We start from the raw sequence: 57671 nt of genomic DNA, 5'->3' as shown, positions 1-57671 counted from the left end.
TTCGGGGGTAAGGGTAACCTTGTTAGGGCTGCCGCTGGTTTCCTTGCCTGCCTCACGGGCAGCGCGAGCGGCTCTGGCAATCTCCTCACGCACGATGTCGGCAATCAGGTTGTCGAGCTTCCTAACGGCCTGCTGGCGCTCCGCCACCTCTTTCTTCAATTGGCTCTCCTGCTGGCTCAGGCGGGAAATCATAGTATTCTGCTGTTGCTGCAGGCCTTTCAGGTTCTTGCTCTCAGACAGGTGCTGGCTCAGCAGGCTTTTCTTCTGCTCCCGCTTAGAGGCAAGCACCTCCAGTTGGCCGTTCAGGGCCGCCTGTACCTTGCTAATCAGTTCTACCTGCTTTTTGCGTGATTCAGAGTACTGCTGCAGGTAGCTCAGACGCCTTGCAAACTGGTTAAAGGAGTCGGAGGCGAACAGGAACATGAGCTTGTTGTAACTGTTGGCAGTTTTGGAGGCGGCGTACACCATGGTGGCATACTCCTCCTTCAGCTTCTGCAGATCGTTCTGCAGGGCGCCCACTATGCCCTCGGTTTCCTGCACATCAGACTCCAGCAGGTTTAGCTCGCGGGAGATGTTCTCTATCACGCCCTGCTGCACCACAATCTTCTCCTTGATAGCGTTCAGCTGGCCAATAGAAGCCTGCTTCTGCTTGGCGGTTTGCTGCAGAATGCGGTTTGCTTCTTTTATGCGGTTGAGGTTTTCCTTTTTTTCCTTCTCCAGCTGTGCCTTGGACTTCGCCTTTTGGGCGTACGTCACCAGCGGCAGGCTCAGCAGAAGCAGTAAAAGGGTGAATCTGTAAAGGGCCTTCATCAAAACGTATCGTTCTTCTACTCTTAGCCTACAAATATGGTAAATCTAAAACGGAAGAACCAACCGGCCTGAAATTAAATTAAAAGGTGAGGCGCGTGTAGTCGGTGGGGACGGCAAACGGAAAGGTCAGCGGCTCCTCGGAAACGGTGATACGGCTGTGTTTCAGTGTGAAATCCGATACCTGGCCTTTCTGTAGCACCTGGGCCACCAGCTCATGGGCAAAGGGTACCTGCCCGATCGGGGCAAAGCTGTTATACTTTACTGTGATGGTATTGCCTGTGTTCACATCGCGGGCATTGAGCTGCTGCAGCTTGTTGTTCAGGTTGCTGATGAAGTAGTCGAGCGTGAGGTTCTGGCGCTGCTGCTGTATATGGTGGCTGTTGTCCTGGGCCATTACTTTCTCTGAGCCCAGGGTTTGGTAGTTGCCCAGAAGTATGGCCTGCAGCACATCGTAGCTTACGTCCACCTGCAGCTTGCTGCGCAGGAAGCGGTAGTCTGTGGCGGCATACTCCTTCTTAAGGCGGTTCATAAAGTATACTGAGTCCTGCGTGAGCATCAACCTGGCGGCCTCTATTCCCAATCCGGGAAGAACCGACATCCAGATAACACTGTCCTTCTGCATCCTGATGCTGACGCCGGAGGAGAGGTTGTCGTTGTTGTCGTTCAGGGTAATCTGCGCCTTGCTGCTGAGGTACGCGAAATCGAGGTTGTCTACTTTAACGGCACCAACGGTGGTAGTAGTGGCAGAGGCGGAGGTAGGTACAGTTTCTTTCTTACAGCTTGCCAGTAACAGCAGGCTGCACAGGAAAAGCATTAAATGCTTATTCATAAAGTTTTTTCTCTTTTATCTTTCTGTCGATAAAGGCGGAGGCTTCGCCCTTAAGCTTGGCTTTTTGCCACTGACTTACGGCTTCTTCTTTCTTGCCCAGTTTGTACAGCACATCACCGTAATGCTCCACAATGGTGGCGTCATCAGAAATGGCTACGGCCTGCTCCAGGTACTTGCGGGCATCGGTGTAATTACCGAGTTTATAAAGCACCCAGGCATAAGTATCCAGGTAAGTAGGGTTAGTGGGGTGCTGCTTCACCAGGCGCTCTGACATTTCCCGGGCCTTCTCGAGCTTCTCGCCACGAACCGACAGGAAATAGCTGTAGTTGTTGAGCACGTGCTCGTTGTTGGTGTCCTGGGCCAGCACGGCCTCATAGGCTGCGTCCGACTTGGCATACTCCTTCAGGAAGTTGTAGCCATCTCCCAGCTGCATGTTAAACTGCATCACCAGTTCGGGCTCGCTAACAGAGAGGCGCTTGCCATACTCGAGTGCCTTTATGGCCTTCTCATAATTTTTCTCGATCAGGTGGCCGGTGCCGCTGTAGAACCAGAAAACGGCCTGGTTCGGAAACAGCTCCAGAGCTTGCTCAGCATGTTTTACCATGGCGGCAGGTTCTTCCAGCTCGGCATCCAGCAGCACTATCTGTTGCCAGATTTTAAAGTGCGAATCGTCCAGCTTCACGGCCTTCAGGTAATTGTCGCGGGCGATCTGCTTTTTACCCACGATGGTTTGCAGGTCGGCGGCAACAGCGTAGGCTTTGGCTTCCTCCGGGTGCTTCTCAATCGTCAGGTCTACCAACTCCAGGGCCACAGCCTCTAGCTGCGGGTTGGGCAACTGGCGGATAAAGTCAACCAGAATACGCACTTTCGTGTCGATATCCAGCTCAGAGCTTGAAAAGGCCATTTTTACCTGGCGCTCCGATTCTTCCGGGTTGCCTTTCTGGCGGTATAGGTCGGAGAGCATGAGGTGGGCGAAGGCATTGCCCGGCTCCAGGCGCAGGGCCCGGTTCAGCGTGTTTACGGCATCGTCGGTGCGGCGGGCGGCGTTATAGAGCTCTGCCTGTGCCAGGAAATAGCGTATCTCGGTAGGGTAGGCCTTCAAGAGCTTCTCGCCCTCGGCAATGGCCTTGTCCACGTTTTTCTGGCGCAGGTATATCTGCTGGCGGTTTACCAGCAGCTGCTCCATTTCTCCGAATTCCTTCTCAATGCGGTCGTAAGTCTTCAGTGCATCCTCATACCTAGACTGCGACAAGTATAAATCAGCCAGGTTGAAGAGGTACTCGTTGGAGTTGGGCACGTTGGCCAGCAGGTCGTTGAAGGCCTGGGCAGCGGAATCGTACTGTTGCTGCTCGGTGTGGAGCTGGGCCAGCAACAGGTAATAATAGGCGTTTGATTTCTCCAGCTTCACGGCTGCCTGCGCAAAGGGCATGGCCAGCTTGGCCTGCCCCATCTGCAGGTATGTTTCGCCGATCTTGTAGTTCAGGGCGGCGTTGTTGGGGGTAATGGTGTAGGCTTTTTGAAAAAGCTGGAGGGCTTGTTGATAGTCCTCCAGCACAAAATATTTCATCCCATCCAGAAACATCGCCTCGCTTATCTGCTTGTCGCGCTCGCTCAGCACCTGTACTGGCGGTGCCGGGGCCTCCTGTTTGGCTTTGGCCTTCTTCTTTTTAGAGGATTGCGCCGCGCTCTCGCCTGTAGCTAACAAGGCCAGGCAGCAGGTGGCAAGTATAAGGTTTCTGAATGTAGTCATGTGTTACTCCGCAAGTGTATTGTAGTCGCCGAGGCTCAGGTCGGACGGACGTCCCTCATACACAACATAGTTGCCGAGCATAGAGTTTGCAACATTGCCATTTTTGAGGGTGGTGTTCTCCTGGATGATGGAGTTGCTCACCACGGAGTTCACGATGCTTGTACCGTTGCCTACCGACACATGCGGGCCAACCACCGAGTTGGTGATCTGGGCGTTTTCGCCAATGTATACAGGCGGGATAATCACTGCGTTCTCCAGCTTTGCCGACGAGGCCACCAGGCCTTCTTCATCCTTTATATACTCTAAATAGCGTTGATTAGTATAAACAGTTGCGTTTTTATTTCCGCAGTCGAGCCACTCTGAGATAACGGCAGGTATAAACCTGGTGCCCTTGTTCTTCATGTTCTCCAGGGCGTTGGTCAGCTGGAACTCGCCTTTGTCCTTGATGTTGTTGTCAAGCAGGTACTGCAGCTCGTCGCGCAGGTAGGCGCCGTCGCGGAAATAGTAAATACCGATAATGGCCAGGTCAGACACAAAGTGCTCAGGCTTCTCCACAAAGTCGGTAATCTCGTTCTGCTCATTCAGTTTGATAACACCGAACGGGCGCGGGTCCTCCACGCGCTGCACCCAAATGGTGCCATCGGCGTTGGTGTCGAGCTGGAAGTCGGCTTTGAAAAGCGTGTCGGCGAAGGCTACCACTACTTTGCCCTCCAGCGCTTCTTGCGCGCAAAGTATGGCGTGGGCGGTGCCCAGCGCTTCCTCCTGGTAATGGATGCTCCCTTTCGCCCCAATCTTGGTGGCGATTTCCTTCAGGTCGTTCTCCACTTGCTCTCCGAAGTGCCCGATAATGAAGGCCACCTCCTCAATAGGCTCGTGGCATACTTTGGCGATATCCTCTACCAGGCGCTGCACAATCGGCTTGCCCGCGATAGGAATAAGCGGTTTCGGAACTGTAAGTGTGTGTGGGCGCATGCGCTTGCCCATTCCGGCCATCGGTATAATAATCCTCATAGCTGTTTTTTGTATCTGGTTTTTATAGTTGATCCACAGCCCTTTGCTGCAGTTATTAGGTGTTCGTTATTCGTTGCTCGTTATTCGTTGTTAGTTGTTAGTTACTCGTTGTTAGTAGTTAGTGCTGTCATACTTTATACTTTAGGTATTCCCATAGTATGAGGATGAAGTGGTATTTTCCCTAATAACCATTAACTAACAACTGATAACTACTTAACTCCCGTGCTTCCGTAGCCGCCTGCGCCGCGCTCAGTGTCTGTCAGGGTTTCGGCTTGTCGCCACTCCACGCGCTCATACTTGGCCACGATCATCTGGGCGATGCGCTCTCCGTCTTCCACCACAAAGTCCTGGTCCGATAGGTTTACGAGCAGCACTTTTATCTCGCCCCGGTAATCAGCATCGATGGTGCCCGGGCTGTTCACGATGGAGATACCGTGTTTGTAGGCCAGGCCGCTTCTCGGGCGGATCTGCGCCTCGTGCCCCTCCGGCAGCTCGATGAAGAGGCCCGTCGGGATGAGCGCACGCTGTAGTGGCTTCAACGTAACAGGGGCTTCCAGGTTTGCCCGCAAATCCATGCCGGCGGAGTGTATGGTTTGGTAGCCCGGCAACGCATGCTTGGATTGATTTATGACGTTAACGGGAAGGTTCTTGTTGTTCATCATTCTTAAATATACAGATTAAATTTTTAGGAAGCGGGAGCGCTCCCGCAGCCATACTATCAGCAGGAAGGCCGCGCAAATACCCAGGTGGTAGGCGTGCCGCAGCCAGAAGTCCTCTATCTCAACCCCTAGGGCCAGCCACACCAGCCCCACCGCCAGCAGCACATAGGCCATGATGGTTTTTGTAGGGTAGGGGATAGGGTAGTGTCGCTGCCCCAGCACGTAGCTAACGGCGGCCATACTTGCGTAGCAGATAAGCGTGGCGATGGCAGAGCCCATGTAGCCAAGTACAGGTATGAGCAACAGGTTGAAAAGTATGGTCACGGCCGCGCCGCCGAAGCTGATGTAGGTGCCATACTTTGTCTTGTCGGTTAGCTTGAACCACACCGACAGGTTATAGTACACGCCCAAAAACAGGTTGGCCAGCAGCAGCACCGGCACTACCATGATGCCTTCGCGGTAAGCCGCGCTGCGCAGGAAAAGCGCAAAATCCTCCAGGTTGGCCGAGATGAAGAGGAAGATGAAGGCACAGGCAATCACAAACCACTTCATGATGAGGGCAAAGGTCTGCGGAGAGTTCTTGTCCTGGGCCTGGGAGAAGAAGAACGGCTCGGCGGCATAGCGGAAGGCCTGTATGGCCAGCGTCATGAAGATGGAGAGCTTGTAGCAGGCACTATAGATACCCACCACGGCCTCGTTGCTGTGCTGCGGGTAAAAGCCCTCAGGCAACCACTCCTCCAGAAGTATACGGTCTATCACCTCGTTCACCATGCCGGCCATGCCCATAAACAGCAGCGGGTAGGCGTACACCAGCATCGGGTGCAGCAGCTTCTTGTTCAGCTCAAAGCGGAAGATGCTGAACTCGCGCCACAGCATGGGAATGAGCAGCGCGTTGGCCACCAAATTAATCAGGAAGATGTAGCCGATGCCAAAGTCCGGGTCGTAGACTTGCGACACCAGCGGCTGCAGCCCCTGCAGGTACTGCCCCTCGTAGATGTTGCGGCAGATGACCAGGAAGAACAGGTTGGCCCCTACGGTGATAAGGATGTTTGCCAGCTTGATGGAGGCGAACTTGACTGCCTTGTTCTGCAGCCGGAGCCAGGCAAAGGGTATGGCCACAATGGCATCGATGGCCAATATGAGCGCCAGCCAGATAATGTAGTTCTGCTCCTGCTGCGAGTAACCCTTGTAGTCGGCAATGGCGCCCGAGGCAAGTATAAGGATGGCCGTAAAAGCCACGCTGGAGCTGATGATGAGGCTGAGCACCTGCCTGTAAAGCTTTTTCTGGTCTGCGTCGGGCTTGTTGGCATACCGGAAAAAGGCGGTCTCCATACCATACGTGTAGAGTATGTTAAAAAAGCCGACAAAGGCATAGAGGTACGACACCACGCCATACTCCGCCGGCAGGAACACCGAGGTGTAGACGGGAACCAGCAGGTAATTTAAGGCTCTGCCAACGATACTGCTTAAACCGTAGGCAGCAGTTTGCCCGACCAATTTCTTGGCTATACTCATGCTATCTGTTTCGGGGCCGGGTAGGGGCTTATACTTAGTTTCCGGTGAAGTTGGCTTTGCGCTTCTCTATAAAGGCGCTGGTGCCTTCCACAAAATCCTCGGAGGTGCAGCAGCGTGCAAAGGCGTTGGCCTCTGTCTGGTAGCCATCCTCGTCGTTGTTGAACACGGCGTTTACGCACTCTATCACCAAACCAACAGCCAGCGGCGCCTTGCTCATAATCTTCTCCATAATCTCGGCGCACTTGGCCATCAGCTGCTCCTGTGGCACTACGTGGTTTACCAGGCCAAGCTGCAGTGCCTCCTGCGCGTTAATCATGTCTGCGGTCATCATCAGCTCCATGGCCTTGCCTTTGCCTATCAGCTGGGTCAGGCGCTGGGTGCCGCCGTAGCCCGGTATCAGGCCCAGGTTTACTTCCGGTTGCCCGAATCGCGCATTTTCGGCGGCCACACGGATGTGGCAGGCCATGGCCAGCTCGCAGCCGCCCCCCAGGGCAAAGCCGTTTACAGCGGCAATCACGGGTTTGTTGCTGCGCTCTATCATGGCAAAAACCTCCTGCCCGCGCTCGGCAAAGCTTCGGGCCGTCACCTCGCTCAGCTCAGCAATTTCGGTTATATCGGCGCCAGCCACGAACGCTTTGGGTCCGGCTCCTGTTATAATGGCTCCTTTAATGCTGGCATCGTCATACACCTGCTGCATCGCGTTCCGGATTTCCCGGATAGTCTCGATGTTGAGCGCGTTCATTTTGTCGGCGCGGTTTATGGTGATGAAGAGTATGCCGTTTTGCTGGTCTAGCAGTAGGTTTTCGTATATTGCCATAAGTGTAGTTTTCAATTCTTAACAGAATCTTTTTTCTTTGCCACAAATATAAGGATTTAGTTCAATTGGGAACAGCCGTGTCCCTGGATGTCCGTCGGAGCGCGCTTTAGCCATGTAACCGTGCGCGGTGCTGCAGCTCCTGTTGTTTTGCAATCTCAGTGTATTTTTCATCATGCTTTTTTCTTCTCGCCGCCCTTTCACAGTTATTTTTACCCTTATACTTTCAGTACTTTCCCTAGGCGCTGTAGCGCAGAGGGGGGAGATGGTGCCGCTGGCCCCGAGGCGCCCTGCATTTATACTTCCTCCTGCCGATAAGGTACCTTTTGTTATACCTGCCGTCCCCAAATATCCCATCGCGGTAGTGCCTGTCGTGGCGCCAACGGAGCCTAACATCTGGGACTTTGGCGGGATTGGCACTGTCAACTTCAGCCAGGTGAGCCTTTCCAACTGGGCGGCGGGCGGCCAGAACACGGTGTCTGTGCTGGGCAACGCCAACCTGTATGCCAACTACGTACAGGGCAAGCACACCTGGAACAACTCCGTGGACCTAACCTACGGCCTGGTGAAACTGGAGGGCAAGCGCGTGCAGAAGAGCGATGACCGCATGGAGCTTAACCTAAAGTATGGCTTCCGCGCCTCTAAGCGCTGGTTTTATACCGGGCAGCTGAACATCAAAACGCAGCTCACGCCCACCTATACCATTACGCGCGACACGCTGCGGTCGGGCTTTTTCTCGCCGGCATCCATACTGGCCTCTTTGGGTATGGACTACAAGCCAAACGACAAGCTATCGGTGTTTATTTCGCCGTTTACAGGCAAGATGACCGTGGTAAAGGAGCAGCGCCTGGCCGACAAGGGCATGTTTGGCGTGGAGCCTGCCCGGAAAGATGCCGAGGGCAACATCATCCCCGGCACCGGAAAGCGCATCCGAAGGGAGTTTGGTGGTTACGTAAACGTGCGTTACAAGAACGAGATCTTCAAGAACATCACACTGCAGTCCAAGCTGGATATGTTCTCCAACTATCTGCGCTCTCCGGAGAATGTGGATGTGAACTGGGAGAACTTGGTGAACTTTAAGGTCAACAAGGTCGTGTCGGCAAGCTTGTTTGCACACATCATCTATGACGACGACACAAAAATAGACGTGGACCGCGATGGCGATGATAAAGTTGACGGCCGCGGCCCGCGCCTTCAGCTAAAGCAGACGCTGGGCATTGGCATCTCCTACAAATTTAAATAAACGGAATTTTCTTTTACAGCTATACGTTTAACTGAAATTGTATACTTTTAGGCAGTGTTTACGTTGTATACACAGAACATTAGCAAGCTGTTATGAAGAAACTAATCCCTTTGCTGTTTATCCTTGGATTTGTACTTTTCGCGTCGGAGTCCAAAGCGCAATCATCCCTGAGCAGTGACAGCGGGAAAGACGAATATTGGGGTACTGCCAAGGCCGAAACCAAGGGTGCCTCCACGGATGCCGTTGGCCGCCGCGCCAGTGGCCTGGATACACGCTACAATACCTACGAAACCGACACCCGCTCAAGCTTTGCGAAGCGAAAAATCGCCAACAGCAAGCGCATGAAGGCCATCTTGAAGAAAGAAGACAAGATGATGAAAAAGCGCAAGCAGGACAGAAACAGGCTCAAGCGCATGGGCTTGTTGAAAGGACCAAGCAATTAATACCGTAAAAGGTACACAGCAAGTATAAGTATAAAAGGGCTGCCTCACAGGGCGGCCCTTTCTCATTTAACGCTGATTGCTCTACTTTAGAACTCTTCGTTCTAACCCTGTAAAGTATACAACCAGCTACCCCTGCAAAGTATAATAAGGTGTTTCCTGCAGTGAGGGTAGAAAGTTGCAAATGCTGGGGAAGTATAACTCACATCTCTTGCTCCATAAAGTATAAAGTTCAGCTATACCATCAACTGCCTTGTTATACTTTATACTTCCACTCATACTTTTATACTTGCTGCGTATCCTAACAGGCACTTTTCCGGCAGTGCACGTCATTGCAATAGCGATACTTCTTTTAGGGAAAGTTGTAGAGTATGGATGAGTTCTGTACTTTGGCCTAAAAGCAAAACAGCCCCGGCTACCATCAGGTTGCCGGGGCTGTTTTTATGCTTAAAAACGCTGCTATACTTACAGCGTACGCTTCACTTCTTTCTCCACGTAGGCTTCAATCACGTCACCCACCTGAATGTCGTTGTATCCTCTCAGGCTGATACCGCACTCGTAGCCTTGTCTTACCTCAGCCACGTCGTCTTTGAAGCGCTTCAGGGCCAGTATCTCGCCATCGTGTACTACGATGCCGTCGCGTACCAGGCGCACCTTCGCGTTACGCTGAATGGTTCCGTCTGTCACCATACAGCCGGCGATAGTACCCACCTTGCTGATGCGGAACACCTCACGTACCTCTACGTTACCAGTGATTTCCTCCTTCAGGGTAGGGGCAAGCATACCTTCCATGGCATCCTTCACCTCGTTAATCGCGTCGTAGATGATAGAGTACAGGCGCACGTCAATTTGCTCCTGCTCTGCCAGCCTGCGGGCGTTGGCCGAAGGACGAACCTGGAAGCCGATGATGATAGCATCCGAAGCCGAGGCAAGCAGCACGTCAGACTCGGAGATGGCACCCACCCCTTTGCCGATGATGTTTACCTGCACCTCGTTCGTAGAAAGCTTCAGCAAGGAGTCCGAAAGGGCCTCTACCGAGCCGTCCACGTCACCTTTCACGATTACGTTCAGTTCCTTAAAGGTACCGATGGCCAGTCGACGACCAATCTCATCCAGCGTGATGTGCTTACGGGTACGCAGGCTTTGCTCGCGCTGAACCTGAGAACGGTTAGAGGCAATTTCGCGGGCCTCACGCTCGGAGTCCATCACCAGGAACTTGTCACCGGCCTGCGGCGCACCGTCCAGACCTAGCAACTGCACCGGCGTAGATGGGCCGGCCTCCTTCATTTTGCGGCCACGGTGGTCAGTCATCGCCTTCACCCTACCGTAGTGGGAGCCGGCCAGAACCACATCGCCTATTCGCAGCGTTCCAGTTTGCACCAGCATCGTAGCTACGTAACCACGACCTTTGTCAAGAGAGGCCTCGATTACGGTACCTACTGCCTGGCGGTCCGGGTTAGCCTTCAGCTCCAGTAATTCAGCCTCCAGCAATACTTTCTCCAACAGGTCTGGAATACCTAAACCAGTTTTCGCGGATACTTCCTGCGACTGGTACTTACCACCCCACTCTTCCACCAGAATGTTCAGTTGGGCAAGCTCCTCACGAACTTTGTCCGGGTTGGCAGTAGGCTTATCAATTTTGTTCAGCGCAATAATAATCGGCACGCCGGCCGCCTGCGCGTGGTTTATCGCTTCTTTTGTCTGCGGCATCACCGAGTCGTCGGCAGCTACCACAATAATAACAACATCCGTAATCTTGGCACCACGGGCACGCATCGCGGTAAAGGCTTCGTGACCAGGTGTATCGAGGAACGTAACGGTTTTACCACTCTCGGTTTTCACCTTGTAGGCACCGATGTGCTGTGTGATACCGCCGGCTTCGCCAGCTGTTACGTTCGCGTTACGGATGTAGTCAAGCAAGGAGGTTTTACCGTGGTCAACGTGACCCATGATAGTCACGATTGGCGCACGCTCTTCCAGATCCTCCTCGTTTTCTTCCGCCATTTCCTCCAGGGCCTGCTCTTCCTCGGTAGTGATAAATTCTACAGAGTAGCCAAACTCATCAGCAATGATGGTAATCGCTTCCGCATCCAGACGCTGGTTAATCGAAACGAACATACCCAGCTGCATACACACCTTGATAACGTCGTTTACGCTCACATCCATCAGGGCAGCCAGGTCGTTGGCTGACACGAACTCGGTTACGCGCAGCGTCTTGGACTCCGCCTGCTCCTGCATACGGCGCTCTTCCGTGGCATCGGCAATGGCCGAACGCTTCTCACGGCGATACTTGGCGCGGTTTCCGCCTGGGCCTCTGCCACCGCTCAGTTTGGCAAGAGTGGCTTTAATCTGCTCCTGGATTTCTTTATCGGAAACCTCCGTTTTCTCAGGTCTGACAGGCTTGCCCCTGCCGCCTGGCTTGCCAGGGCCTCCTGGGCGCGGGCCACGGTGGTCTGGTCGGCCACCATGCTGCTGCGCAGGCTGAATAGGGCGGTTCGGGCCCTGTCCTGGTCCGTGTTGACCTTGCCCCGCTGCGGGTTGCTGGCCACCCTCGGTAGCCACCATAATGCGCTTGCGCTTCTTCTTCTTGCCCTTGCGGTCATCGGAAGAGGCAACAGGCTTGGCGCCTTTTCTGCGCGACTCTACTGGCAGTTCAATCTTGCCAAGTACAGTTAGACCCTTTAACTGGTCTGCTTTTGCTGTAATCGTTTCTATATCTTCTTTTGTTTCTGTGCCTTTGTTAGCCTCTGCAGGTGCGGCCGGTTGCTGTGGCGCCTTCTCTGCTACGGGCTCTTTAGGTGCTGGCGCCGGCGCCGGGGCTGCCGGCTTTTCGGCAACTGGCTCAGGCTGCGGCGCAGGCGCTTCTGGCTGAGGCTTGGCAGGCACCTCAGGGGCAGCAGCGGCCGGTGCGGCAGGGGCTACTGGCTCCTGCTGTTTAGCAGGGGCTTCCGGTTTCGGGGCTTCTTCTACTGGCTGGGCTGGCGCCTCAGCCTTAGGTGCCTCCGGCACTGGAACAGGGGCTGGTTTTTCCTCCGCCTTTGGTGCCTCTGGTTTTGGCTCTGGTTGCTTTGGTATAGGTCTGCCCTTGGCATCCAGGTCTATCTTGCCGAGCACCTTTATACCCGGAAGTTTAGATGCAGGTTCTGCAGCAGGTTCCTCCTGTTTAGGGGCTGCCGGTGCCTCTGGCATTTTAGCGTTCTTGATCAGGATCTCCTGCTCCGGCTCGCTTGGCTTCTTCGGCTCGTGGGCAGGCTCCGACTCAACAACCTGGTTCGTTTGCGGCTTTTTGCCAATATGGATTTCCTCTGCTTCCAGCTTCTCTTGCATGGACGCAGCAAACTCCTTAGCCAGCATACCGAACTGCTCTGCCGTGATTTTGGTGGTAGGCTTGTTTTCCACCTCAAATCCTTTAGCAGAGAGGTAATCCACAATGGTGGATGTACCAATGTTTAAAGTAGTCGCAACCTGTTTAAGCCTCCTTGTTTTTTCTTCTGCCATTTTGTTCTATATGCTGTCTAAGTTATTCGTATTTAAAGTATAGTTGCCTTATTTCTAAGGTATAAGATGTGCCCCGGGCCAAGTATGTTTCAAAATTAGCGCAACGGAGCACAACTCACAACTATTGATTGTCTTCTTCTTCCAACTCTTCGCGGAGGATGGAGAGCACATCGTCGATGGTTTCTTCCTCCAGCTCAGTGCGGCGCAGCAGGTCCTCCTTCGTGATGGCCAGCACACTCTTCGCGGTGTCTAAGCCAATGCGACGGAGTTCTGCAATCACCCAATCCTCAATCTCGTCAGAGAATTCCTCCAGGCTGATATCCTCCTCGTAAGTCTCCGACTCACGGAACACGTCGATCTCCATGTCCACCAGGCGGCTGGCCAGCTTGATGTTCTGACCGCCCTTGCCGATAGCCAGGGATACCTGGTCTGGCTTCAGGAACACAGATACGCGTCTGTTCTCCTCGTCGATCTTCATGCTGCTGATCTTAGCCGGGCTAAGGGCACGCTGAATGTATAGCTCCAGGTTCTCTGTGTAGTTGATCACGTCGATGTTCTCGTTCTCCAGCTCGCGCACGATGCTGTGAATACGGGAGCCCTTCATGCCCACGCAGGCACCTACCGGGTCAATGCGGTCGTCAAACGACTCTACGGCTACCTTGGCGCGCTCGCCTGGCTCACGTACGATTTTCTTAATGGCGATCAGGCCATCGAAAATCTCCGGAACCTCGTTCTCGAACAGGCGCTCCAGGAAGGTAGGAGAGGTACGCGAAAGAATGATTTTCGGGTTTCCGTTCACGATCTCCACGCGCTGCACCACGGCTCTTACTACGTCGCCTTTGCGGTAACGGTCTTTCGGGATCTGCTCCATTTTAGGGATAAGCAGTTCGTTCTCCTCCTGGTCCAGCAGCAGCACCTCGCGGTTCCACACCTGGTATACTTCGCCGGAGATGATCTCACCTACCAGGTCCTTATACTTCTGGAAGAGCAGTTCCTTCTCCATGTCCTTGATACGCTGGATCAGCGTCTGGCGGGCAGTCAGCACGGCGCGGCGGCCAAAGTCCTCCAGCTTCACCTCCTCCGATACTTCCTCGCCTACTTCAAAGTCCGGCTCAATCTTGCGTGCATCCGACAAGGCAATTTTATCGTGGTCCCAGATATCCTCGGAGTTGTCGTCCACGATCTCGCGGTTGCGCCAGATCTCCAGGTCTCCCTTCTCCACGTTGAGGATGATGTCGAAGTTCTCATCGGTGCCCCACTTCTTGCGGATCATGGTGCGAAATACATCTTCCAGGATGCGCATCATGGTCGGGCGGTCTATGTTCTTGAATTTCGCAAATTCGGCGAACGACTCGATCAGGACTGAACTGTTCATTATCTTATCATTTAAATGAGATTACAACATTTGCTTTTACAATGTCCCCGAAGGGTATCTGTACAGGCACATACGTTACCTTTTTTCCTTTTTGTTTTACTTCCTCCATCAGGTTAAGCCCGGTGTCGGTTACTTCCTCCAGCTTGCCGGTTTTCTCGGTTCCGTCCTGCAGCTTCACCTTCAGGCTACGGCCCGTGTTGCGCTTAAACTGCTGCGGCTGCGTGAGCGGGAAATCCACGCCAGGCGAGCTTACCTCCAGCACATAGGCCAGCTCCTCGCCATAGGCCTCGGCTATTTTGGCGTTGATGCGGCGGCTGATGGTGGCGCACTGATCGATGGTAATACCCTGCTCGCCGTCGGCCAGCACCGTGATCTTCGGCCGGGCCGGGGAGTCCGACACCGCCACGTCAACGATAAACAGGTCGCCCTCCGGCAGGCTCGCCTCGGCCATCTCTCTTATGTTCTTTGCGGTAAGTGCCATTGCAAACGGTTAAGAAATAAAGAAGGGGACTTCGTGTCCCCTCAGCTCCTTGGAAATATTACTGCAAATTTACTACAAATTCATTATATACACAACAAATTATGTAGGGATGATATCTCCCAGGCAAATTATTGCCGCGCATCAGGGGCAATAAGGGTTGGTGTTGGCATCCGGTACCCGGCATGTGCCGTAGACCTGACCTTCTTGCAAAACACTTGCAGGTACGCTTTTAGTTCGCTTGCTGAAGAAGTATAGTTTTGGGCCGTGCTCAGGGGTTTCCTGCCGCGCGCTTCCAGTTCATGGCTTTGCATGAGGCCCGCTTCCGGCTGGCGAAAGTATAAGCAGGGCTCCCGCAGGCTGAAAGCGCGCGGCAGAGCTCATGCTTGTGTCCTGAGTACCGGCATGTAGGTAGGGCAGTCGCGGCCGTTTAGCACAGTATACAGATATTCTGTTGGGCGGCTAGGAATACATAATCGCAGAATTTGTAAGTTTGCTCTTGTGGCGGGAACATTTAAAAATATACGCAGGCGGGTATGGCTCACCCTTAACACCCTCGTCGTGCTCTGGATGCTGGTGGGTGTGCTGTGCCTGCAGGTGCCGCCCAGCACGTTTTGGCCGGCCGGCTTTGTGGCTTTTTCGCTCCCGGGGGCGCTGGTGCTCAACTTCCTGTTCCTGATCTACTGGGTGCTGCGCCGCTCCTGGCTGCTGGTGCTGCCGCTGTCGGCCTTTATACTTGGCTGGAATTACTATGCCCGCCTGGTGGCCATTAACTTTGGTAAGGACGTGCCCGAGGGCGCCAAGACGCTGCAGGTGATGAGCTTTAACGTGCACGTGTTTAACGCCTACGACAAGATTGTGAAGGGCGTGCCGCAGGTATCCACCGACATGATAGATTGGGTGGCCCAGCACCCGGCCGATGTGTTTTGCCTGCAGGAGTTCTACAGCCGCGTCAACTCCATCGAGTATAACAACTTCAAGCGCATCGGCGAGCGTTACGGCAGGTATAAGTTCGCCTCTACCTCGGTAGGGGATCGCGTCAAGGCAGATTTAGGCATCGTGATTTTCTCGAAGTACCCCATTGTGGAGGGGGGCACCATCCGCTTTGACAATACACACCAGCGCAGTGCCAATCGAGCTGCCTGGGCTGACATCAACGTGAACGGCGATACCGTTAGGGTGTATGCCGTGCACCTGCAGTCGATGAGCATTAAGGCGGAGGATATTGAGAACACTTATTCCGCCATCGGCAACGAGGAGAGCTTTAAGAAGGAGAGCCGCAACCTGGCGCGCCGCCTGCGGAGTGGCTTCATCTCACGGGCAGCGCAGGTGCAGGAGCTGCTGGAGCATGTGCAGGCCTCGCCTTATCCGGCCATTGTGTGCGGCGACTTTAACGACATCCCCTTCAGCTATACTTACAACGAGCTGGCAAAGGCTTTGCAGAACTCCCACGAAAAGGCTGGCAATGGCGTGGGCGCCACGTACAACGGCCTGATCCCGTTCCTGCGCATCGATAACCAGTTTTACAGCCAGGGCCTGGAGGCTTACAATTTCCAAACGCACTACGAGATGGGGCTTTCCGACCACTTCCCCATCTCAGCCACCTACGTACTGAAGCCAAAGAGCGAGGAATAGCGTTAGGAGAAGGTGCGCAATATTTCGTAATTTTGGACCACCATCGGCCATAGCGCCGGTACCTGATAAAGTACGGCCCCTTGAGGGGAGCCTATACTTATAGAACTATGCAACAGAAACTGAACCTGTATAATACGCTTACGCGAAAGAAAGAGGAGTTTGAGCCGCTGCACGCCCCGTTTGTGGGGATGTATGTGTGCGGGCCGACGGTTTACGGGGAGCCCCACCTGGGCCATGCCCGCAGCGCCGTTACCTTCGATGTGCTGTACCGCTACCTGAAGTACCAGGGGTATAAAGTGCGCTACGTGCGCAACATCACTGATGTGGGCCACCTGGAGAACGACGCTGACGAAGGGGAGGACAAAATTCAGAAGAAGGCCAAGCTCGAGCACCTGGAGCCGATGGAGGTAGTGCAGCACTATACCAACATCTACCACCAGGAGATGGACAAGCTCAACATGCTGCAGCCCGACATTGAGCCGCGTGCCTCCGGCCACATCATCGAGCAGGTGCAGATGATACAGGAGATACTCGACAACGGCTACGCCTATGAGGTAAACGGCTCGGTATACTTCGACGTGACTTCTTACAACAAGGAGCACAAGTATGGCAAGCTATCGGGCCGTGTGATTGAGGATCTGATGGCCAACACCCGCGACACCGAGGGGCAGAGCGAGAAGCGCTCCCCACTGGATTTTGCCCTTTGGAAGAAGGCCTCTCCGACGCACATCATGCGCTGGCCTTCGCCGTGGAGCGAGGGCTTCCCGGGCTGGCACCTGGAGTGCTCGGCCATGAGCCGCAAGTACCTTGGTACCACCTTCGATATCCATGGGGGCGGACTGGACCTGATGTTCCCGCACCACGAGTGCGAGATTGCGCAGAGCCAGGCCAGCCACAGCCACACCGACGCCGCCAAGTACTGGATCCACAACAACATGATCACGGTGAACGGGCAGAAGATGGGCAAGTCGCTGGGCAACTTTATCAACCTGAGCGAGCTCTTCAGCGGCAACCACGCGATGCTGGAGCAGGCCTACACGCCCATGACCATCCGCTTCTTTATACTTCAGGCGCACTACCGCAGCACGCTGGATTTCAGCAACGAAGCGCTGCAGGCGGCGCGCAAGGGCTACACCAAGCTCATGAACGGCCTGCGCGTGCTCAAGAAGTTGGAGTATACAGAAGAAACCGCCGAGACAGTGCCGGACGAGAAGCTGAACGAGGAGCTGCAGAAGCTGGCGCAGGAGTGCTTCCGCGGCCTGAACGACGACTTGAACACCGCTAGAACCATAGCAGCGCTGTTTAACCTGCTTAAAAAGATCAACAGCCTGTACTTAGGCCAGATCAACATGGGGCAACTCTCCAGAGGCACCTTCGATTTGATGCGCGACACGTACCAGGAGCTGGTGCTGGATGTGCTGGGGCTGAAAGAGGAATCGGTAGGCGACATAGAGGAGGTGCTGAACCTGGTGCTCTCGTTCTACAAAGAGGCCAAGGAGCAGAAAGCCTACGACAAGGTAGATGCCATCCGGGCGGAGCTCAAGCAACACGGCATCGTAATCAAGGACATGAAAACAGGAATAGACTGGGCTTATGAAGAATAAACGGAACATGCTGGCACTGTTGCTTTGCGGAACCCTTTGCCTGACCGGCTGCGACTCTTCTGAGAAGGGAAGCACGGGACAGGTGGCAGCGGTGGAAGAGGAAGAAACTGCCGCCATGGTGCAGGCACCTGACTTTAACGCTGACTCGGCTTATGCCTTTGTGGCCAAGCAGGTGGCTTTCGGGCCCCGTGTGCCCAACACTGCGGCGCACTACCAAACCGGCGAGTGGATTGTGGCCAGACTGAAAGAGTACGGCGCCCAGGTGCAGGAGCAGAAGTTCCAGATGAAGGCCTACGACGGCACCGTGCTGAACCTGCGCAACATCATCGCCTCCTATAACCCTGGTGCCGCCAACCGCATTCTGTTGGCCGCCCACTGGGATACCCGCCCCGTAGCCGACAAGGACGATACCAATACCGACAAGCCCATAGAGGGAGCCAACGACGGAGGCAGTGGGGTAGGGGTGCTGCTGGAAATCGCCCGTACCCTGCAGCAGGCCCAGCAAAAGCCCGATGTGGGCGTGGATCTGATCTTCTTCGACGGGGAGGACTACGGTCAGCCCGACGACAGCCCGATGCCGTACGTGCAGGACTCCTGGTGCCTGGGCTCGCAGTACTGGAGCAAGAACAAGCATGTGGCCAACTACCGCGCCAAGTTCGGCATCCTGCTGGACATGGTGGGGGCAGAGAACGCCCGCTTCCCGCGCGAGGGATACTCCAGGCAGTTTGCCAACGAGGTGGTGAACAAAGTATGGAAGGCCGGAAACAGGCTCGGTTACTCGGATTACTTTAAGTACCAGAACGCCCCGGCTATTACCGATGACCACTACTATGTCAACACCATCGGCAAAATTCGGATGATCGACATCGTGGAGCTGAACCCGAACGCCGGCAGCGGCGATATCTTTGGTCCGTACCACCACCGCCACACCGACACGATGGACAACATCAGCAAAAACACTCTGAAAGCCGTTGGCCAGACCGTGTTGCACGTGCTGTATAATGAATAGAGAGAGTTTTAGAGTTAAAGAGTTGAGGAGTTAGAGAGTTGAGAAAACTCGACGATGAATAACGTGTAACGACTAGCCGGCTTATACTTTGACCTTACAAAAAGCCCTTGCCTTATACTTTAAAAGGCAAGGGCTTTTTCTTTTTCGCTAGTTAAAGCAAACTATACTTAGCGCACCAGCCCGTCCTGCGCCATCCTGCCAACAGTCAGCTCGGCCAGGGTAACGGAGGCCTTGCGCAGGCTGGAGGGGCTGTGCGACGCACTTTGCGCCGACCATTTCAGTTGCTCAGTTCCTACATCGTAGAGGTTGGTTTCCAGGAAGTATGTTTTCTGCTCGGTGTAATATCCGGGGTCGTAGATGGTGGGGTACCAGTAGGTATAATACCCCCTGAACCTGCCATACCAGCCAAACCGCGTGATGGGCGCATAGCCGTAGCTGCCCGGCACGTAGCGGGTTTCGGTTTCCTCGTCTAGCAGGGCCACAGTAAGTATGGCGTCATACTGCTGCTCCCGCACTTTATCGAGTATCTGGTTTACATCCGGCCCTCCCTTCTGCGACATGGTCGGCGGAAACATATCTATACTTTTAGCGCCTTGTATACCCCGCTGCTGCAGTTGCGCCTGCATGTCGGTTTCCACCGTCTGCCTTGCCCGCACATTGTCCGTCAGGGCTACCACCATTATTTTGTCATAAGCCTGGCCGCCTCCCTCAGGATTTTTCCAGGTGCCGGTTATTTGCGTGGAGGGAGCACAGCCCGATAAAACCATGGTAAGCAGAAGTATAAGTACAAGCAGGAAGTTATACTTCCAGGTTGTTTTTCTAACACCTAACTCCATCATTACTAAAATTTTATACTTATACTTTATAACGAGTACGGCTCTTGTTTAGATGCTTGCCCAGCGAGGTGTAACTATAAAATAAGGTGTTTACATTTAATGATGTTTTATACTTTTGCAGTGGTGAAAGACATGATGGTTTGACTGTGAAGGAGGTTCTAATTGCTGTTTCGGGCACAACTTTTTCAGGCGGTTGAAGTATAGGTTTGGGCAAGCCACCCGGCCTGCGTCACCAAGAATAAGGTGCCTGCCACGCTATAGAAAACACCGCGGTTCAAAGCCTGCAAAGGCTTTGCCGCTCTGGTAGATTCAGAACAACCCTGTGTGAATATCATTTATACTTAGTTCTACATCTTACATTCTACCCAAAAACTATCAAAACAAAATGAGTTACGAGAAAATCGTTTCGCTGCTTGGCTCCGATGCAGAGAACCTGCTGCAGTACCAGAGCCAGACCATTTCCAAAGAGCAGCTGCACGCACCCGGCCCCGGCTTTGTGGATCGCATCTTTGCGCAGTCTAACCGTTCGCCGCAGGTGCTGCGCAGCCTGCAGCAGTTGTTCAACGCGGGCCGCCTGGCTGGCACCGGCTACCTGTCCATCCTGCCCGTAGACCAGGGCATCGAGCACACCGCCGGCGCCTCTTTCGCCCCAAACCCCATCTACTTCGACCCGGAGAACATCATCAAACTGGCTCTGGAGGGCGGCTGCAACGCCGTGGCCACTACCTTTGGCAACCTGGCGATGATGTCGCGAAAGTATGCGCACAAGATTCCGTTTGTGGTAAAGATTAACCACAATGAGTTGATGACTTACCCCAACAAGTATGACCAGATCATGTTCGGCTCTGTGGATGAGGCCTGGAACCTGGGCGCGGCTGCCGTAGGCGCCACCATCTACTTTGGCTCGGAGGAGTCTACGCGGCAGATAATAGAGGTGGCCGAGGCCTTTGAGCGGGCCCACCAACTGGGCATGGCCACCATACTTTGGTGCTATACTCGCAACAACGCCTTCAAGAAAGACGGCGTGGACTACCACGTAGCCGCCGACCTGACAGGCCAGGCCAACTACCTGGGCGTTACCATCCAGGCCGACATCATCAAGCAGAAACTGCCCGAGAACAACGGTGGCTTCAAGGCTATTGGCTTCGGAAAGACGAACGAGAAAATGTACTCCGAGCTTACCACCGACAACCCCATTGACCTGACGCGCTACCAGGTGGCCAACTGCTACATGGGCCGCGCCGGCCTTATCAATTCCGGTGGCGAGTCGAAGGGCGCTTCTGACCTGGCCGATGCCGTGCGCACGGCCGTTATTAACAAGCGTGCCGGCGGTATGGGGCTCATTTCAGGCCGCAAAGCTTTCCAGAAAGACATGAACGCCGGTGTGGAGTTGCTGAACGCCATTCAGGACGTGTACCTGGCAAATGAGATTACACTGGCGTAATTTGTAGCAGAACTGCTGATTATTACATATTTTTGTGGCCTGCCTTTGCCAAACCCCCTGGGTGGCTGGGCAGGCCACTTTTTTGATTTTATACTTTAACTCAAAAGTATAGCCATAACTTTAAATGTGCGGAAGCACGCTGTATAACTATGATGCCTTGGTTTAAAAGAGCAGAAAAAGGAATCCATACGCCAACAGAGCAGAAGAAGGAGACACCGGACGGATTGTGGTACAAGTGCCCGAACTGCAAAACCGTGACCAGTATGGCCGAGCACCGCAAGAACCTGAACACCTGTGTGCAGTGCAGCCACCACGACCGCATCGGCTCCAAAGAATATTTTGCGATACTGTTCGATGACAATGAGTTTGTGGAGCTGGACGAAAACCTGAGCTCCGGCGACCCGCTTGAGTTCGTAGACTCCAAGCCATACCCGCAGCGCATTGCCTCCACACAGAAGGCCACGGGCCTGAAAGACGCCGTGCGCACGGCCTACGGCAAGCTGAACGGCCAGAACATCACCATTGCCTGTATGGATTTTGCCTTTATCGGTGGCTCCATGGGCTCGGTGGTGGGCGAGAAGATTGCCCGCGCCATAGACCATGCCCGCAAAACCCGCACGCCTTTCCTGATGATTTCCAAGTCGGGTGGCGCGCGCATGATGGAGGCTGGTTTCTCGCTGATGCAGATGGCCAAAACCTCTGCTAAGCTGGCTTTGCTCTCTGAGGAGAAGCTGCCGTACATCTCCCTGCTCACAGACCCAACCACCGGGGGCGTGACAGCCTCTTACGCCATGCTGGGTGACTTTAACATTGCCGAGCCGGGCGCCCTGATTGGTTTTGCCGGCCCGCGCGTTATCAAGGAAACCATTGGCAAGGACCTGCCGAAAGGCTTCCAGAGTGCCGAGTTTGTGCTGGAGCACGGCTTCCTGGACTTTATCGTGGACCGCAAGCAACTGAAAAACCGCCTGAGCGAGCTGCTGAGCATGGTGCTGCTGCCAGAGGACGTGACAACCGCTCCGAAAGCCAAAAGATCCGCGAAGGCATCCTAAGCAGCAGTATAGCAAGTATAAATTATTATAAAACAGGAACCTGTTGGTGCTGCCCCGTCAGTGCTAACAGGTTTTTTTATAGGACCTTACGAAAGTATAATTTCTTCTAATATATTCGCACCGCAATATTTTAGCAGTTCGAAAGTACGATTTGGCACAGGACTTGCGTTTGCAGGTGAAAGAACATTACTAACTATTTCAATCAATCTATTACAACGAACATTTACAGAAATTACTAAACCCCAATTACCATGAAATTTCTAAAACTATCCCTGAGCTCTATGCTCGCTGTTACCCTCCTGTTTTCTTCTTGCCAGAGCACTGCTCCGGTGGCAGGTTCAGGTTCTACTACCCAGACAACCGAGAAGAAAGGTATGAGCAAGACTACGAAGGGTGGCCTTATTGGTGCCGGTGGTGGTGCCGTAATTGGTGGCCTGGTAGGCAGCAAGCTGGGTAACACGGCTGCAGGTGCTATTGTGGGTGCTGCTGTAGGTGGCGCTACGGGTGCCGTTATCGGTCGCAGAATGGACAAGCAGGCCGAGGAGCTGGAGAAAAGCATGGAAAACGCCAACGTGGAGCGCGTGGGCGAGGCTATCCGTGTGAACTTCGACTCAGGTATACTTTTCGCGGTTAACTCTGCCGAGCTGAGCGCCTCCGCCAAGCAGGATATTCAAAAGCTGGCCAAGACGCTGCAGGAGTACCAGGGCACAGACGTAATCATCGAAGGCCACACCGACAACACCGGCTCTTACGAGCTGAACCAGAAACTGTCCGAGCGCCGTGCGATGGCTGTGAAAAACTATGCTCAGACCCTGGGTGTGGACGCCAAGCGTCTGCAGGCCAAAGGCTATAGCTACGACCAGCCTATCGCTGATAACAGCACTGTGGAGGGACGTCAGCAAAACCGCCGTGTGGAGATTATCATTGTGGCTAACGAAGAGCTGAAGAAAGCTGCCGAGAGCGGCCAGATCGACTAAATACCATCTCCATTTTAAAGTTTAAAAGTATAGTGCCTGCTTCCTGTAAGGGAGGCAGGCACTTGTTTTTTGTACCAACGGGAGTTGCCAAAGGCATCCGTAAAACTCAGTAGAAGTATAGCCGTTATAGGAGATATACCCGGTACCGCAGTCTGTTGAGGGCCCTGTGGCTAGAAGCAGAATGGGTTTGGAGCTGATGAAACTTTTTCAGCAGATGTTTATATAACATTTTAGGTATATAGTGAGTAAAAGGCTCAGGATTATGGAATATCCTGATTCAACTTAAAGAATGAATTATGAAGAATTTTAGAATTAGTCTTTCTATACTAGCCGTTATCGCCATGTTATTTACCTCGTGTGCTTCCAGCCGTGAGGGTGGCGGCATGAGCAGAACCGCCAAGGGCGGCGTAATTGGTGCCGGTTCCGGTGCCGTGGTAGGTGGTGTGGTTGGCCGAGTGGCCGGTAACACAGCGGCAGGTGCCATTATTGGTGCTGCCGTGGGTGGTACGGCAGGTGCCCTGATTGGCCGCCACATGGACAAGCAGGCGGAGGAACTGCAGCGTGACCTGGAGAACGCTGAGGTAGAGCGTGTGGGTGAGGGTATCAAGATTACCTTCAACTCCGGCATCCTGTTCGCCACAAACTCTTCTGACTTGCAGTCTAACGCCAAAACCGAGATCTCGCAGCTGGCCCAGACCCTGAAGAAGTACCCTGATACGAACATCCTGATTGAAGGCCACACTGACAACACCGGTAACAGAGGCATCAACCAGCCGCTGTCGGAGCGCCGTGCGCAGTCGGTAGCCAATTACCTGTCATCGATGGGTGTTGACCGCTCCCGTATGACTACCCAAGGCTATGCCGACGATCAGCCTGTGGCGGATAACAGCACCGTGGAGGGCCGTCAGCAAAACCGTCGCGTAGAGATTGCCATCTTTGCCAACGAGAAAATGAAGAAAGCCGCTGAGCGCGGAGACCTATAACAGCATTAAACGTTAGAATTAAGTAGTAGTAGATTGATTGGATAATTGGTGATTACCAGCCGCGCGGGGGCGCGGCTGGTTTTTTTGTGCCTGTTGGATGGCGGATTTTATACTTGCGATCTGTTCGGAAGTATACTGAGCACGGTATTTATACTTTTGCTGTGCCTCACATGCGGTATGTGACTCGGTAAGATATGAAGTGCAAAGAATGTAGATTTTATACTTTTATACTTTCTCGCTACTTCCAACTCTTCCGCTGCCTAGTAAAAGCCAGCGTCAGCAGCATGGCGACAACTGCTCCTGCAAAGGCCATGGCGATATCTTTTTGTGCATCCCATATGTCGCCCTGCATCCCCAGAAAATTCATGCCCTCCTCTTTGCCACCGTACACCCAGTCGGCTACAATCCACTCTACCAACTCGTACAGCGCACTGGAAGAGAGCACCAGCTCCACGGGTAACAGGTATGTTAAGAACGGTCTCAGCTTAAAACCATAGGCCAATGCCTCATACATGGGGTAGGTCAGGAGCAGGCCGTAGCCCAGGTGCACCAGCCGGTCGTAATGGTTGCGCTCAAACCCCAGCTGCCCTTTCAGCCACTCCCCAAAGGGGTTGTCCTCATACTGATACTGGCTGCCGTACACGTGCAGCAGCAGAAAAAGGAAGATTAAAGTATAGCTGGTGTCAGAAAAGCGGAAGATGTTGTAGAAGGCTACCAGGAAAATGAGGAGCGACAGCGTGAGCGTGTTCTCCAGCAGCCAGTTTTCCATATCGGGGGTGGTGAGGCCGGTGTATGCCCAAAATACCAGAAACAGCACACTGTAGAGTATGTGCAGCGGTTGTTGGCGGTACGTAAGGCGAGGCGTTGTAGTGGCTGGCATCAGGTTAAGTATAGTTCTAGGAACTGCTCATCTGCCATTTAACTGCATCGCCTATACTTTGTTTCGGTGCGGGCTCTGAAGGTTTGCTAGGCCATCATCTCTTTTTGGAAGAACACGAGCCTGATGGGGTTGTCGAGCGGGCTTTGGGTGGGGTCGCAGTGGTAACCGAACATATCCACGCCATTGAGGTAAGGCAGCAGCTTTTTATAGTACGTATGGCCCGTGTTCTCCGGGTTAAAGGTGATGTCGTGAAAGACGCAGGTGCGCTTCTGCGCCATGCGCTCCAGCCGGTCAAAGAGGGCTTCGGGCTTGCCCAGGTCGCCGGAGTATACGTAGCGCTCGTCGCCCTCCTCAAAAATGTACGCATACGTTTGCAGGCCCTCAGAATGTTTGCCGTAGGTATCCACGCAAGCTATGCCCTCAAAGTTTTCCAGCGGCACAAACTCAGCATACTTGTCCGGGTCCTTCACCTGTATCTCCAGAAACAAGTATAGCTGCTGCTTAAACTGCTCCGAAGGGTAAAAAATAACCGGCTTGGGCGCCTTCTCCACAATGCTTTTGTAGAGGAGCAGGTTGGCCAGGCTGCCGCAGTGGTCGTTGTGCAGGTGGGTGATAATGATATGGCTGACCTTCTGCACCAGGTTTTTCTGCACCAGCGCCGGAAACACGGTAAAGCCGCAGTCTATCAGCAAGTGGATGCCCCGGAAGTTTAGTACAGCTGCAGAATTGAGGTATTCGGTGTCGAAGGCACCGCCCGTCCCTAAAAACTTAATATCCATATAAGTGCAGTGGCCGCAGGGGCATATACAGGTGAACAAGAAATATAGCGACTGACGGCAAAAATAGTTGTAAGAAAAGTGGGGCTATTTTCTCAGACGCTATACAAGATACTACAGGGCAGGGAAATTATACTATGGCACCCGGAAAAAACTTACCAACAGAACCGGTGTTGCGCCGTAAAAAAGAGCCGTAACCAGTGCAGCTGCCTATGGATGCTCATCAATTACCCCCAAACGAGAAAACCTTGCTTACCCACGAACTGCTGAACCAGGAGTACAGGCACCGTGTGCTGGAGCCGCGCCGCAGCCACATGCACGAGCTAATCTCCACCATGCTCTCGCACCGCACCAACCACAAAGACGAGGAGAAAGCCTTTTATACCATGCTGGAGCGCTTCGGCGATTGGGAAGGTGTGATGAATGCGGATATAGACGAACTGGCCGATGCCATCCAAACGACCCGCTACCCGGGGCAGAAGGCGCCACAGATACAGCAGACCCTGCAAATTATAAAGCAGGAGCGCGGGGAGTTCAACATTGATTTCCTGGAGGAGATGCCGGTGGAGGAGGCCATGGCCTGGCTGACTAAACTGCCGGGCGTGGGGGTGAAGACGGCTACCTTGCTTTTGCTTTTCAACTTCAAAAAGCCGGTGATGCCCGTGGATACGCACGTGTTCCGGATAAGCCAGCGCGTGGGGCTGATTGGAGCCAAGGTTACGGCAAATAAGGCCCATACTATACTTTTGGAGATGCTGCCCCCGGAGCCGGAGGTGCTTTACAATTTCCACATCCACATGCTGCGCCACGGCCAGCGCATCTGCACTTTCTTCAGCCCCAAATGCGAGCAGTGTGTACTAAACAGCATCTGCAATTATTACCAGGACGTGCGGCAAAAGGGGATAGATAAGGCGGCGTGAGGTAGATGAGGCCTATAAGCAAGAGCCAGTATATGAGAAACAGGCGTTTTAGGGCAATTCAGGATAATGGTATGGAAAAGTTAAAGCAATCTATACCCTGGGTTTATCACTTCTAGGCCTATTTTTCATATACCCTGTTACCGGGTTCTATTTCATCCAAACTACCTTTTGGTCTGACTTATGGTCTTGCCCTATAATATCTTTGTATAGTTCGGGCCTGCGGGCAGTAGCGTAACGATTACCCCCGGCCAACTTTAAAGCCTCCGGATTAAGTGTTGCCATCGCAAACTCATTCTCAAAGGAAGTGCATTCGGCTACCACATCACCATAGGGGTCTATAATCATGGAACAACCGTTTTTGAGTTGGTCGTCATCCATGCCTATAGGGTTTGAAAATACAACGTAAATGCCATTGTCATAAGCCCTGGAAGGTAGCCACTTCATAAGCCAGGCTCTTCCTTTCATGCCTTCGAATTCCAATTTTAAGGAAGTCGGATCATTCTCCCTGTTATACCATAATTGGGGATCCACAAAGCCTGCGCCCGGTCGCGTGGAAGGTGTACACATCGTGACGTGGGGCATAAAGATGATATCAGCGCCGAGCAACTTGGTGGCCCGTACATTTTCTATGACATTGTTATCATAGCAGATAAGGATGCCGCATTTCCAGCCCTTAATTTCAAAGATGCAGTAGGTGTTCCCTGGTTTAATGTGCGGGTTGATGAAGGGGTGCAGTTTCCGGTGTTTTGCTACCAGCCCTTCTTCATTTACACAAACATGGGCCTTGTAAATGTCATTGTTTTCGTCTTTCTCCAAGAAGCCGGCAAGAATGTGAATCTTATAGGTTTTCGCTATTTCCTGGAGCTTAGCCACCGTTTTACTTTCCGGAATAAACTCGGCAAGGTCTAAGATCTGCTCCTTTGATAGCTTTCTGGCAAAGGTGTAGCCGTGGACAGAGCATTCATGGAAAGCGATGACATCGGCCCCTTTTTCAGAAGCTTGTTTAGCCAACCCTTCAATTATAGCCAGGTTTTTAGCCTTGTCACCACTGAAGTTTTCAAATTGTGCGGTCGCTATTTTTAACTTTTCCATACTTTTTTTGAGTAAATATAGTCTTCAGTTCTGAACTTCCCGGTATCGCACGGTTTCATAGTGTGGGGATAAATTAAAGGTGTTGTTATAGTTGCGGCTCTAGTTCCTCCTTAATTTTAGCTATGACTGATTTTTCCTTCCGCCTTCCTAATTTTGCTATAAGTAAGAGAATGAGTGTGATTCCTATCCCTATCCCATAGGCTTCTATACCTAACCACCTTTTCTCAGCCATTGATATAGCAAAAAGTAGTATCCATACTAAGGTTAGAAACATTGTTCCCATTGCAATAGACAGTGCACGAGTTTGAGGAGTCAGGTGAACACTAACTTGCCCCAAGTCTTCCTTGATCCTAAACTGTACAAAAAGAGAGTCTAACCCTCTTTTATCAAATACAGGAGCTTGGTTCTCGGATGTCAGATAGTACTCTCCGTGCAGAACCTGTAGTTCTACATCATACATATTCCCCTTCGAGAATACCTGCTTAAGTCTTCTACTTGTTTCTTCCTTCGAAAACTTACTTCTGATAATGATATCACTCATCTGAGTAGGAAATTGGGTATACTGTATGGCGAGGCGAGAGCAGAAGTATAGCCAAGCTAGATAGTTCTACCGGTTGGTTTTACCCCAAAGTATTGCCATAAGTAGGCTTCGTACTCAGTTGCGCTTTGCAGTTCGATTTCCTTGGTAAGCTCACCTTCCTTTATCTTAAGCTTGTGCTCTGTGAGTGTGATCCGGCCTTGTTCGGTGGGAAGCGTGATCATGCTGCGGTGCCTGAAGTGGGAGCTGGGATCATTCTGGTGGAAGTGGCACATGTCCCCGAATTCATCCAACGCCCTAGGTGTTTTCCGGAAGATGTACTCGGGCCGGAACTCGCCGTTTTCCATGCGGCTCACCCGGTAATAGCACTCATCATACTTGTCGAAGACATAATTTCCCCGTGCGTCGGCCTGTACCTGGTTCAGTTCTATTTTTAACGGCGTAAAACTGAATTCCCCGAACCCGACATCTGTCAGATATTCTTCTCCCTTGATAGTTACAAGCAGCGCCAGATGGTCGTATTCCGGCGAGTAGGTGCCTTCGCTGCTGGAGTATACTTTGGCAGAAATCCGTTTTACATCAAAGCCAAGAGCAGAGAGCAACTCAAAGTATAAACCATTCAGCTCGTAGCAGAACCCGCCCCGCTTTTGAAGCACCACCTTGTCGAAGATCTTTTCCACGTCCAGTTCGATCGGGGTGCCATTGTGAATATCAAGATTCTCGAAGGGAACGGCTAACAGGTGACGTTTCTGTAGTTGCTGCAGCACTTTTAGGGTCGGCTGTCGTTCCCCGGAATAACCAATGCGTGCCAGGTATGCTTCAAGGTTCATGCGCTTTGACGTTATGCTTTTACAACTGGGGTGAGTTTATGCCCATCACTACATACGTACTGCCCTTATACTTGCCCCACCTCGATTTAAAGTATAAAACAACTGGCCTAACAATACGCCAGCTGCACTCCCTTATCACCAACCTCCAGCCTTGCCTCTCTTCCGCACACCAGCGCCAGGTTGTCTGGCTCGTGGCCGGTCGGGAAGCCGTAGCAGACAGGGTAGTCATACTTGGCCGTGTGCTCGGCTATAATCTCGTAGGCAGTTTTGCCAAACGGGTCGGCGTTATCTTTCATGTCGCTGAAATGCCCTACAATCAGTCCCGCCAAGTCTTTAAGCTTACCGGCGCGATCAAGGTGCACCATCATGCGGTCGATGCTGTAGAGGTACTCATCCACATCCTCCAAGAACAGGATTTTGCCTTGCGTGCCGAAGTCGGAGGGGGTGCCGGAAACGTTGTGCAGCAGGGCCAGGTTACCGCCAATCAACTGACCCTGGCCGGTGCCGGAGCGGTTAAACGGATGCGGTGCCACTTCGTAGGTTAACTCCTCACCAAAGAGTACCCGCCGCAGGCTGTCCAGCGCGGCCTCGGTACCGGTAGGGAAGAGCAGGGGCATGATGCCATGTATACTTTCGATACCTAGGCTGTGGATGTGGCAGAGCAGCGAGGTGATGTCGCTGAAGCCCACCACCCACTTCGGCTGCTCCTGAAACCGGCTGAAGTCTGCCTGGTCGAGGATGCGGGTGGTGCCGTAGCCGCCACGGGCACAGATAATGGCCTTGATGTCGGGGCGGTCCAGCGCCTGTTGCAGGTCCTGCAGGCGCAGGGCATCGTCGCCGGCAAACACGCCATAGGTGGCACCCACCGTGGGGCCAACCTCCACATCCAGCCCCCACTCCTGCAGCACCTGGATGGCCTGTTCTACGGCTTCGCGGTCTATTTTTCGGGCAGTGGCGATGATGGCGACCTTGTCGCCGGACTGAAGAGGAGTAATCATATTTTATACTTTATTTGGCTTAGGGCTAAGTTATAGGTTTTAAGCAAGATTTGCGAACAAGGCATTTTTTAACCATCTTCGAAAACTTTTTTTTACAGCCAAACACCTCACGCAGCCAGCCTGTGCGAGAAACTAATCAACCTCAACCCTTATATGACACAAGTACAGAAGAAAAAATCAGGCGTGGACAAGTTCCTGTCGGTAGTGGAGCGCATTGGCAATGCCCTGCCGCACCCGGCCACGCTCTTTGCAGGCTTTGCGCTGCTGGTGGTGACTCTGTCGTGGGTGGCGAGCCAGTTTGACATGGCCGTGGTGCACCCCGGCACAGGCCAGACGGTAACACCTGTTAACCTGCTCTCCGCAGAGGGCCTCCACATGATCCTGACCCGCATGGTGACCAACTTCACCGATTTTGCCCCGCTGGGTACGGTACTGGTGTCGTTGCTGGGTATTGGTATTGCCGAGGGCACGGGCCTGATTGGCACGGTGCTGCGGCTGGTGGTGCTGTCGTCGCCGAAGCGCCTGCTTACGTTTGTAATTGTTTTCTCGGGCGTGATTTCTAACACTGCCTCTGAGGTGGGTTATGTGCTGCTGGTGCCGCTGGCGGCCGTTATCTTTTTGGCTGCTGGTCGCCATCCGCTGGCTGGTTTGGCGGCGGCTTTTGCCGGTGTATCAGGGGGCTATAGCGCCAACCTGCTGCTGGGCACCATCGATCCGTTGCTGGCAGGCCTGTCTACGGAAGCTGCACGCATCATCGACCCGAACTATATGGTGAACCCTGCCGCCAACTATTACTTCATGTTCGTATCCACGTTTGTGGTGGCGGCGCTAGGTACCTGGGTGACGGAGAAAATTGTAATCCCGAGGCTTGGCGAGTATAACGGCGATGAGAAGCCTGAAAGTATAGACCGCCTGAACGCGCAGGAGAAGCGCGGCCTGCTGTATGCCACTATCTCCATCCTGCTGATGATCGCCTTTATACTTGGCGGCCTGATTCCGGAGAACGGTTACCTGCGCAACCCGGAAACCGGCGACATCCTCAACTCGCCGTTTATGTCGGGCATTGTAGCCTTTATCTTTATACTTTCCGGGGTGGCTGGTATTGCCTACGGTATCGGGGCCAAAACCATCAAAAACGACAGCGACGTAATGCGTGGCATGTCTAAGTCTATGGAAACGCTGGGCTCTTACATTGTACTGGTGTTCTTCGCTGCGCAGTTCGTGGCCTATTTCAACTGGACCAACCTGGGCCTTATCCTGGCTATCAATGGTGCCGACACGCTGAAAACAATGGGACTGAGCGGCATTCCGCTGATGATCATGTTTATACTTGTGGCGGCCTCTATTAACATGGTTATGGGTTCGGCCTCGGCCAAGTGGGCTATTATGGCACCCGTGTTTATCCCGATGTTCATGCTGCTGGGTTACACGCCGGAATTTACGCAGGTGGCTTACCGCATCGGCGATAGCGTGACCAACATTATCTCCCCGATGATGTCTTACTTTGCCCTGATTGTGGCCTTTATTCAGCGCTACGACAAGAAAGCTGGCATTGGTACGGTTATCTCCACCATGTTGCCATACTCTATTGTATTCCTGATTGGCTGGGTTATCCTGTTCATCATCTGGATTATGCTGGATCTGCCTATCGGTCCGGGCGCGAACCTGTATATGCCTTAATTTTAGACAAAGGACTTTTTGACAAAAGACAAAGGAGTTCTTTCAAAGTATAAAAATTGAAACAGCCGCAGGAACTGATGCTCCTGCGGCTGTTTTGCTTTCAGTGTGCTGGTTTCTACTTTACCAGTTTCAGGCCTAAGCTCACCAGAAACTGCTCGTTGCGTACTTTGCCGTCGGTCAGTTGGCTGGTGTTGGTAAAGTCGCGGTTGATGCGCTCGTAACGCGCGTCCAGGGTGATAGAACCGATATCGACTCCCAAACCCACCTGGTAGCCCCAGTCGGAGTTGTCGTAGTAATCTTTAATGGTGCGGCCTTCCTGCCTGGCCGTCAGGAGCATGGAGGCAACAGGGCCAGCCTGCACGCGCGCCACCCGCAGAAAGTTAAAACCCACCAGCAGCGGCACATCCAGCCGGTCGAACTTAAACTTCTCCACCCGCACCAGGGTGCTGTTGGGGTCGTCCCTCACCTCTACCTTGCCGCCCGAGGTGGCAAGTATGGCTTCGGGCTGCAGCAGCAGGCCCAGCAACTGCAGCCGCACGAAGGCCCCGGCGTGGTAGCCCGTAATGTTATCGGCCGTGGCGTATTGCTGCGGAGAGTTCTGCACATCGCTTAGCTTTACCTTGGAGGAGCTCACACCGCCTTTTACACCTGCCTGAAAGAGCTGTGCCTGGGCCGTTATACTTATCGCCAGCACAGCTATCATCGTCAAAATAGTCTTTCTCATAGCTTTCAAAATTTATTGGTCGGAAGGCTGACGTTGTTCTAACGAACTAAAGTATACGATAGTACATAAAAAAAGCCGCCCCCGGGGAGGGGGCGGCTGTATGCCAAATTCCTTTTTAGGTAGTAGAAAGCAGGAATGGGATTCTTTTTATTTACATCTCACCTTAAACAAAACTTCCCCTTTTGGCTTATGCCACAAAGATAGCCTTTTAAATTTACACGCAGATGCGGATTTATACGAACAGCCTGTTTTATGGCTTTACTTTCAGCTTTTCTTAGACAAACATCCTGATTCGGCCTACAAAAAACATTGAGGAGTTGGGGAGTTAGAGAGTTAGAAAGTTAGAGAGTTTGGGAGTGATAGATATGCCATACATTGCTCCTGAAGAGTTTTTCTACTAATCCAGGCGCAGCCTTCAGCAGGAGCTAAAACAGGGCTGGCAGATTCATTTAGGCGTTGATGCCGTATACTTCGAGCATAATTTATACTTTTGAGCCCACCATACTTCCAAACATGCGCCTGAGATCGAAGCCGGTACTTTGCAATTACTACGTTACCTACCGCTGTAACGCAAAGTGCTCGTTTTGTGATATCTGGGAGCGGCCCTCGCCTTACATTACCTTGGAGGATGTGGCGCAGAACCTGCGCGACCTGAAGCGGCTGGGGGTGCAGGTGATAGACTTTACCGGCGGCGAACCGCTGCTGCACCGCCAGATAGACCAGATGCTGGGCATGGCGCACGACATGGGCTTTATCACTACGCTCACCACCAATGCCATGCTCTACCCCAAGCTGGCCCAGCGCCTGAAGGGCAAGGTAGACATGCTGCACTTCTCCCTCGACTCAGCCGACAAGGAGGAGCATGACCGTGGCCGCGGCGTGGCCTGTTACGATTTTGTGATGGAGTCGATTAAAGTGGCCCGGGAACTGGGCGAGCGGCCGGACATCCTGTTTACGGTGTTCCGCCACAACCTGCACCAACTGGAGGAGGTGTACCAGAAGATTATACTTCCGAACAAGCTCGTGCTTATACTTAACCCAGCCTTTGAGTACAACCAGGTGGAGACCGGCGAGCAGCTGACACCCGAAGAACTCCGCTACCTGAGTGATTTTGGCAAGCGCAGGCAAGTATACCTGAACGAGGGCTTTGTGCAGCTGCGCCTGGACGGGGGCAACAAAACAGCCAAGCCTGTGTGCCGCGCCGCCAGCACCACGCTGGTAATTTCTCCGGAGAACGAACTTATACTTCCCTGCTACCACCTGGGCACCCAGAGCTTCCCCATAAGCGGCAACCTCTACGATTTATACTTAAGCCAGGAGGTGGAGGCGCTGAAGCGGCAGGAGGGAAGGCTACCAGCCTGCGAGGGCTGCACCATAAACTGCTACATGCAGCCCAGCTTCGCCACAGAACTGAGCACCTACTTCTGGAAAGCCCTCCCCAGCACCCTGAAGTATAACTACCTCAAAGGTACCTGGAAGCGGCTGATTTGATATTTAACTCTTACTTTTGCTGTATCAGGAGCTTATTAGCTTCACTTTCTAACTCCTGAACTCTCTAACTTTTTAACTTAAACTATGCCAGTTATACTTCCGGTTAAGGGTGTGCGGCCGCAGATGGGCGAAGGCTGCTGGATTGCCGAAAACGCAACTATTGTGGGCGATGTGGTGATGGGCGATGAGTGCTCTATCTGGTTCAATGCTGTTATCCGCGGCGACGTGAACAGCATCCGGATCGGCAACAAGACCAACATTCAGGATGGGGCTGTAATCCACTGCACCTACGAGCGGGCAGCCACCACCATCGGCAATAATGTTTCCATTGGCCACAACGCCATCGTGCATGGCTGTACAGTGCATGACAACGCGCTGGTGGGTATGGGCTCGATTGTGATGGATAACGCCGTGGTGGAGCAGAACTGCATTGTAGCGGCAGGAGCCATCGTGCTGGAAAACACCGTTTGCGAGTCGGGATGGATTTATGCAGGCATACCGGCCCGCAAGGTAAAGCAGCTGAGCCAGGAGCAAATCGAAGGCCTCGCCAGAACAGCCAACAATTATGTGATGTACAGCAGCTGGTTCAGTGGGAAGGAGTAGTGGCTTTTTCAAGTACAGGAGAAGAGCTTTGCAGTAACCGGCTCCGACCACCCCTGGCCCCTCCTTGTCTAAGGCGGGGAGTCTGTCATTACTTCGGCTGAAGTATAAGTGTTATAGCAAGAGGTATTAGGAGCTACACCTCTATTGAGCGCTGCTCGCAAGCTTCGAACTTCTGTTCTCGCTTGTCCTCAAGGGGACAGTTTATACTTGTTCTATAGCAACGGCCGTGGCTATCGAATGATTCTCAGCCTTTGGGTTGAGCGCCTTGTAGATTTCTGGTGCCGCCTTAGCGGCATTGCGACCGCAGGGTAGCAAAGGAAATGTACACCGCGCGAGGCCCGAAGGCGAGGCCTCCCGGCCTGGGAGGGAGCCAAGTTAGAGATGCAACTTTAGGTTTGTGGGAACTAGAGGATGAACAGTAGCTAGCAAGTATAGCTTGTATCCAGTTGCGGGAAGCGGTTGCTAGGAAAGTATAAACTGCAAGTATATAAGTATAAATCAGAGTTATTAAAGTATATCAGAAGCTATAAAGTATAGCCAAAGTATAAGTATAGCTCTGCGAGTCATTCGGATTGCAAACCCAACACCACAGGTAGGCACGAGTTGCAAACCCGCGCCAGCAATAGGAGCCAGAGAATGAACGGTAGTTTGAAAGTATAGCTTGTGTCAAGCTGCGGGAAGCAGCGACTAGTAGAGGCACAGGCGGACGCTCGCGTCAGAAAAGAATGACGGAAGATAAAGTATAAATCAACCTTCCAAATGCTGCAGCACCCGCTGTTGCAGCAGCGCCAGCTTCTCATCCGGCAGCTGCTCCTGCACAATCTCGAAGAAAACGCGCTCTTCCTGGCGGATGTGCTGCTCCAGCAGTTTCCCTACCTCGTCCAGCCTATCCGGCAGCTCGGCTTCGGCCACACCGGGCAGGGCAAGTATAAGCCGCTCCAATTGGCGATGCTCCGACTGCAGCGCCTCTGCCTGCTCTTTTAGTGCTTGCGAATAGTCCGCGGCAAGTATAAACACCGTGTCCTCCTCCAGTTTGAAGTGTGGCAACAGGTGCTCCTGCAGGAAGGTAAGCACATAATCGCGCTTGGTAGTGGGAGTGGTGGGCATTCCTTTGTAGGCAGGCGCGCCATGCTGCAGCAACCTGGCCGTTAGCAGGCCCGCGTGGTGCTGGCGCGAGATCGGTATAAGGCTCTCGTGGCGTTTCATTTTTAACTGCTTATTTCCTCCCTATCCTCCTCGCGCACCGTCAGCAGCACCCACTCCACGCGGCGGTCCGACTTCTCTAGGATGCGCACCAGGTACTGGTTAAAAGTGGTGGTCTCGTTCAGGTTCTCCGGTATCTGCCCGTAAATCACGTTTAGCAGGCCGCCGATTGTTTCATAATCCTCGCCCTCCGGCAAGGGGTAAGGCAGGTAATCGTTGGCGTCGGATACGGCAGCCGAGCCGTTTACTTTATACTCAAAGTCGCTCAGGCGCTCTACAATCGGAGCCTCCTCATCATACTCATCCTGAATCTCACCCACCAGTTCCTCGATAATATCCTCAATGGTAACAATGCCCGACACCCCGCCAAACTCGTCGGTGGCAATGGCCATGTGCAGGTGGCGGCGCTGGAACTGCTTTAGCAGGCGGTTGATTTTCTTGGTTTCCGGCACAAAGTAGGCAGGGCGCATCAAATCCTCTATTACAATAGCCTTGCCCTGGCGTGAAATACTCAGGATGTCCTTTACGTAAAGTATACCTACAATATTATCGATGTTGCCGCTGTACACTGGCAGGCGGGAGTACCCTTCGGTAAAAATAATCTCCATCAGCTCCTGCTCCGGAATATTTACATCTACGGCCACCATGCGGGTGCGGGGAACCATGATTTGCTTCACCATACGCTCACTGAACAGGAACACGTTCTCGATGAGCTCGTGGTGCGAGTCCTGTATGGCGCCGCCCTCCACGCTCTGCTCAAAGAGCAGGCGCAGCTCCTCGGCAGTATGCACCTCAGACCCGTGCATGGGTTGTATGCCCATGGCCCGAAGTACCATGTTCGCCAGTCCGTTCAGGAGCCAGATAAACGGGCTGAAAAGGATGTAGAAGAAGCGCAGCGGATAGGCAATGGCCAGCGTAGTGGGCTCGGAGCGCTGTATGGCCAAGGATTTTGGAGCCAGCTCACCAAATACAATGTGCAGCACCGTGATAATGGCAAAGGAAATGGGCAGCGCGATGGTGTGCGCCAGCGCCTCGCTCCCCTGAAAGCCAAAGGTGTGCATCACGTTGATTACCAGCTTCGCCACCACACTCTCGCCAATCCAACCCAAGCCAAGCGAGGCCAAAGTAATACCCAGCTGCGTGGCCGAAAGGTAAGCGTCGAGGTGGGTGAGCATGTGCTGCGCCAGCTTGGCCGCGGCGCTTCCGGTCTGTGCCCGGAGCTCTATCTGCGAGGAACGCACCTTTACAATGGCAAATTCTGCCGCCACGAAGAAGCCGTTGAGCAGTACCAGGAATATCGTCAGAAGTATATCAAATACCATTTTGTTTGTTTATTCGCTGTGTTGTATCAGCAAAGCCGTAAAATTAGTAAAATACGTGCTCGTTTTACATGTGTATATGCTGAGGGTACTATATTTTACGACCAACGGCACCAGCAGGGCTGTAAGAGGCATTTGTCTCCTCCTTAAATTTAAGGCGGCACCGGCGCAAAACCTGCGGCGCGGCCAGGTGTTTATACTTTGCGGGGACAGAAAATCGCTTTAGAATGTTACGCAAGTAGCTCAGCGGAAGGATGGCCGGTTATTTGTGGCAGGGAAGCCAGCGTTAGGGCTGCCAAAGCGGTTGTTTAGCAAACATATCCCGGGGGCCATAGAGCCGCAAATATAAATTGCATACTTTTGTAGTGCCAAATTAAGCTCAAGATAGCAAAGCAGAGCGGCTATGGTTGCCCTGTAAAGTATACATATGATGAATAGACGTATCACCTCGAAGCAGCTGCTGACCACGTGGCTGTTTTTTATGATGGCCTTTGTGGTGCAGGCGCAGGTACTCAAGCCTGCTACCTGGAGCTATGACGTTTCTAAAAAGGAAGTAGCCGTGGGCGAAGAGGTGGAACTCATCTTTAACGTGAAAATCGACAAAGACTGGTACCTCTACTCCTCTGACTTCGACCCGGACCTGGGCCCGATGGTCACGACTTTCACTTTCGCCAAGCACCCCTCTTACGAGTTGGTGGGCAGGATTGTGCCTGTAAAGCCTAAGAAGAAGTATGATGAGCTGTGGGAGGGGGAGTATACCTACTTTGTGGGCACCGCCCAGTTCCGCCAGAAAATCAGGGTGCTGCAGCCCGACCTGCAGGTAAAAGGCGAGTATGAGTACCAGGTTTGTACCGACCTTACCGGCCAGTGCATTCCGTTTGATGATGTATTTACCTTCTCCAATAACCAGATCAAGGTAAGTGGCACGGCTGCTAAACCAACCACGCAGCCCGAGGCAAAAGCAGCTACCCAGCAACCACAGGAGCCTACTAAACAGCAAGATACTGCACCTGCGCAAGTGCCGGACCTGGCCACTGCCGCCGCCGCTGCTGCTGATACAGATACGGCAACAGCTCCAGCTGTAGCGACCACCACAAATAGCAACGATACACCCGAAACCATTTCGGCCATACCCGACGATGCAGCCGAAGGCACCGCTGATGAAGGCCTGTGGGCATTTATGCTGATCGCTTTTGGTTCGGGGCTGCTGGCGTTGCTGACGCCCTGCGTGTTCCCGATGGTACCCATGACAGTAAGCTTTTTTACCAACAGCAGCGGCAGCCGGGCGCAGGGAATTCTGAAAGCGCTGGTGTACGGCCTCTCCATCATCGCCATCTATACGTTGGTTGGTACCATTGTGGCCCGGCTTTTCGGCGCCGACGGAGCCAATTTCCTGAGCACGCACTGGCTGCCCAACGTGCTGTTCTTCCTCATTTTCATAGTGTTTGCCATGTCGTTTTTCGGCATGTTCGAGATTACGCTGCCCAGCTCGTGGCTTACCAAAATCGACGCCAAGGCAGATCAGGGCGGTTGGATTGGCGTGTTCTTTATGGCTTTCACGCTGGTGCTGGTTTCCTTCTCCTGTACCGGCCCCATTGTGGGAAGTATACTGGTGGCCTCTGCCGGCGGCGAGACTATCCGCCCGATTGTGGGCATGTTTGGCTTCTCGCTGGCCTTTGCCCTGCCTTTCTCCCTGTTTGCCGTGTTCCCGTCGTGGCTGAGCAGCTTACCGAAGTCAGGCGGATGGCTGAACTCGGTGAAGGTGGTACTGGGCTTTATAGAGCTGGCGCTGGCGCTGAAGTTCCTGAGTGTGGCCGACCAGGTATACCACTGGGGGCTGCTGGACCGCGAAGTATACCTGGCCCTGTGGATTGTGATTTTTACGCTGATGGGTTTCTACCTGCTGGGCAAACTCAAGTTCTCCCACGATTCGGAGGTGAAGTTTATTAGCGTTCCTCGTTTGTTCTTTGCCATTATCACTTTCGGGTTTGTAGTGTACCTGATTCCGGGTCTGTTCGGCGCTCCGCTGAAGGCGCTCTCCGGCTACCTGCCGCCACAAACCACGCAGGATTTCGATATCAACAAGATTGTAAGGCAGAACGCAGGAGGGGGCACGGCTATGGTTGCGGCTAACCAGATGTGTGAAGAACCTAAGTATGCTGAGGACATGCCTGGTATTGCACATGGATTAGTAGGTTATTATGACCTGGAGCAAGCTAAAAAATGCGCCGCAGCACAGGGCAAACCCATCTTCATCGACTTTACCGGCCACGGCTGCGTGAACTGCCGCGAAATGGAGCAGAACGTGTGGTCGGACCCGGCCGTGCTGAAGCGCCTGCAAGAGAACTACGTAATTGCTGCCCTGTATGTGGACGATCGCACCGAACTACCTGAAAGCGAGCAGTATGTGAGCCCGTATGATGGCAAATTGAAGAAAACGATAGGCCGGAAGTATGCCGATTACCAGATCACCAAGTTTAATGTTAATGCCCAGCCATACTATGTGCTGATGGACGAGAACGAGAACGTGCTGGTAAAACCCACGGCCTATGATCTGAATGTCAATAACTTCGTGAAGTTCCTGGATGCGGGTGTAGAAGCCTACAAGAAACGCCAGCAGGTAGCGCAGAAGTAAGTATAAATCTGAATCTAAGTATAAAGTATAAATCCCTGTTGTAGCACCTGGCCGCAACAGGGATTTATACTTTAAGGACTAACTCGATGAAGACAAATGAGCCTCAGTAGGGCTAGCTATACTTTGCCAGACGCACGTGGAAGCTGCGCACATCGCAAGGTCTAAAACAGAAAAGCCCCACCGTTTCCGGCAGGGCTTTTATCATTATAGTCGTGATACTTGATATAAGTATCGCGCTGCGCTTAAATTACTTCGCTTCGTTGTAACGGCGGGTTACTTCCTCCCAGTTCACCACGTTCCAGAAAGCGTTGATGTAATCCGGACGGCGGTTCTGGTAGTTCAGGTAGTAAGCGTGCTCCCATACGTCCAGGCCTAGGATTGGCTGGCCACCGCATCCTTCTGCAAACGGCATCAGGGTGTTGTCCTGGTTAGGGGTGGAGCATACTTCCAGCTTGCCATCTTTTACGCACAGCCAGGCCCAGCCAGAACCAAAACGGGTAGCCGCAGCCGCGTTAAATTTCTCCTTAAACTGGTCGAAAGAACCAAATGCCGAGTTAATCGCATCTGCCAGTTCGCCGGATGGCTGGCCGCCACCGTTCGGAGAAAGGATTGTCCAGAACAGGTTATGGTTGTAGTAACCGCCACCGTTGTTGCGAACAGCTTTGTTATCGCCATCAATACTGGTCATGATTTCCTCGATAGACTTACCTTCCAGCTCCGTTCCGGCAATTGCCTTGTTCAGGTTATCGGTATATGCCTGGTGGTGTTTTGTATGGTGGATTTCCATTGTGCGCGCATCGATGTGCGGCTCCAGTGCATCGTAAGCATAAGGTAGTTTCGGAAGTTCGAAAGCCATAGTTTTATATAATTTTATGGTTAAAAAATTTGATTGACATACATGCAAATGAGATGTACGGCGTCCCTTCAAAGTTAGTTAATTTCTTTTAGCCGCAAAGAAGGAGGCCATCAGGTCGGCGCACTCTTGCGCCATAATGCCGCTTACCATCTCGGTTTTAGGGTGCAGTAGATTCCCTACTCTTCTATAACCGCGTTTGGGCTCAGATGTTCCGAACACCACCCGTTTGAGCTGTGCCCAGTAACTCGCTCCGGCGCACATCACGCAGGGCTCTACGGTTACATAAAGCGTGCAATCGTGCAGGTACTTGTTGCCCAGGTACTCGGCGGCGGCCGTTAGGGCCAGCATCTCGGCGTGGGCCGTCACGTCGTTCAGCTTCTCGGTTTGGTTATAGGCTTTGGCAATGATGCGGTTATTGGCCACCACGACAGCCCCAATCGGAATCTCGCCCTCCTCGTAGGCATACTGCGCCTGGCGGTATGCCTGCTGCATGTAATACTCATCGCTGTGGATGGATAAAAAGTCTGTTGCCATAGGGTAAAGATGAGCACATCAGGTATAAAATACAAGTATACTATACTAGCCTACGGAGGTGCTGCGCGCAGGACTTGTAGGATTTAAGGCTTTTTATGAGAGCTTTAGGTATAAATTATTATTTTGCCTGAAAAGGTTGTGTTTTTACCAGTGCGTGTGTGCCCATCGAAGAACCTGAAACAAGCTTAAAGTATGAAAAAGGCGATAGTTATACTTTTACTGACAGTGGCTGCCTTTCCTGCCTATGCACAGAAAGACTTCACACCAGAACTAAGTGTAGGGATCAAAGGCGGTGTTTCCTATTCGCGCTTCAACTTCGAACCCGCCAAAGACCAGGAGTTTCTGCAGGGGTACACCGGTGGAATTATTGTAAAGCATGTCGCCCACCGCAGGGTAGGCGTTCAGATGGAGGTGAATTACGTGCAGAAAGGATGGACTGAAAGGTTGAGACCCGGAGTTTCCTACACCCGCTCGCTGGATTATGTGGAGGTGCCCCTGCTGACGCACGTGACCATCGGGAACAGAAACACCCGCTTGATTGTAAACCTTGGCCCTTATGCTTCTTACCTGATTTCCGGCGGAGAGGCTGGCAGCAAACCCGAGGTGGTGGAAGGGGAGGAGGAACCGGATACCGGGTATCAGTTCCGGAGCGTCGACAACACTTTCCAGTATGGGCTGGGCGTGGGGCTGGGCATGGTGCAGAAGACATCCTTTGGCAGTTTTCAGTTGGAAGCGCGGCTGCAGCACAGCCTGCACGACATCTTCAGCAGAGCATCAGATGCCCTGTCCTCTAAAAACCAAAACGCCAGCCTGACGCTTGGCTACCTGATAGACTTTGACCTGAAAAAGAAGTAACTCATGTAAATACAAAACCCCTCCTGATAAGGGAAGGGCTCCGTGTTATGCTATATGTAGTTGTGGTTACTTTATCGTGATAGAGTTCATGATGTCGCGCGCTGTCGACTGCCAGTCGTTTTTCTGGCTGAACGGCACGTGCAGGGTAAAGATGTAGAGCTGGTCGTTTTTGATGGTGTACTGTATGATGCTATACTTCTGCACAGGCGCCAGGTTAGACGCTCCGCGCTCATCGGCCAGGGTGCTCACAAATTCAAATACCAGAAAGTCATTCCCTTTCACATTCGTTACGTCCTCCCGGATAAAATCTACCTTGGTGAAGCGCTCCAGCAGGTTTGCCTTGTAAAACTCGCGCAGCATGTTCAGGTCCCCGGCCTTAAACTGCGAGGGCCTCTGCGTCACGCTAAAATCTATCTGACCGTTGGGGCTGGTATAAACGGCAAGCGGGCGCGTGGTGGCAGGGTATTTACGGGCAATACCGTCGTCGGGCATCGGCATAAAGTCCTGAGGCAGCAGCGCACTTACCTCCTTGCTGAGCTGGGTTTTCTTCAGCTTGGTCTGGGCAAAGGTGGCACCGGCTATCAGGATAATGGCTAAAAAGGCTAGGTAACGCATGTTCATAGGTATATACAGGGCAAAGCTATCAAATATTAAGGAAAAGGAATGTATACTTTCAGGTGCAATAACTTTGCCAATTCGGCCGATTTTATACTTTAAATGTGGCTGCAGCTGCAAACATCTTTATCCGGTCGCTGCCGTTATACTTTTAATATGCATCCCGGTGCTATAGCTGCATGACTAACAGTGGTTTCGGCAGGATAGTTTGGGAGGGGCGTATCTTTAAAGTATAATTCTGTTTAGCAGCGATAAAGTATAAAACGATGATTGAAAACCTGATTAACAACCTGAAAGGCCAGCTCACCGGAGAGCTGCAGAGTAAGTTTAACCTGGAGCCTGAAAAGGCGAACCAGTCCGCTGACATGGCTAAGGATAGCGTAGTAAATGAACTGAGGCAACGCGCCGGAAGCGGGGACACAGGAGGCCTGCTGGACGTGCTGAAAGGCAACAAGGCTCCCGCCGACAGCAGCGCCACCAACAGTATCATCAACAAGTATGTGGGTGACTTGACCACCAAGTTGGGTATACCCCAGAACATCGCCAACCAGATTGCCCCTTTTGCGATTAACTTTATCATGCAGAAAATAGGAGGGCAGGCCGGTGCCGGCAATCTGAAGGATAGCGACCTGTTAGGAGGCTTGATGGGCGGCGGCCTGAAAGATAAGCTGGGAGGGCTGTTTAAGTAAGCGGCTATGCTGACGAAGCGGTAAAGGCCCGGCTTTGGATTTAAGGGTTGGTAGCTTGCCCTAAGTCTGTTACTTTTGCAATTCCGCCCTGTAGCCGGTGCGGAGTTGCAAAGTATAAACCGCATGTCAGACAGTATACAGAGCCTCTTTTTCAAGTTTCTTAAATTTGGCCTGGTTGGCTTCTCTGGCCTGCTGCTGGACTTCGGGGTAACCTTTCTGGCAAAGGAGAAGCTGCGCTGGAACAAGTATGTGGCCAACAGCCTGGGTTTCTTGCTGGCTACCTGCAGCAACTATTACCTCAACCGCATCTGGACCTTCCATAGCCACGACCCTGAAATTGGCTGGCAGTACTCCAAGTTCCTGGCCGCTGCCGTGGTGGGCCTGCTGCTTAACAACTTCATCATTTACCTGCTCACCGAGCGCGCTAAGCTCAATTTCTACATCTCCAAATTCATCGCCATCGTCCTCGTCTTCTTCTGGAATTTCTTCATCAATTACCTGTATACTTTTACCAGGTAGGCAGGCCTGTTTGGCTTGATTGGTGGAGGAGAAAATTGTAGTACCGGGTCCAACCACCCCTAACCCCTCCTTGTCTAAGGAGGGGAATTATGTAACTGCTTTGGCTGAAGTATAAGCTTCGTAGTTGCTGTTCCTGCAAAGTATAAACCCACCCCTAGCCCCTCCAGGGAGGGGAATTGTCAGCAAGCGATTACACCCCTATGGTCCCCTCAAGGGGACAGTTTTGAATTACTAGTTTATACTTTACTTTCCAGTAGCAGAAGCTATGGCTATCGAATAATTCCCAGCCTTTGGGTTGAGCGCCTTGTAGATTTCTGGTGCCCGTCAAGGGCATTGAGACCGAAGGGTAGCAAAGGAAATGTACACAGCGCGATGCCCAAAGGCGAGCCCTCTCGGGCTTGAGAGCACCAAAGTATAGATGCAACGATAGGTATGTTAGTCTGGAGGAGGAACGATGGCTAGTAAGGATAGCCTGTGTCAAGTGGCAGGAAGCAGCAGCTTTAGTTCCGGACAAGGATGTCCGGAACAGCTATTCATTTGAAAGTATAACCCAAGTATAAGAATGGCTTTTCACACTACCACTACCTCACTTTATAAATCTGCACATGTTCATCTTTATGCACCCGTGGGTTCAGCAGGTGCAGCAGCCGGTCGTAGAGTGAGGGGTTGATGGTGTGCTCCAGCTCCAGTTTAGGGAAAACCTGGTGCAGGCGGGCCATGCGCTCTTCCATGTCTTTGGTGCCCACTACTACCACATAATCCGGCTTGTACGGTGAGGCACTTATTTCCCCCTGTAAATCCTGCGGCGACTTGTCCTTGTTCAGAGTATAGGCCATCACAAAATCCTCAGGCATGGGTTTTTGCCCTTGCAGGTACTCCTCCCATACGTAGTCATCATCTATGATGTACTTGTCGTACACGGCGCTGGTGCGGCCCAGGTAGAAGAGCGGCGGCTTCTTAACGCTGTGGTTGCCAAACTCCAGCACCACGCCGTCCATCTGCTGCTTTCCGGACAGGTATACCAGGGGCGCCACACGGCTTTTTTTGGTATAGGTGAAGGCCATGCCAATGCCAGCCAGCAGGTTCAGCACCCAGAAGAAGACCCAGGCAGAGGCCAGTAATTTGCGGCGGTTTTGCCAGAACGAGGATTGCCGCACAAATCCCTGCCAGCCAATGATGCCCAGAACCATGATGAGCGGTAGCAGCGGAAGTATAAAACGCTCCTGCTTGTTGGGGAACAGCGAGTGGGCCACAAAAAAGATCAGGCCGCCCCAGAACAGTGCCGGCGCCAGCTTTGCCGTGCGGGCATACCCCAGTACCAGAAATGCACTTACCGGCGGCACCAAAAAACCAAGTATGGTCAAAGCGAAGCGGTACACCGGGCCGGAGCTAAAGTCGTGGGCATGCGCGGAATTATACTGGTAGTAGGCCACAATGGAGTGGAAGGGGTAGTCGAAAAAGATGATGTCGATTACGCCTTGTACGAGGAAAGCCGCCACCAGAAAGCCGAGCAAGACGGCAATGGCCTCGCGCCACTTGCGCTGGTAGAGTAGCACCAGGCCGGCGCCTGCCCCAAAGAGCACCGTATGGTAACGAAACACAAAGGCCAAGGCAAACAACACGCCCGCCCAAAAGTAGGGCATGGCGCGTTTTCGGTCCTCCTGGTCGGCTTTCACCATCAGGTAAAAGGCCGCCAGGTAAGGCGGAATGCAGACCATCTCTACCAGGTTGCGCACGCTCATGAACGGCATAAACCACACCAGTGCCAGCATCAGGCCTACCATACGCGCGTTGGCTTTGTTAGAAAGGCGCTCGGTTAGCTTGTAGCCAAAGTATACCACCAGCAGCGAGTACAGCGCATGCACCAGGCGCACCACCGTCATCTTCACCTCCGGGCTAAAAATGCCCAGGGCCTCCAACGTATAAAAAATGCCGTAGTGGATGATCACGTAAAACATGCTGTGGCGCGGCGGCATCGGCTCGTGCAGCCACAGCGGGAAGCCGTCCAGCCAGCCCTGCGCAATCGTGATCACGTCGAAATGGTCGTCGCTGAAAGCAAAGCCCTTTGAGAAGAAAGCAGCCACCAGCCGGATTCCCAAGGCGATAATCAGGATAGTCGAAAGCGGGATAAGGTAGCGCTCTTGTGGCTGGCCCAGCGTCTCCGCGTCAGCGGTAAAGGCCTTGGCAACAGTTGTTTTGGTGGTACTCTGCATGTAGCTAGCTTTATGGGCCTGCAAATTTAGCGGTATTTCTTACGAATCTGTATTACCTTCGCTTTATAATCTGAGAATTAAGGGTGAGCTCGCACATAGCCTATGTTAAAGCGTAAAATCTGGCTGTTTATACTTGCGTTCGTGCTGCTGGCACTGGGCATTACTTTCTGGCTGATGCGCCGCCACGACGAGGTAAAGTATAAAGAGGTGCTGGTGTTGGGGCATGCAGGCTCCGGCTTCCTTTCTCCGCTCAACCCCTTCAACCCCTTACCCTCTAACAGTATGGCCTCCCTTGTGAAGGCGATGGAGGAAAACGGTGCCGACGGCGTGGAGGTGGACGTGCAGATGAGCCAGGACGGCGTGCTTATACTTTACCACGATGTGTCGCTGGAAAGCATGACCAAGGCCCAAGGCATTATCGATAACCTGCCGGCAGCGGAGGTGGTGGGGCTAAAGTACAAGGGAGGCTTCTTCTACGACCTTTTCCACGAGGAGGAGATCATTACCCTGGAGGCCATGCTGCAACGCTTCGCCACATACCCTGAGCTGCCTTACCTGCACATCGATTTGCGCAACCACGTGGCCAGCCGCCATTTATATTATGCCCAGACGCTCCTGGATATGCTGCGTAAGTATAACTATCCCCACGAAAAACTGGTATTTATCTCTCCGAACGTACAGTTCCTGCTGGCCTTCCGGGAGGTGGAGCCCGCGGCCCAACTGATGATAGATACGGCCGGTGACTACGAGCAGGCGCTGTTGGAGGCAAAGAACAACGCGCTGCAGGGCATTTGTGCCAACGGGCGGGATGTGTCGGCAGCGCAGGTGCAGCGGGCGAAGGAGCAGGGGCTGCAGGTGGCCTTGTTCGGCGGCAAGTCGCGCTCCCGCATCGCCCGCATAATCAACATGCAGCCCGATGCCATTCAGGTGGATAACGTGGCCGCCGCGCGCCAGATGCTGGAGTAACATTTCTGATTTTATACGCAACTATGAATTTTCAGGAGAAACTGGCAAACTATGTTTTGGGAAACCTATCGATTAGCCAATTCTCTGATATTGCATTAACAGGACTCCGCCAAGGAGTAGAATCAGAATCGCTTTTAATTTTAGCTGGCATGTCTAGTATAGACAATCCATTTGAGCTTCAGACTTATTTCGATAAAAGTTTACAGGAGTTAGGTATAACCCTTCCAAATAAGATTGAAGCCGCTAAAGTATTGTTGCGCTACTATTTAGGAAAAATAATTGCGCATCCTGAAAGTGCTCTTGAAGTAATGCGTAGCGTAGACAATGATGTCTACCATAAGGTTAATTGGTTGAACGAGCTCGGGGTAAAGGAGAAAAAGTTTGTCGGAGAGGAGTTAGGTCTTGAAAGACTATATACCTGGTACAGGGAGCTACAAGATTTTGAAGACGAAGGCATGTTGCTTTATTACAACGACCTGCCAAAGGAAAAGCAAAAGCAGAAGTTTAACGAGCATTTGGTGGAAGAAGCCAAAGTGCTTAAAATCAAAATCGATAACGAGATATCTTTATACAATACTTAAATGCTTACTGAGCCATCTTTTAGCTGGAGATGGCAAAGCAAACCACAGCTAAGATTATTACATTTGCAGAAAAGTATACAAGCTAACCATACTATGTTTCGAACTCATACTTGCGGCGAGCTTCGCCTGGATAACGTTGGAGAAGAGGTAATTTTAACAGGTTGGGTACAGCGCCTCCGCGACAAGGGCGGCATGCTGTGGGTTGACCTGCGCGACCGCTACGGCATCACACAGCTCACCATGGAGGAAGGCATCACGCCGGCCAGTATCATGGAGCAGGCCCGCGCCCTGGGCCGCGAGTATGTGGTGAAGGTGATTGGCAAGGTAGTGGAACGCTACTCCAAAAACGACAAAATCCCGACCGGCGATATTGAGATCCATGTAGACAAGATTGTGGTACTGAACCCGTCCAAGCTGCCGCCTTTCCTGATTGAGGACGAAACCGACGGAGGCGACGACCTGCGCATGAAGTACCGCTACCTGGACCTACGTCGCACGCCTGTTCGCCGCAACCTGGAGCTGCGCCACCGCATGATGCGCGCTACCCGCGACTACCTGAACGGTATTGACTTTATCGAGGTGGAAACACCTTACCTTATTAAGTCCACGCCGGAGGGGGCCCGCGACTTTGTGGTGCCGAGCCGCATGAACCCGGGCGAGTTCTATGCCCTGCCGCAGTCGCCGCAGACGTTTAAGCAGCTGCTGATGGTGTCCGGCTTCGACAAGTATTTCCAAATCGTGAAATGCTTCCGCGACGAAGATTTGCGCGCCGACCGCCAGCCGGAGTTTACCCAGATAGACTGTGAAATGTCGTTCGTGAGCCAGGAGGATATCCTCAACACCTTCGAAGGCTTCATCAAATACATGTTTGAGAAGGTGAAAGGGGTGAAGATCGCCAAACTACCCCGCATGACTTATGCTGACGCCATGAAGTTTTATGGCTCTGATAAGCCGGATATACGTTTCGACATGCGCTTTGTGGAGCTGAATCCGCTGGTGAAGAACAAAGGTTTTAAGGTGTTTGACGATGCCGAACTGGTGGTGGGTATCTGCGCCTCCGGTGCCGCCAGCTACACCCGCAAGCAACTGGACGAACTGACCGATTTTGTGAAGCGTCCGCAGATTGGCGCCACCGGCCTGGTGTACGCCCGCGTGAACGAGGATGGCAGCGTGAAGTCATCAGTGGATAAATTCTACGCTCCGGAAGACCTGCAGACCTGGGCCACTGCCTTCAACGCTAAGCCCGGCGATCTGATACTTGTATTGGCTGGCGAGCAAGACAAGACCCGCAAGGCCCTGAACGAGCTGCGCCTGGAGATGGGCACCCGCCTTGGCCTGCGCGACAAGAACGTGTTCGCGCCGCTGTGGGTGGTGGATTTCCCGCTGCTGGAGTGGGACGAGGATACGAAGCGCTACCATGCCATGCACCACCCGTTCACCTCGCCTAAGCTGGAGGATGTGGAGCTGATCGACGACCGTCCGGGAGATATCCGCGCCAACGCCTACGACATGGTGATTAACGGGGTAGAAGTAGGAGGGGGCTCTATCCGTATCCACGACCGCCGCTTGCAGGAGCAGATGTTCCGGTTGCTGGGCTTCACCAAAGCCGAGGCTGAGGCGCAGTTCGGCTTCCTGATGAGCGCCTTCGAGTATGGCGCGCCGCCGCACGGAGGCATTGCCTTCGGCTTCGACCGCCTGTGCTCGCTCTTCGGTGGCTCCGATTCCATCCGCGACTACATTGCTTTCCCGAAGAACAACTCCGGTCGCGATGTGATGATAGATGCCCCGGCTCCGATTGCTGACGCGCAGCTCGACGAGTTACACATATACATGAAACCGGTGCAGAACAAGTAACAGCGGCTTATCAACAACAAAGAAAGGCCTGCCCCCTGGAAATCAGCGGCAGGCCTTTTCTTTTATCCCAACTTTATACTTTTAGCGGTGAGTAATGTGGATAACTGTGTGGATTGAAGTATAAAATCAGGCTTTATCCACTATTCTAAGTATAAATAGCTATAGGACTGTGGATATGTGGATAACTGCTGTTGATAGATGCTTGTGTAATCACAGGCTGTGGTTTTACAGAATTTATACTTTGTTGGGCAGGTGCAGCGTAACGTTATACTTCGTACCAGTGGCTGGTTAGTAAAAGCCCAAGTATAAAGCAGCAACTCAGGCTAAGCATCAGGAAATAAGTCTTTAGCCAAGCGCTCTGCACTGACTTCCAACACAACATCAGCAAAAGCACAGTAGCCAAAGTAAAAAGCACAAAGCCATACTTACCAATTGACCATAAAACTATCAGGTTGCTGATAGGAATGCCAGCCATTGTATAGGCCGTGAACTGAGGTAGTGTCCAGATACTTAGAAGCAGGGCAAGCATGGCTAAAGCTGGTGATATCTTCAGCATGAACAGTTTCAGGTTTTTCTGTCGCCCCAGCACTATAAGTATGGCAGACACCACGCCGTACACCAGGGAGCTGAGCAGTAGCAACAGGCTTAGCAGCAGCAGCGCCAGTGGTACCCACGCCTCCAAGGCACTTATCTTTTTAAAGTATAGCGTGTCTTCCACTATCACGGGCTTATTTTCTCCATCCCTCAAAAACAGTATTCTTGGATCGTTAGCCCATTCGTTGTTGAATAAGAGGCGACTGCTGTCGGCTGATTTCCATGTCATGGAGCCACCAAGAAGAAAGTTTGCCCTCAGCCCATTCTGCTCCTGCTCCAGCTTAAAGGTATGTTGCAGGCTCTTGAAGTATCCCGTATAAAAATCGGAGCTGCTGCTGAGGCGGTAATACCCCAAGTATGGCTTTACTGCCGTTTCATCCAGCGGAAATACTTCCGGCTTGTCGGGTTTAGGGTGATGCTGCGTGATAAACCGTGCTATCAGATCGGTGGCATACCAGTAGAAGGCCTCGTTGTACGTGTTGATGCTAAAGGCAAAACCAAGGCCTGCCTCGCGGCTGTACAGGAAATTGGAAAGATATCCCGCTATGGAACCAGAATGCCCCCTGAACACCCTTCCGCCAAGCTCCCGGCTTTCGTTTCCGCAAGCATACGTGTTCTGCATGCCGGCCTGAGCAGAAAGGTAAGTATGCGGCGCCTCGGATCTACCTAGCATTTGCTTTGACAGGAATCGGCCATCAGGGGTTTTCCAGTCGCGCAGGTATACTTGCAGGGCATGGGCAAAGTCCAGGGCACTTGCATTTAAAGAGCCGTTGCCTGCCACGTACTGCGGGCGGTGCGGCACATTTCGAAACTGATTACCCTGCCATACATACCCTTTGCTGTAGACATCAGTTGTATTGTTTGTTAATTGAACATTGGCATGGGGCATCCCAAGCGGGGAAAAGACCTGGTCACGTAGGTAGCTTTGGAAGGGCTCGCCTGATACTTTCTCAATGATGTAGGTCAGAATTGCGTAGTTTACGTTGGAGTAAGAATGCCTTTCCCCCGGCTTCCACTGGGTTACCAAATATTTTCGGAATGCCCCCAGGGCTTGCAGGGAGCCGGGACTCTTATCAGTATAATTAAACTCCTCCAGCGGTGTTTTGTCATGAAAGCCAGTGGAGTGCTCCAGGAGTTGGGCTATGATAACGGGGTGCTTGCCTTCCCAGTCGTTTTGGAAGGGAATCTCCGGGGCAATGTCTTTTAACCGGGTGTCCATCCTTAGCCTTCCCTCTTCCACAAGCTTCAGGACTGCTATAGCGGTAAACAACTTGGTAATGGAGCCCTGACGGAAGAGATGCCGTTCGGTTACCGGGGTTTTCCTTTCTACATCAGCGTAGCCTAAGCCATCAGCATATAAAACCGAGTCTTTGCTTACGATTGTCAGCATCATTCCTGCCACGTGCTGCCTCTTCATTTCGCTTTCTAAAAGCGATGTAAGCTCAGGTATACTTTTGGGTATAGGAGGGGCTTGTGCCAGAGCAGCTGACGCTAAGAACCAGTTGATAAAGATAAGGAGCGTAAAGGTTGTGTTGTTCCGGGTCATCATATCTTGCCTTTTTGAGTTTGTACATCTGGCTCGAAATTGATGAACAACAGGCAAAAACCTGTTCCGCTGCACCCATGCGAACGCCTTTTACGCCTGTTTTGGCTCTTTAAGGCCTTGCAGATACTGGCTTGGCGATTGGCCCGTCCACTTTTTAAACGCCGTGTTGAAAGTGGTTTTAGAGTTAAACCCAGCTTGGTACGCAATGCCTACCATGTTTAATTGTTCATATTGCTGCGACACGAGCAGGTGCTTTGCCTCCTCCACCCGGTGCCTGTTTACAAACGAGTAGAAGTTCTCGCAGTATGCTGCATTGATGAGGTAAGACAGCTCGTGAGCTGAGACACCTACTCGCTGCGCCAGAGTTGGTAAACTCAGTTCATTGTCCAAGTAAACCTTCTCACGCCGCATCAACTGCTCCAGTTTCTCCTGCAGGAAGACCAACTGGCTGTCTGATAGCCTTTTTTGCTTCTCCGTCATTGCGACGTGGGTGCTGCTGATAACCGGCTCCAGTTCTTTCAGCTCGGATGGCGAGAAGGCATACACCTCTTGCTGTCGGATCGAGAAATGAGTTAAAAAATACAAACCAGCCAAGTATAGAATGGGCGTGTAGTTAAACAGAGGAGTAAAACCGAAAAAGGCCAGGTTCAGCCAAGCCAACAGCACAACTCCCCATACTGCTAGCAGTTTCTTTAGCCAGTGTAGATCTACTGCCTCTGTAGCGGAAGCAACCTGCCGGATAGCCCTTTGATGCCGCTCGAGCTGGTGGTAGGAGAGAAACAGATACGCTACAGTCTGTACGGGCTTTGCCAGCATCAGCATGGTTAAAACGCCCTGTTTTACAAGCTCATCAGCAAACTCTACATTCTTGCCCGTAAAAAGAGGCTTCATCAAAAACAGCAGGATAGTGGCAGCTGGTGCAAAGTGCCACAGGTCAACTCTTTTATACTTCCGGCCCAGGATGGTGAAGAAAAGTATACTGAGGTAAAGCGCCGGAGCTGTCAGGAACTCTGCTACTTCTATCAGCAGCAGAACCTGTGGATACCGTGCCTGCAGGTTCAGGTTGTTCAGGAAAACATGAAGTGCTGAGGCAGCCAGAGTTGCCACAAAAAGCCCCAGCCATCTGTTGGCTCGTACATTACTTGCTTTGGGGTGGTTAAAGAGCAGAAAGGACAATAAGAAAGCGCCACCACTTGCCAGGCCAATCAGGAGAGGGTTTACCATAAGCAGTGGAGGTATACAGGCAATGAGGAAGGATTTACCAGGAACAATATAAGTATAAAGGAGAACTGAAGTAACAATTTTCACAATTTATACTTGGAAACTGTTCTGCCCCAAAACAAAAAGGCTGCCCTTTTTAGGCAGCCTTTCTCATAAAGTATAAATCTTACCTAGAGCAGCTCGCTCACCAGCGCGGGAGCTATACCCAGCAGGATAGTCAGAACTGTCAGAACAATCAGCGTGAAACTGGAAAAGCTATTTACGCGGATGGTATCGTAGTTTGCAGCCGGCTGCATGTACATGGCAATTACCACGCGCAGGTAGTAGTAAATACCCACAGCAGCCAGCACCACCGCCAGCACCACCAGCCACAGCATGTCCGGATTAGCCAGCACTGCGGAGAACACAAAGAACTTACCGAAGAAACCTGCTGTAAGCGGGATACCTCCTAAAGACAGCATGGATACGGTCATGGTGAAGGCCAGCAGCGGGTTTGTTTTACCTAGGCCGTTGAAGGCTTCGTAAAGATGGCTTCTGCGTTGATCCTGCACCAGCTTCAGTACGCCAAACGCCGCGATGCTGGCAGAAGAGTAAGCAGCAGAGTAAAACAGGATAGATTTATCAGAAGACTCGTTGAAGGCAATCAGAGCCATCAGCATGTAACCTGCATGCGAGATACTCGAGTAAGCCATCATGCGCTTAAAGCTCGTCTGGATAACGGCACCAATGTTACCGATAACCAGGGTAAGCACCGTAATGGCCACCAGCGTAGGGAACCAGGCTGCGTAAGAGGCGGCAAAGGCTGCAACCATCAGCTTGTAAAAAGCAGCCACACCGGCAGTTTTCACCACCGTTGACATGAAGGCCGTAAACAAAGTAGGTGTGCCCTCATACACGTCCGGAGCCCAGAAGTGGAAGGGCGCTGCAGAAATCTTGAAGGAGATACCGATAACAAGTATCAGGATGCCCATTACAAAGATAGAGTCCGGCAAGCCCTCGCTTAAAGCACTGGCCTGTGCGGCACTAATCTCGGTGATATTGAAGGTTCCGGTAGCGGCATAAATCAGCACGATACCAAACAGCATGATACCGGTGAAGAAAGAGCCCATCAGGAAGTACTTCAGAGCTGCTTCGTTAGAGCGAAGGCTCGTCTTGTCGGAACCTGCCAGCACGTACATCGCAATCGACATGATCTCCACACCGATAAAGAGCATGATCAGGTTCTCATAGCCCACCATCATCACGGCTCCCACCAGCGCGAACAGCATCAGGGAGTAATATTCGCCCAGGTTAGCGTCGTTGTTGGAGATGTACTTCTGCGAGAAGGGCAGAAGCAGCAGGGTGGTCAGTGTCATGATGCCCGTAAACGCCACCGCATAGTTGTCGATGGTGAGCATGTTGCTGAAGTATGTCTGGGTATTGTTCCAGTCGAGCAGGTTAACACCGAAAACAATGGCCAGGAAAACCAGCACAAGCGGCAGAAGCACCTGTTTGTTCTTTGCAAAGCCTGCAAAGAGGTTCACAATACCAAAGACAGATAGAAGTATGATCGAGGTCATGTCGTCGTAATTCTCTAAAACTCTTTATTCTTTTATCCGCTTAGCGGTTAATAATGCTCAGCAGGTTGTTCACAGCAGGCTCCGAGATGCTCAGGAACGTGTTAGGGAACAAACCAATCCAGAATACCATCACCACCAGCGGAATCAGCACGGCTTTCTCGTTGAAGGTAAGGTCTGTGAAGTTCTCTGTTGCTTCGGACTTTGTGCCGAACATCACGCCCTGGAACATGCGCAGCATGTACACGGCAGCAAGTATAATCGTTAGGCCGGCCACGGCGCCAAAGCCCGCCTGGTACTGGAACACACCGGAAAGCAGCAGAAATTCACCCACGAAGCCGTTGGTCAGCGGTAGCCCCACCGAACCCAGTAGCAGCACCATAAAGAAGATGGACAGCATTTTGGCGTTCTGCGTGATACCACCTAGGCTGGTGATTTCCCTGGTATTGGTGCGGCTGAAGATGATGTCAATAATGAAGAACAGGCCTACTACGTTTATACCGTGGCTCAGCATTTGTATTACGCCACCCTGCAGGCCCTGCTCGTTCAGGGTAAAGATACCGGCGGCAATCAGGCCAACGTGCGCAATAGAGGAGTAAGCCACCAGGCGCTTCAGGTCACGCTGGCGAATAGCGATGATAGAGGCATACACGATACCGATGATGGCCAGTACCAGCACCAGCTCATCCCACTGGCTAACACCGTAAGGCACTACGGGCAGTAACCAACGCAGTACACCATAAATACCCATTTTCAGCATGATACCGGAAAGCAGCATCGTCGCCTGTGCAGGTGACTCGGTATAGGTGTCCGGTTGCCAGGTATGGAACGGGAACACAGGCATCTTGATGGCAAAGGCGATAAACAGGAACCAGAAGATCCAGCTTTGCGACTCGGCGGACAGGGTCAGCTGGTAGAAAGCGTTTACATCGGAAGAGTGCGTGCCGGGCGTTTGCAGGTACAAGTATACGAAAGCAGCCAGCATGAACAGCGAACCGAAGATGGTGTATACAAAGAACTTAAACGTAACGCGGATTCTGTTGGCACCGCCCCAAACGGCAGCGATAAAGTAAATCGGAATAAGGGCCACCTCCCACATAAAGTAGAACAGGAAAGCATCCATGGCCACAAACACGCCAATCAGGCCCGTCTGCATAAACAGCACAAGCGCGTAGAAAACGTTCGGGTTCTTATACTCGTGCTTGTAAGACGAAAGGACGATCAGCGGCACCAGGAACGTCGTCAGGAGTACCATCAGCAGGCTAATGCCATCCATACCTATGCTGAAGCTGATACCTGCGCTTTCGATCCATGGCAGGCTTAGCTTATGCTGTAACGCACCGCTCTGCGTATCGAAGGCCGAGAGGGCGAAAAGTGACAACGCAAATTCTACAAGCGCTGCTACAAAGGCCACTTTCTTGGCACCCTGTCCTTTAATAAGCAACACCAGCAGTGCGGCAAGGGCAGGCCAGAAAAGTAATAGAGCTGTAATCATCTTCTAAGAACCTTATCCGATAAAGAAGTTTAAAAATATAATCAGGACGATGCTCAGCACCATCACCATCAAGTAGAAGCCGATGGCACCGCTCTGCACATGGCGGAGCGTGCGGCTGAAGTGAGTGACAAGCTTTCCGAGTCCGTTCACGATCCCGTCTACCACCAGCAGGTCTACCACACGGTGGAAAGTGGCTGACATCCACATTACTGGCTTCACAACTACCGTGTCATAGATCTCGTCGATGTAGTATTTGTTGTAAACCAGGTTGTGCAGCGGGGAAAGCTTTGTGCCCTCAGGAGCCGGAACCGTATTCTTGCTCACGTAGGTAGTATAGGCTATGCCGGCAGCTACAAGGGCTACCACTACTGAAATTCCCATCAGCAGCCATTCAGTGGAATGATCAAGATGCATCGGCTCTACTGCGGCCGGGTTAGCTACGCTGGCAAACTGGTAGATAGGAGCCAGGTAGTTCTGCAGCACGTGCATGTTTTCTCCGAAAATGGGCGGTATGCCCAGGAAACCACCTATTGTTGAAAGTATAGCCAGCACGATCAACGGCAACGTCATGGACATTGGAGATTCGTGCAGGTGTGATTTCTGCACCTCCGTGCCACGGAACGTTCCGAAGAAAGTCAGGAACAGCAGGCGGAACATGTAGAACGAGGTCATAAACGATACCAGCACACCCAGGCCCCACAGCAGTTTGCTGTGCACCCATACATGCGCCAGCAACTCATCCTTAGAGAAGAAACCGGCAAACGGCGGGATACCGGAAATAGCCAGTGTACCAATCAGGAAGGTGACAAAGGTGATAGGCAGGTACTTGCGCAGCCCACCCATGTGGCGAATGTCCTGCTCGTTGCTCATGGCATGAATAACCGAACCGGCACCCAGGAAGAGCAGCGCCTTGAAGAAGGCGTGTGTGAGCACGTGGAAAATAGAAGAGGTGAAGGCCATCACACCCAGCGCCAGGAACATATAGCCCAGCTGAGATACGGTGGAGTAGGCCAGTACCTTCTTGATATCATTTTGCGCCAGGCCAATGGTGGCAGCCACCAGTGCCGTAGCCACACCCACAATAGCGATAACCTCCATTGTAGTAGGGGCCAGCGCATACAGCACGTTAGAGCGGAGCACCATGTAAATACCAGCCGTCACCATGGTCGCGGCGTGGATGAGCGCTGAAACCGGTGTAGGACCTGCCATCGCGTCCGGAAGCCAGGTGAAGAGCGGAATCTGCGCACTTTTACCCATGGCGCCTACAAACAGCAGCAGCGTAATGGCGATCATCACGCCAGAATCGATACCGCCGGTGTACTGTGCCGCTTCTGAGAATACCTGCGGGAAAGAAACAGAACCGAAGGTGATGAATATCAGGAAAATAGCCAGCAGGAAGCCCAGGTCACCGATACGGTTCATCACGAAGGCTTTCTTGGCGGCGTTGTTATAGTTGGTGTTCTTGTTCCAGAAGCCGATGAGCAGGTAAGAGCAAAGGCCCACGCCTTCCCAGCCCACGAACATCATCACGTAGTTGGAGCCCATCACCAGCAGCAGCATCGAGAACATGAACAGGTTGATGAAGGCAAAGAACTTACCGAAGTTCTCGTCGTGGCTCATGTAGCCGGCAGAGTACAGGTGAATCAGGAAACCGATACCGGTCACCATCAGCATCATCAGCAGTGTCAGCTGGTCGATCAGGAAGGAGAACCCTATCTGCATGCTACCTACCGAAATCCAGTCGTAGAAGTCAACAGTATAGGCGCGGCTTCCGTTAGAGGTGAAATCCAGGAACAGGTAAACCGTGATCAGGAAAGAAGCCAGCACTGTGCCGCTACCAATAAAGCTTACCAGGCCCTTGGCAATACTGCGGTTGCCCAGTCCGTTTATAATGAAGCCGGCCAGCGGCAGTAACGGAACCAGCAGACA

At 52.5% G+C, this 57671-nt stretch carries 49 protein-coding genes (2 of these 49 running past the window's edge); 20 read left to right on the top strand and 29 right to left on the bottom strand.

The window, feature by feature from the left end:
- From BM040_RS09045 to BM040_RS09015, 7 genes are all read right to left on the bottom strand, one after another.
- Nucleotides 1-810 carry the 5' portion of a murein hydrolase activator EnvC family protein gene (locus BM040_RS09045; RefSeq protein ID WP_092100225.1) on the bottom strand. The gene continues 426 nt to the left of window position 1, outside the view, so the window shows 810 of its 1236 coding nt (coding positions 1-810); the start codon lies at nucleotides 808-810; the stop codon falls past the left edge of the window.
- 79 nt (nucleotides 811-889) lie between these two features.
- Entirely contained in the window at nucleotides 890-1639 is a 750-nt protein-coding gene (locus BM040_RS09040; RefSeq protein WP_092100223.1) for a lipoprotein insertase outer membrane protein LolB1, read from the bottom strand.
- Nucleotides 1632-3389, bottom strand: a complete 1758-nt coding sequence (locus tag BM040_RS09035) for a tetratricopeptide repeat protein (RefSeq protein ID WP_245756158.1) — start codon at nucleotides 3387-3389, stop codon at nucleotides 1632-1634. Before BM040_RS09035 ends, BM040_RS09040 begins: the two co-directional genes overlap by 8 nt.
- Before the next feature lie 3 nt (nucleotides 3390-3392).
- Nucleotides 3393-4400, bottom strand: a complete 1008-nt coding sequence (locus BM040_RS09030) for a sugar phosphate nucleotidyltransferase (protein ID WP_092100220.1) — start codon at nucleotides 4398-4400, stop codon at nucleotides 3393-3395.
- A gap of 209 nt (nucleotides 4401-4609) precedes the next feature.
- Nucleotides 4610-5059, bottom strand: a complete 450-nt coding sequence (gene dut, locus BM040_RS09025) for a dUTP diphosphatase (protein WP_092100382.1) — start codon at nucleotides 5057-5059, stop codon at nucleotides 4610-4612.
- Between the two features lie 18 nt (nucleotides 5060-5077).
- On the bottom strand, nucleotides 5078-6574 hold the full coding sequence (locus BM040_RS09020) for an oligosaccharide flippase family protein (RefSeq protein ID WP_092100218.1): 1497 nt from the start codon (nucleotides 6572-6574) through the stop codon (nucleotides 5078-5080).
- A gap of 34 nt (nucleotides 6575-6608) precedes the next feature.
- Nucleotides 6609-7391: an enoyl-CoA hydratase/isomerase family protein gene (locus BM040_RS09015; protein WP_092100380.1), complete on the bottom strand. Its 783-nt coding sequence runs from the start codon at nucleotides 7389-7391 to the stop codon at nucleotides 6609-6611.
- A gap of 172 nt (nucleotides 7392-7563) precedes the next feature.
- Between BM040_RS09015 and BM040_RS09010 the strand changes: the two genes are divergently transcribed.
- Together BM040_RS09010 and BM040_RS09005 are read left to right on the top strand one after the other, a co-directional pair.
- Nucleotides 7564-8631: a DUF3078 domain-containing protein gene (locus BM040_RS09010; protein WP_245756157.1), complete on the top strand. Its 1068-nt coding sequence runs from the start codon at nucleotides 7564-7566 to the stop codon at nucleotides 8629-8631.
- 92 nt (nucleotides 8632-8723) lie between these two features.
- Entirely contained in the window at nucleotides 8724-9074 is a 351-nt protein-coding gene (locus BM040_RS09005) for a hypothetical protein (RefSeq protein WP_092100216.1), read from the top strand.
- Between the two features lie 462 nt (nucleotides 9075-9536).
- Here BM040_RS09005 and infB read toward each other — a convergent pair whose 3' ends face one another.
- The 3 genes from infB to BM040_RS08990 form a co-directional block, all read right to left on the bottom strand.
- Nucleotides 9537-12569 carry a translation initiation factor IF-2 gene (gene infB, locus BM040_RS09000; protein ID WP_092100214.1) on the bottom strand — a complete coding sequence of 1011 codons (3033 nt, stop codon included), beginning with the start codon at nucleotides 12567-12569 and terminating at the stop codon, nucleotides 9537-9539.
- 121 nt (nucleotides 12570-12690) lie between these two features.
- Nucleotides 12691-13944, bottom strand: a complete 1254-nt coding sequence (nusA, locus tag BM040_RS08995; protein ID WP_092100212.1) for a transcription termination factor NusA — start codon at nucleotides 13942-13944, stop codon at nucleotides 12691-12693.
- A gap of 7 nt (nucleotides 13945-13951) precedes the next feature.
- Complete coding sequence (locus BM040_RS08990) at nucleotides 13952-14425, bottom strand: ribosome maturation factor RimP (protein WP_245756156.1); 474 nt, start codon at nucleotides 14423-14425, stop codon at nucleotides 13952-13954.
- A gap of 498 nt (nucleotides 14426-14923) precedes the next feature.
- On the opposite strand from BM040_RS08990, the gene BM040_RS08985 reads away from it, so the two are divergent.
- The 3 genes from BM040_RS08985 (at nucleotide 14924) to BM040_RS08975 (ending at nucleotide 18670) form a co-directional block, all read left to right on the top strand.
- Nucleotides 14924-16057, top strand: a complete 1134-nt coding sequence (locus BM040_RS08985) for an endonuclease/exonuclease/phosphatase family protein (protein WP_092100210.1) — start codon at nucleotides 14924-14926, stop codon at nucleotides 16055-16057.
- 107 nt (nucleotides 16058-16164) lie between these two features.
- Nucleotides 16165-17661: a cysteine--tRNA ligase gene (gene cysS / locus BM040_RS08980; RefSeq protein WP_092100208.1), complete on the top strand. Its 1497-nt coding sequence runs from the start codon at nucleotides 16165-16167 to the stop codon at nucleotides 17659-17661.
- Entirely contained in the window at nucleotides 17651-18670 is a 1020-nt protein-coding gene (locus BM040_RS08975; protein WP_092100206.1) for a M28 family peptidase, read from the top strand. Before cysS ends, BM040_RS08975 begins: the two co-directional genes overlap by 11 nt.
- Nucleotides 18671-18837: 167 nt before the next feature.
- Here BM040_RS08975 and BM040_RS08970 read toward each other — a convergent pair whose 3' ends face one another.
- Nucleotides 18838-19509 carry a hypothetical protein gene (locus tag BM040_RS08970; protein WP_245756155.1) on the bottom strand — a complete coding sequence of 224 codons (672 nt, stop codon included), beginning with the start codon at nucleotides 19507-19509 and terminating at the stop codon, nucleotides 18838-18840.
- Between the two features lie 382 nt (nucleotides 19510-19891).
- Here BM040_RS08970 and BM040_RS08965 point away from each other — a divergent pair, with 382 nt between their 5' ends.
- The 4 genes from BM040_RS08965 to BM040_RS08950 all read left to right on the top strand — a co-directional run bounded on the left by BM040_RS08965 (nucleotide 19892) and on the right by BM040_RS08950 (nucleotide 23959).
- Nucleotides 19892-20950, top strand: a complete 1059-nt coding sequence (locus tag BM040_RS08965; protein WP_092100204.1) for a class I fructose-bisphosphate aldolase — start codon at nucleotides 19892-19894, stop codon at nucleotides 20948-20950.
- Between the two features lie 152 nt (nucleotides 20951-21102).
- Entirely contained in the window at nucleotides 21103-21999 is an 897-nt protein-coding gene (gene accD / locus BM040_RS08960) for an acetyl-CoA carboxylase, carboxyltransferase subunit beta (RefSeq protein ID WP_092100372.1), read from the top strand.
- A gap of 251 nt (nucleotides 22000-22250) precedes the next feature.
- Nucleotides 22251-22976 carry a YiaD family glycine zipper/OmpA-like lipoprotein gene (locus BM040_RS08955; RefSeq protein ID WP_245756154.1) on the top strand — a complete coding sequence of 242 codons (726 nt, stop codon included), beginning with the start codon at nucleotides 22251-22253 and terminating at the stop codon, nucleotides 22974-22976.
- A 296-nt stretch (nucleotides 22977-23272) separates the two neighbouring features.
- Nucleotides 23273-23959 (top strand): YiaD family glycine zipper/OmpA-like lipoprotein, encoded by a 687-nt coding sequence (locus BM040_RS08950; protein WP_217646739.1) that lies wholly within the window; start codon nucleotides 23273-23275, stop codon nucleotides 23957-23959.
- Nucleotides 23960-24197: 238 nt separating this feature from the next.
- Here the strand turns inward: BM040_RS08950 and BM040_RS08945 are convergent, their stop codons facing one another.
- Both BM040_RS08945 and BM040_RS08940 read right to left on the bottom strand, forming a co-directional pair.
- Entirely contained in the window at nucleotides 24198-24839 is a 642-nt protein-coding gene (locus BM040_RS08945) for a DUF2238 domain-containing protein (RefSeq protein ID WP_092100199.1), read from the bottom strand.
- 86 nt (nucleotides 24840-24925) lie between these two features.
- A complete protein-coding gene (locus tag BM040_RS08940; RefSeq protein WP_092100197.1) occupies nucleotides 24926-25618 on the bottom strand; it encodes an MBL fold metallo-hydrolase in 693 nt (230 codons plus the stop codon).
- Between the two features lie 209 nt (nucleotides 25619-25827).
- Between BM040_RS08940 and BM040_RS08935 the strand changes: the two genes are divergently transcribed.
- Nucleotides 25828-26535, top strand: coding sequence for an endonuclease III domain-containing protein (locus tag BM040_RS08935; RefSeq protein WP_092100195.1), 708 nt, complete (start codon nucleotides 25828-25830; stop codon nucleotides 26533-26535).
- Nucleotides 26536-26682: 147 nt separating this feature from the next.
- Here BM040_RS08935 and BM040_RS08930 read toward each other — a convergent pair whose 3' ends face one another.
- The 4 genes from BM040_RS08930 to BM040_RS08915 form a co-directional block, all read right to left on the bottom strand.
- Nucleotides 26683-27627: a nitrilase family protein gene (locus BM040_RS08930; protein WP_092100193.1), complete on the bottom strand. Its 945-nt coding sequence runs from the start codon at nucleotides 27625-27627 to the stop codon at nucleotides 26683-26685.
- An 85-nt stretch (nucleotides 27628-27712) separates the two neighbouring features.
- Nucleotides 27713-28168, bottom strand: coding sequence for a hypothetical protein (locus BM040_RS08925; protein ID WP_092100191.1), 456 nt, complete (start codon nucleotides 28166-28168; stop codon nucleotides 27713-27715).
- 56 nt (nucleotides 28169-28224) lie between these two features.
- Nucleotides 28225-28995, bottom strand: coding sequence for an arylamine N-acetyltransferase family protein (locus BM040_RS08920; RefSeq protein WP_092100190.1), 771 nt, complete (start codon nucleotides 28993-28995; stop codon nucleotides 28225-28227).
- Nucleotides 28996-29102: 107 nt separating this feature from the next.
- Nucleotides 29103-29993, bottom strand: a complete 891-nt coding sequence (locus BM040_RS08915) for a S66 peptidase family protein (RefSeq protein ID WP_092100189.1) — start codon at nucleotides 29991-29993, stop codon at nucleotides 29103-29105.
- A 153-nt stretch (nucleotides 29994-30146) separates the two neighbouring features.
- Here BM040_RS08915 and BM040_RS08910 point away from each other — a divergent pair, with 153 nt between their 5' ends.
- Nucleotides 30147-31673, top strand: coding sequence for an AbgT family transporter (locus BM040_RS08910; RefSeq protein WP_092100187.1), 1527 nt, complete (start codon nucleotides 30147-30149; stop codon nucleotides 31671-31673).
- 115 nt (nucleotides 31674-31788) lie between these two features.
- On the opposite strand, the gene BM040_RS08905 is transcribed toward BM040_RS08910, so the two are convergent.
- Complete coding sequence (locus BM040_RS08905; protein ID WP_092100185.1) at nucleotides 31789-32397, bottom strand: porin family protein; 609 nt, start codon at nucleotides 32395-32397, stop codon at nucleotides 31789-31791.
- Nucleotides 32398-32910: 513 nt separating this feature from the next.
- Here BM040_RS08905 and BM040_RS08900 point away from each other — a divergent pair.
- Together BM040_RS08900 and BM040_RS08895 are read left to right on the top strand one after the other, a co-directional pair.
- Nucleotides 32911-33888 (top strand): radical SAM protein, encoded by a 978-nt coding sequence (locus BM040_RS08900; RefSeq protein WP_092100183.1) that lies wholly within the window; start codon nucleotides 32911-32913, stop codon nucleotides 33886-33888.
- A gap of 84 nt (nucleotides 33889-33972) precedes the next feature.
- Nucleotides 33973-34491 carry a gamma carbonic anhydrase family protein gene (locus BM040_RS08895; RefSeq protein WP_092100181.1) on the top strand — a complete coding sequence of 173 codons (519 nt, stop codon included), beginning with the start codon at nucleotides 33973-33975 and terminating at the stop codon, nucleotides 34489-34491.
- 747 nt (nucleotides 34492-35238) lie between these two features.
- Here the strand turns inward: BM040_RS08895 and BM040_RS08890 are convergent.
- Together BM040_RS08890 and BM040_RS08885 are read right to left on the bottom strand one after the other, a co-directional pair.
- Nucleotides 35239-35697 carry a hemerythrin domain-containing protein gene (locus BM040_RS08890; RefSeq protein WP_092100179.1) on the bottom strand — a complete coding sequence of 153 codons (459 nt, stop codon included), beginning with the start codon at nucleotides 35695-35697 and terminating at the stop codon, nucleotides 35239-35241.
- 2 nt (nucleotides 35698-35699) lie between these two features.
- Nucleotides 35700-37016, bottom strand: a complete 1317-nt coding sequence (locus BM040_RS08885) for a hemolysin family protein (protein ID WP_092100177.1) — start codon at nucleotides 37014-37016, stop codon at nucleotides 35700-35702.
- 427 nt (nucleotides 37017-37443) lie between these two features.
- Between BM040_RS08885 and BM040_RS08880 the strand changes: the two genes are divergently transcribed.
- Complete coding sequence (locus BM040_RS08880) at nucleotides 37444-39648, top strand: protein-disulfide reductase DsbD family protein (protein WP_175491027.1); 2205 nt, start codon at nucleotides 37444-37446, stop codon at nucleotides 39646-39648.
- 247 nt (nucleotides 39649-39895) lie between these two features.
- Here the strand turns inward: BM040_RS08880 and BM040_RS08875 are convergent, their stop codons facing one another.
- Nucleotides 39896-40504 (bottom strand): superoxide dismutase, encoded by a 609-nt coding sequence (locus BM040_RS08875; protein WP_092100175.1) that lies wholly within the window; start codon nucleotides 40502-40504, stop codon nucleotides 39896-39898.
- Between the two features lie 78 nt (nucleotides 40505-40582).
- Nucleotides 40583-41038, bottom strand: coding sequence for a nucleoside deaminase (locus BM040_RS08870; protein ID WP_245756152.1), 456 nt, complete (start codon nucleotides 41036-41038; stop codon nucleotides 40583-40585).
- A 192-nt stretch (nucleotides 41039-41230) separates the two neighbouring features.
- On the opposite strand from BM040_RS08870, the gene BM040_RS08865 reads away from it, so the two are divergent.
- Nucleotides 41231-41893, top strand: a complete 663-nt coding sequence (locus BM040_RS08865) for a porin family protein (protein ID WP_092100173.1) — start codon at nucleotides 41231-41233, stop codon at nucleotides 41891-41893.
- A gap of 66 nt (nucleotides 41894-41959) precedes the next feature.
- On the opposite strand, the gene BM040_RS08860 is transcribed toward BM040_RS08865, so the two are convergent.
- Nucleotides 41960-42514 carry a hypothetical protein gene (locus BM040_RS08860; RefSeq protein ID WP_092100366.1) on the bottom strand — a complete coding sequence of 185 codons (555 nt, stop codon included), beginning with the start codon at nucleotides 42512-42514 and terminating at the stop codon, nucleotides 41960-41962.
- A gap of 260 nt (nucleotides 42515-42774) precedes the next feature.
- On the opposite strand from BM040_RS08860, the gene BM040_RS08855 reads away from it, so the two are divergent.
- Both BM040_RS08855 and BM040_RS08850 read left to right on the top strand, forming a co-directional pair.
- Nucleotides 42775-43197: a hypothetical protein gene (locus tag BM040_RS08855; RefSeq protein ID WP_092100171.1), complete on the top strand. Its 423-nt coding sequence runs from the start codon at nucleotides 42775-42777 to the stop codon at nucleotides 43195-43197.
- A gap of 123 nt (nucleotides 43198-43320) precedes the next feature.
- Nucleotides 43321-43716 (top strand): GtrA family protein, encoded by a 396-nt coding sequence (locus BM040_RS08850; protein ID WP_092100168.1) that lies wholly within the window; start codon nucleotides 43321-43323, stop codon nucleotides 43714-43716.
- Between the two features lie 581 nt (nucleotides 43717-44297).
- Here BM040_RS08850 and BM040_RS08845 read toward each other — a convergent pair.
- On the bottom strand, nucleotides 44298-45929 hold the full coding sequence (locus tag BM040_RS08845; RefSeq protein ID WP_092100166.1) for a glycosyltransferase family 39 protein: 1632 nt from the start codon (nucleotides 45927-45929) through the stop codon (nucleotides 44298-44300).
- 102 nt (nucleotides 45930-46031) lie between these two features.
- On the opposite strand from BM040_RS08845, the gene BM040_RS08840 reads away from it, so the two are divergent.
- From BM040_RS08840 to aspS, 3 genes are all read left to right on the top strand, one after another.
- Nucleotides 46032-46895: a glycerophosphodiester phosphodiesterase gene (locus BM040_RS08840; RefSeq protein ID WP_092100164.1), complete on the top strand. Its 864-nt coding sequence runs from the start codon at nucleotides 46032-46034 to the stop codon at nucleotides 46893-46895.
- 23 nt (nucleotides 46896-46918) lie between these two features.
- Nucleotides 46919-47476 (top strand): hypothetical protein, encoded by a 558-nt coding sequence (locus BM040_RS08835; RefSeq protein ID WP_245756151.1) that lies wholly within the window; start codon nucleotides 46919-46921, stop codon nucleotides 47474-47476.
- A gap of 93 nt (nucleotides 47477-47569) precedes the next feature.
- Nucleotides 47570-49330 carry an aspartate--tRNA ligase gene (gene aspS / locus BM040_RS08830; RefSeq protein WP_092100162.1) on the top strand — a complete coding sequence of 587 codons (1761 nt, stop codon included), beginning with the start codon at nucleotides 47570-47572 and terminating at the stop codon, nucleotides 49328-49330.
- Between the two features lie 265 nt (nucleotides 49331-49595).
- Here the strand turns inward: aspS and BM040_RS08825 are convergent, their stop codons facing one another.
- The 5 genes from BM040_RS08825 to nuoL form a co-directional block, all read right to left on the bottom strand.
- The gene (locus tag BM040_RS08825) at nucleotides 49596-51470 is read right to left on the bottom strand and encodes a serine hydrolase domain-containing protein (RefSeq protein ID WP_262502449.1); all 1875 of its coding nucleotides are present in this window, start codon (nucleotides 51468-51470) and stop codon (nucleotides 49596-49598) included.
- 90 nt (nucleotides 51471-51560) lie between these two features.
- Complete coding sequence (locus BM040_RS08820; RefSeq protein WP_092100158.1) at nucleotides 51561-52694, bottom strand: helix-turn-helix domain-containing protein; 1134 nt, start codon at nucleotides 52692-52694, stop codon at nucleotides 51561-51563.
- Between the two features lie 167 nt (nucleotides 52695-52861).
- Complete coding sequence (locus BM040_RS08815; RefSeq protein WP_092100156.1) at nucleotides 52862-54250, bottom strand: NADH-quinone oxidoreductase subunit N; 1389 nt, start codon at nucleotides 54248-54250, stop codon at nucleotides 52862-52864.
- 40 nt (nucleotides 54251-54290) lie between these two features.
- Nucleotides 54291-55742: a complex I subunit 4 family protein gene (locus BM040_RS08810; protein ID WP_092100154.1), complete on the bottom strand. Its 1452-nt coding sequence runs from the start codon at nucleotides 55740-55742 to the stop codon at nucleotides 54291-54293.
- Nucleotides 55743-55754: 12 nt separating this feature from the next.
- Nucleotides 55755-57671 carry the 3' portion of an NADH-quinone oxidoreductase subunit L gene (gene nuoL / locus BM040_RS08805; RefSeq protein ID WP_092100152.1) on the bottom strand. 48 nt of this gene lie beyond the right edge of the window, so the window shows 1917 of its 1965 coding nt (coding positions 49-1965); its start codon lies off the right edge, out of view; its stop codon occupies nucleotides 55755-55757.

It is taken from the genome of Pontibacter chinhatensis (assembly GCF_900113285.1).
In the GTDB taxonomy this organism is placed as follows: domain Bacteria; phylum Bacteroidota; class Bacteroidia; order Cytophagales; family Hymenobacteraceae; genus Pontibacter; species Pontibacter chinhatensis.
This window is presented reverse-complemented; position numbering and strand designations above follow the sequence as displayed.

Coding starts and splice junctions, on each gene's coding strand:
- BM040_RS08970 (WP_245756155.1), bottom strand. CDS start 19,509: ATGATGGAGTTAGGTGTTAGAAAAACAACCTGGAAGTATAACTTCCTG.
- BM040_RS08835 (WP_245756151.1), top strand. CDS start 46,919: ATGAATTTTCAGGAGAAACTGGCAAACTATGTTTTGGGAAACCTATCG.
- BM040_RS08870 (WP_245756152.1), bottom strand. CDS start 41,038: ATGGCAACAGACTTTTTATCCATCCACAGCGATGAGTATTACATGCAG.
- BM040_RS08990 (WP_245756156.1), bottom strand. CDS start 14,425: ATGGCACTTACCGCAAAGAACATAAGAGAGATGGCCGAGGCGAGCCTG.
- BM040_RS09005 (WP_092100216.1), top strand. CDS start 8,724: ATGAAGAAACTAATCCCTTTGCTGTTTATCCTTGGATTTGTACTTTTC.
- BM040_RS08815 (WP_092100156.1), bottom strand. CDS start 54,250: ATGACCTCGATCATACTTCTATCTGTCTTTGGTATTGTGAACCTCTTT.
- BM040_RS09040 (WP_092100223.1), bottom strand. CDS start 1,639: ATGAATAAGCATTTAATGCTTTTCCTGTGCAGCCTGCTGTTACTGGCA.
- BM040_RS08945 (WP_092100199.1), bottom strand. CDS start 24,839: ATGCCAGCCACTACAACGCCTCGCCTTACGTACCGCCAACAACCGCTG.
- BM040_RS08925 (WP_092100191.1), bottom strand. CDS start 28,168: ATGAGTGATATCATTATCAGAAGTAAGTTTTCGAAGGAAGAAACAAGT.
- BM040_RS08875 (WP_092100175.1), bottom strand. CDS start 40,504: ATGGCTTTCGAACTTCCGAAACTACCTTATGCTTACGATGCACTGGAG.
- BM040_RS09030 (WP_092100220.1), bottom strand. CDS start 4,400: ATGAGGATTATTATACCGATGGCCGGAATGGGCAAGCGCATGCGCCCA.
- BM040_RS09015 (WP_092100380.1), bottom strand. CDS start 7,391: ATGGCAATATACGAAAACCTACTGCTAGACCAGCAAAACGGCATACTC.
- BM040_RS08825 (WP_262502449.1), bottom strand. CDS start 51,470: ATGACCCGGAACAACACAACCTTTACGCTCCTTATCTTTATCAACTGG.
- BM040_RS08810 (WP_092100154.1), bottom strand. CDS start 55,742: ATGATTACAGCTCTATTACTTTTCTGGCCTGCCCTTGCCGCACTGCTG.
- BM040_RS08865 (WP_092100173.1), top strand. CDS start 41,231: ATGAAAAAGGCGATAGTTATACTTTTACTGACAGTGGCTGCCTTTCCT.
- BM040_RS08965 (WP_092100204.1), top strand. CDS start 19,892: ATGAGTTACGAGAAAATCGTTTCGCTGCTTGGCTCCGATGCAGAGAAC.
- dut (WP_092100382.1), bottom strand. CDS start 5,059: ATGAACAACAAGAACCTTCCCGTTAACGTCATAAATCAATCCAAGCAT.
- infB (WP_092100214.1), bottom strand. CDS start 12,569: ATGGCAGAAGAAAAAACAAGGAGGCTTAAACAGGTTGCGACTACTTTA.
- BM040_RS08890 (WP_092100179.1), bottom strand. CDS start 35,697: ATGAAACGCCACGAGAGCCTTATACCGATCTCGCGCCAGCACCACGCG.
- BM040_RS08920 (WP_092100190.1), bottom strand. CDS start 28,995: ATGAACCTTGAAGCATACCTGGCACGCATTGGTTATTCCGGGGAACGA.
- BM040_RS08900 (WP_092100183.1), top strand. CDS start 32,911: ATGCGCCTGAGATCGAAGCCGGTACTTTGCAATTACTACGTTACCTAC.
- BM040_RS08905 (WP_092100185.1), bottom strand. CDS start 32,397: ATGAGAAAGACTATTTTGACGATGATAGCTGTGCTGGCGATAAGTATA.
- BM040_RS08820 (WP_092100158.1), bottom strand. CDS start 52,694: ATGGTAAACCCTCTCCTGATTGGCCTGGCAAGTGGTGGCGCTTTCTTA.
- BM040_RS08885 (WP_092100177.1), bottom strand. CDS start 37,016: ATGGTATTTGATATACTTCTGACGATATTCCTGGTACTGCTCAACGGC.
- nusA (WP_092100212.1), bottom strand. CDS start 13,944: ATGAACAGTTCAGTCCTGATCGAGTCGTTCGCCGAATTTGCGAAATTC.
- BM040_RS08845 (WP_092100166.1), bottom strand. CDS start 45,929: ATGCAGAGTACCACCAAAACAACTGTTGCCAAGGCCTTTACCGCTGAC.
- BM040_RS08940 (WP_092100197.1), bottom strand. CDS start 25,618: ATGGATATTAAGTTTTTAGGGACGGGCGGTGCCTTCGACACCGAATAC.
- BM040_RS08975 (WP_092100206.1), top strand. CDS start 17,651: ATGAAGAATAAACGGAACATGCTGGCACTGTTGCTTTGCGGAACCCTT.
- BM040_RS09035 (WP_245756158.1), bottom strand. CDS start 3,389: ATGACTACATTCAGAAACCTTATACTTGCCACCTGCTGCCTGGCCTTG.
- cysS (WP_092100208.1), top strand. CDS start 16,165: ATGCAACAGAAACTGAACCTGTATAATACGCTTACGCGAAAGAAAGAG.
- BM040_RS09010 (WP_245756157.1), top strand. CDS start 7,564: ATGCTTTTTTCTTCTCGCCGCCCTTTCACAGTTATTTTTACCCTTATA.
- BM040_RS08955 (WP_245756154.1), top strand. CDS start 22,251: ATGAAATTTCTAAAACTATCCCTGAGCTCTATGCTCGCTGTTACCCTC.
- BM040_RS08840 (WP_092100164.1), top strand. CDS start 46,032: ATGTTAAAGCGTAAAATCTGGCTGTTTATACTTGCGTTCGTGCTGCTG.
- aspS (WP_092100162.1), top strand. CDS start 47,570: ATGTTTCGAACTCATACTTGCGGCGAGCTTCGCCTGGATAACGTTGGA.
- BM040_RS08915 (WP_092100189.1), bottom strand. CDS start 29,993: ATGATTACTCCTCTTCAGTCCGGCGACAAGGTCGCCATCATCGCCACT.
- BM040_RS08895 (WP_092100181.1), top strand. CDS start 33,973: ATGCCAGTTATACTTCCGGTTAAGGGTGTGCGGCCGCAGATGGGCGAA.
- BM040_RS08860 (WP_092100366.1), bottom strand. CDS start 42,514: ATGAACATGCGTTACCTAGCCTTTTTAGCCATTATCCTGATAGCCGGT.
- accD (WP_092100372.1), top strand. CDS start 21,103: ATGCCTTGGTTTAAAAGAGCAGAAAAAGGAATCCATACGCCAACAGAG.
- BM040_RS08935 (WP_092100195.1), top strand. CDS start 25,828: ATGGATGCTCATCAATTACCCCCAAACGAGAAAACCTTGCTTACCCAC.
- BM040_RS08930 (WP_092100193.1), bottom strand. CDS start 27,627: ATGGAAAAGTTAAAAATAGCGACCGCACAATTTGAAAACTTCAGTGGT.
- BM040_RS08850 (WP_092100168.1), top strand. CDS start 43,321: ATGTCAGACAGTATACAGAGCCTCTTTTTCAAGTTTCTTAAATTTGGC.
- BM040_RS09020 (WP_092100218.1), bottom strand. CDS start 6,574: ATGAGTATAGCCAAGAAATTGGTCGGGCAAACTGCTGCCTACGGTTTA.
- BM040_RS08880 (WP_175491027.1), top strand. CDS start 37,444: ATGAATAGACGTATCACCTCGAAGCAGCTGCTGACCACGTGGCTGTTT.
- BM040_RS08950 (WP_217646739.1), top strand. CDS start 23,273: ATGAAGAATTTTAGAATTAGTCTTTCTATACTAGCCGTTATCGCCATG.
- BM040_RS08910 (WP_092100187.1), top strand. CDS start 30,147: ATGACACAAGTACAGAAGAAAAAATCAGGCGTGGACAAGTTCCTGTCG.
- BM040_RS08855 (WP_092100171.1), top strand. CDS start 42,775: ATGATTGAAAACCTGATTAACAACCTGAAAGGCCAGCTCACCGGAGAG.